The organism is Rhizobium sp. NFR07 (assembly GCF_900111905.1).
In the GTDB taxonomy this organism is placed as follows: domain Bacteria; phylum Pseudomonadota; class Alphaproteobacteria; order Rhizobiales; family Rhizobiaceae; genus Neorhizobium.
The window spans coordinates 343,837-401,345 of the sequence record NZ_FOKM01000006.1 but is presented as its reverse complement, the minus strand read 5'-3'; the positions used below and the strand labels follow the sequence as shown (position 1 = coordinate 401,345).

Below are 57,509 nucleotides of genomic sequence, written 5' to 3'. Positions count from 1 at the left end.
GTTCAACATCGATGTTTCCATCGTGCTGATCGGCTGATGTTCCTCTCGGGAAAAAGCTCTGTCCAGCGAAAGCCTGAGCGGTGAGTTTCGCCCTGGAATGAGGATTCGTTCGTTGATGAGGTCGGCTGGCGTTATCACACTGCGCCCTGCTAAGTGATGGCCCGGTGCCATGGCTGCGACTGCACTTGCGCTATGGAGGCGTATCGCATTCTTTTCAGCCATGCGCGGTGAACTAAAGACAAGGCCGAGATCGTAGCGGTTCTGCTCGACCATGTCCCAGATGTAGCGGCTGTTCTCGACATCGATTACGAGCGGAATATCCAGCCGGTCGCCAATCGTTTCGACGATTGCCTTGTGCAGATAGGGGCGAACCAGCGACGTTACGCTGCCGATGCGCAATACCGTGTTCTTGTGCTGGCGGATGTCGTCTGCTGCCTGGGCAATCTGGTCGAGCCCGAGATACAGTCGCTCGACCTCCCGATAGAGTTGCGTTGCTTCGGCGGTCGGTGCCAGCCTCGCCCCCACCCGCTCGAACAGCGTCATCTGTACGATGTCTTCAAGGTCGCGAATGAGGCGACTGACGGCCGGTTGCGTCACGTTCAGTGCCTCGGCAGCCGCGGTGATGCCTCCAGTCATCATAACGCTCCTGAACGCTTCGACCTGTCTCGGCTTCAATCGCACCACGCTCTCCCATAACATTTCGGCATGACTTAAGTACGAAATGCAATTTTTCTTCCGCAAAGGAAAGCGTTAACTCATTTGCCACCCCGCAGGGAGAGTGCGGGCCTGGACAACCCGGAGGAGTCCCAAAGATGAAGTTTTCCGCTTTCGCAGCCGCGTTGGCAGCGTCCGTTTTTGCCATGCCGCTCGCAAGCCAGGCTCGCGACCTGACCGTTGGTCTGTCCGCCTCGACGACGTCCATGGATCCGCAATTCTATGTCGTCGGCCCGAACAGCGCGATGGCGCGCAATATTTTCGACGGCCTCGTCAATCAGGATGAAAAGCAGCAGATCCAGCCGGCACTCGCCGTGTCCTGGCAGATCGTCGATGACACGACCTGGGAATTCAAGCTGCGCGAAGGCGTGAAGTTCCACGACGGCAGCGATTTCACCGCTCACGACGTGGTGGCCAGCATAAAGCGCATTCCACTTGCTTCGACCAATAGTCCGAGCTCGTTTGCTGCCTACGTGAAGGCGATTACCGAAATCACTGTCGTCGATCCGCTGACCGTGCGAATCAAGACTTCCGGCCCGACGCCGCTGCTCTTGAACAACCTCAGCCGCATCGCCATCCTGCCGGCCGAGATGGAAAAGACGACGACAGGCGAGATGAACACCGGCAAGGGCGTCATCGGCACCGGCCCGTTCAAGTTCGTCTCCTGGTCGCCGGATGACAATGTCGTCGTCGAGAAGAACGACGCCTATTGGGGCGAAAAGGCCCAATGGGACAAAGTGACGTTCCGCGTCTTCAAGAACCCGAGCGCCCGCGTTGCCGCCATGCTGTCCGGCGATGTCGACATGATCGAGAACATCCCGACCGCCGATACCCGCCGCCTCGAAGCGTCCGACCAGATGAAGGTCGTCAACATTGCCGGCAACCGCATCATGTATCTGCACATGGACCAGGGCCGCGAGGAATCGCCCTTCGCCAAGGGACCGGACGGCAAGAACCCGCTCCTGAAGCCGGACGTGCGCCGCGCATTGTCCATGTCGATCAATCGCGAAGCGCTGGTCGACCGCATCATGGACGGCCAGGGCGTGCCGGCCGGCCAGGTCGTGCCGGAAGGCTATTTCGGTTACGATCCGTCGATCAAGGTCGATGCCTATGATCCGAACAAGGCGAAGGAACTGCTGGCCAAGGCCGGTTGTCCGGATGGCTTCTCGCTGACCTTCCATGCCTCCAACGACCGCTATCCGAACGACAGCAAGGTCGCGCAGGCGATCGGCCAGTTCTTCAGCCGCGTCGGTATCAAGACGGAAGTGGCAACGCTTCCGGGCAGCGTCTACTTTACCCGTGCCTCGAACCTCGAATTCTCGTTCATCATGGGCGGTGCAGCCGTTGAAACCGGCGAAGCGTCCGGCGTTCTCGGCCCGATCCTCGAGACTTATGGCGAGAAGGCCGGGCAGGGCAATCGCGGCCGCTATTCCAACCCGGAATTCGACAAGGCGCTGAACGAAGCCCGCTCGACGCTTGACGACGCCAAGCGCGAGAAATTGCTCCGGAAGGCGACCGAAATCGCCATGAGCGACCTCGGTGTCATCCCGGTCTTCTACCTCGCCAATACCTGGGCGGTGAAAAGCGACATCAACTATGCCGGCCGTTCGGATGGTTACACGCTTCCCTATTACGTGAAGCCGAACTGATCTCGAACGAGGAGCCGTCCGTTATGTCCTTCAGCGGTGTATTTCCCTATCTCGTGTCGCCGATCGACGCATCCGGCAAGGTGATGCAGAATCTTCTGACGGATCTGGTGGATCACCTTATAGACGAAGGTGTCCACGGACTGGCGCCGCTCGGCAGCACCGGTGAATTTGCCTATCTCTCCCAAGAGCAGAGGCGCCGCGTCGTCGACACGGTAATTTCGGCCAATAGCGGCCGGGTTCCCGTTGTTGCCGGCGTGGCATCGACGTCGACCGCCGATGCCGTCGCCCAGACGGAATACATGGTGTCGTCAGGCGCCGATGGGATTCTGGCGATTCTCGAAGCCTACTTCCCGATCGGCGACGAGGGGGTGGAAGCCTATTTCACCGCAATCGCCAAGGCGGCCAAGGGGCGACCGGTGGTGCTCTACACCAATCCGCAGTTCCAGCGCTCCGATCTCTCTCTCCCGGTGATCGAGCGGCTGAGCCGCATTGACAACATCCGCTACATCAAGGACGCCTCGAACAATACGGGCCGTCTTCTTTCCATCATCGAGCGGACCCGCGGCCGAATGGAGGTCTTCGCCGCCTCCGCACATATTCCGACCTGCGTGATGATGATTGGCGGCGTCGGCTGGATGGCCGGTCCCGCCTGCGTCGCCCCGAAACAGAGCATCGAGCTCTATGAAGCTGCCAAGGCGGGTGACTGGACACGCGCGATGGAGCTGCAGAGGCCACTCTGGAAGCTCAACGAGATCTTCGCGAAATATTCGATCGCCGCCTGCATCAAGACGGCGCTCGAACTGCAGGGCTTTGCCGTCGGTGCGCCGATGCATCCGCAAATGCCGCTCGGCGAGACGGCGCGAGCGGAAATCGCCGAGGTGCTGCGCAGCATCGGCGCACTGAGTTTTTCCTGACCCAGACCCAGACCCAGACCCAGAATTAGACATTGAAGGCATTTGAGAATGAAGCCGATTTCGATCATCGTCGACTGCGACCCCGGTATTGACGACACGATTGCGCTGTTGACCGCATTCGTGTCGCCGGAACTCGATATCCTCGGCATCACGCCGGTCTGCGGCAACCAGCCACTGGACCGGACGGTTCGCAACGCGCTGCAGGTCTGTGAACTCGGCGGTCGTGCCGAAATCCCGGTCTATGCCGGCTGCTTCCGGCCAATGCTGCGCGAACCGATCCACGGCCAGTTCCACGGCAAGACAGGGCTCGGCAATACCGTGCTGCCGGAACCGGTCAAGACGGTCGAAAGCATGTCGGCCGTCGATTTCCTGATCGAGGCGCTGAGCGCCGCTGCCGCCAAGGGCGAGCGCATCACCATCGCCTGTCTCGGCCCGCTGACCAACGTCGCCGTGGCGCTGCGCATGAAGCCGCAGATCGCCGACGGTATTGAGCGCATCGTCATGATGGGCGGCGCCTATCGTGAATCGGGCAACCGCACGATGACCTCCGAATTCAACGTTCTGGCCGATCCGCATGCCGCGCATGTGGTCTTCTCCAGCGGCATCCCGATCGTGGCACTTGCACTCGACGCGACCCACCAGGTCATGCTGAAGCCGGAACATGTCGCCGAATTTTCCCGCGTCAGTGGCCGAATTTCCGAAACGCTTGCCGAATTGATGGCCTTCTGGGACCGCAACGACGTGCGACGCTACGGCTCGCGCGGCGGTCCGCTGCACGATCCGCTGGTCATGGCCTATATCCTCGCGCCGCACCTGTTTGAAACCGAGAAGGCGCGCGTCTTCGTCGAATACGAAAGCGAGCTCTGCATGGGTCAGACGATTGCCGACTGGTACGGCAAGAGCGGGCTGGAGCCGAATGCCGACATCGTCACCAAGGTCGATGTCGAGGGCGTCATCGCCTTCTTCCTCGAGCGGCTGTCGCGCTATGCCGAAAAGGCCGCCGCATGACACGCCACAAGGTCATCATCGATGCTGATCCGGGCGTGGATGATGCCGCCGCCATCCTGATGGCGCTTGCCTCGCCGGAACTCGACGTACTCGGCCTGTCGATCGTCGCCGGCAATGTCTCGCTCGCCGACACGGTCACCAATGCCTGCAAGCTCGTTGCTCTCAGTGGTCGCGGTGACGTGCCGGTCCATGCCGGCGCCAGCGGCCCGCTGGTGCGCGAGCAGGTGTTCGGGAAATACGCCAGGATCGGCTCGTTCAACGATGAACTGGTGCCCGCAGGCGATATCGTGCCGGCGAAGGAGAATGCGGTTCAGTTCATCATCCGCTCGGCACGCGCGGCGGCCTCAATCGGCGAACAGATCACCATCTGCGCCATCGGCCCATTGACCAATGTCGCTCTGGCGCTGATCCAGCATCCCGATGTTGCACCCGGCATCCGCCAGATCGTCTCGATGGGCGGCGCCTTCACGGCACTCGGGCACCGCACGCCCTGGGCCGAGTTCAATATCTATGCCGACCCCCATGCGGCGGAGATCGTCTTCCAGTCCGGCGTCCCGATCGTGCTGATGCCGCTTGACATGACGTTCCAGGCGTTGTTCACCGCCGAGCACTTCGAGCGTTTCCAGGCCGGCGGCGAAGCGGGGGCCGCGCTCTACAATCTCTTCTCCACTTTCGACCGCAGCGACGAGAAACGCTTCGGCCGGCCGGGCGGACCGATCCATGACGCGACGACGATCGCCTGGCTCATCCGCCCCGAACTGTTCACCAGCCGCGAGGCTTTTGTCGGCGTGCAGGTCTCCGGCCTGACGATGGGCTATACCTATGCCGATTTCTACAAGAAGCTGGACCGGGCGGCCAACGCCACCGTCGTCACGGATGTCGACGAGACCGGTTTCATCGACCTGCTGATCGAGCGCATCGCCCGCCACGGCGATCACGCGGCCGGCAGGAAAACTATGGGAGGCTCACACGCATGAGCGGATATCTCTTAAGCCGGTCCATCCAGACCGTGCTCACCCTTCTCGTCATGTCGGTACTGGTCTTTGTCGGCCTCTACCTCGTCGGCAATCCGGTCGACGTGCTGCTGAGCCCGACCGCGACACCGGCGGAGCGCATCCAGGTCATCCAGTCCTTCGGCCTCGACAAGCCGGTATGGGAGCAATACTGGCTGTTCCTCACCCGCGCCTTGTCCGGTGATTTGGGCAATTCCTTCGTCTTCAACCAACCGGCGCTGACGCTGATCCTGAACCGCATGCCGGCGACGCTGGAACTTGCCTTCGTGGCATTGTTTATGGCGTTGGTCATTGGCATCCCGCTCGGCGTCTATGCCGGCTTGAAGCCGAAAGGCCTCATCTCCAAGTCGATCATGACCTTCTCGATCCTCGGCTTCAGCCTGCCGACCTTCTGGATCGGTCTCGTCATGATCATGCTGTTCAGCGTCTATTTCGGCTGGCTGCCCTCCTCGGGCCGCGGCGACACGGTCAATGTGCTCGGCGTGCCGCTCTCGATGTTCACGCTCGACGGCCTCTCGCATCTCTTCCTGCCGGCCTTCAACCTGGCGCTGTTCAAGATCTCGCTCGTCATCCGCCTGACCCGTGCCGGCGTGATGGAGACGATGCAGCTCGATTTCGTTCGCTTCGCCCGCGCCAAGGGCCTGACGGAACGCCGCATCGTTACTGTCCATGTGCTGAAGAACACGATGATCCCCCTGATCACCGTCATCGGCCTCGAACTCGGTTCGCTGATCGCCTTTGCCGTCGTCACCGAAACCATCTTCGCCTGGCCGGGCATGGGCAAGCTGATCATCGACGCCATCGCCGTTCTCGATCGCCCCGTCATCCTCGCGTACCTGATGATCACGGTCATCATGTTCAGCGTCATCAATCTTCTGGTCGACATCCTCTATTCGATCGTCGATCCCCGCGTCCGTCTGGAGGGGAATTCGTAATGAGCGAGAACAAGTCGACCTCGACCGTCTCGGTCCACGCCGCCGCAAACAGTGGTGCAAAATCCACCTCGCGTTCGCCTGCTCGGGAAGTCCTCTTCGCCCTGCTGCACGACAAGCTTGCGCTGATCGGTATCGTGCTGGTGACGATCTTCGTGCTGGCCGCCATCTTCGCGCCACTGATCGCGCCGCAGAACCCGTATGATCTTGCCCAGCTCGACATTCTCGACGGCCGCCTACCGCCGGGTTCCGAAAGCTTCAACGGCACGGTCTACATGCTCGGCACCGACACCCAGGGCCGCGACCTGTTCAGCGCGATCCTCTACGGCCTGCGCACCAGCATTCTCGTCGGACTGTCCAGTGCCGCGATCGCGCTCGTCATCGGTGCTTCCATCGGTCTCACAAGCGCCTATGTCGGCGGTCGCCTCGACTCGGTGCTGATGCGTATCGTCGATATCCAGCTCAGCTTCCCGGCTATCCTCATCGCGCTGATCTTCCTTGCCATCCTCGGCCAGGGCGTCGACAAGATCATTCTGGCGCTGGTCGTCACCCAATGGGCCTATTATGCCCGCACGATCCGCGGTTCCGCGCTGGTCGAGCGCAAGCGCGCATATGTCGATGCCGCCCGCTCGATGGCTCTGCCCGACCGCAGCATCCTGTTTCGACATATCCTGCCGAACTGCTTACCGCCGCTGATCGTCGTCGCCACCATGCGCGTCGCCTATGCGATCATGCTGGAAGCGACGCTCTCCTTCCTCGGCATCGGCCTGCCGGTCACGGAACCGTCGCTCGGCCTCTTGATCTCGAACGGCTTCGAATACCTGCTGTCCGGCGATTACTGGATCAGCTTCTTCCCGGGCATCGCCCTTCTGTTGCTCATCGTCGCGATCAACCTGATCGGCGACAGCTTGCGCGACATCCTCAATCCGCGCCGGGAGGGCTAAGCCATGACAAATCCAATTCTTTCGATTTCCAACCTCAGCACGGCCTTCCGGGTCGGCGGCGAGTGGCGCAATTTCGTCAACGATGTCAGCTTCGACATCGCGCCGAAGGAAACCGTCGCCGTCGTCGGCGAGAGCGGCTCCGGCAAGAGCGTCACCGCCATGTCGATCATGCGGCTCCTGTCGCCCGGCAATTCGCAGGTGACCGGCAAGATCGAGTTCGAGGGCAGGGACCTTCTGTCCATTCCGCTCGACGACATGCAGAAGATCCGCGGCAACCGCATCGGCATGATTTTTCAGGAGCCGATGACCTCGCTCAACCCGGTTTTGAAAATCGGCGAGCAGATCACCGAGGTCCTGCGCCAGCATCGCGGCATGTCCGAAAGCCAGGCCCAAGCCGAAGCCGTTCGGCTTCTGGAAAAGGTGCGTATTCCGTCGGCCAAGTCGCGCCTCAACGAATACCCGATGAACTTCTCGGGCGGCATGCGCCAGCGTGTGGTGATCGCGATTGCACTCGCCTGCGATCCCAAACTGCTGATCGCGGATGAACCGACGACGGCTCTCGACGTCACCATTCAGGCGCAGATCCTCGAACTCATCAAGACGCTGCAGGAAGAGGAGGGCATGTCGGTCCTCTTCATTACCCACGACATGGGCGTCGTCGCAGAAATCTCCGACCGCACGGTCGTCATGTATCGCGGCGAACAGGTCGAAACCGGCACGACCCATGACCTTTTCGCCGGCGCCAAGCATCCCTATACGCGAGCACTTCTGTCGGCCGTACCACAGCTCGGCTCGATGACGGGAAAAGACCGTCCGCTACGTTTCCCGCATGTCGATATGGCAACGGGCGAAATCCAGCCGGTCAGGCCTACCGAAGATACCGTCAAGCGTGACGCGCCGCCGATCCTCAAGGTCGACAACCTCATCACCCGCTTCCCGGTCAAGCAGGGTTTTCTGCGCAAGACGATCGGCCGTATCCATGCCGTCGAAGGCGTTTCGCTGGAGCTTCGTCAGGGTGAAACCCTGTCGCTGGTCGGCGAATCCGGTTGCGGCAAATCCACCACCGGCCGCTCGATCATTCGTCTCACCGATCCGGTCTCCGGCGAAGTGCAGATCGATGGAAAGAATGTACTGAAGGCCGGCAAATCGGAACTGACGGATATCCGCCGCGAAGCGCAGATGATTTTCCAGGATCCGTTCGAAAGCCTCAACCCGCGTATCCGCGTCGGTCAGGCAATAGCCGAGCCGATGATCACCCATGGTCTGGTCAAGGCATCGGATGCACGTCAGCGTGTCGGTGAATTGCTGGAGCGCGTCGGCCTTGCCGCTTCGATGGCGGATCGTTTCCCGCACGAATTCTCCGGTGGCCAGCGCCAGCGCGTCTGCATCGCCCGTGCGCTCGCTCTGGAACCGAAACTGCTGATCGCCGACGAATCCGTCTCGGCCCTCGACGTGTCGGTAAAGGCGCAGGTCATCAACCTCATGCTCGATCTGCAGGAAAAATATGGTCTTGGGTACCTCTTCATCAGCCATGACATGGCTGTCGTCGAGCGTATCAGCCATCGCGTCGCGGTCATGTATCTGGGCGAAATCGTCGAGATCGGCCCGCGTCAGGCCGTATTCGAAAATCCGCAGCACGACTATACCAAGCGCCTGATGGCGGCGGTACCGATCGCCGACCCATCGCGTCGGCAGACGCGCCGCATCTCCAGTGACGAGATCAAGAGCCCGTTCCGCGCCGCCGATTATGTGCCGCCGAAACGCACCTACGAACAGGCCGGCGAAGGCCACTTCGTTCAGGTCGCGTAAGGGAACGTGCCATAATCGTCACCTTTGGCTCCATCTCCTCGACTTCGTGTACGACGTCGAGGAGATGCCGCAGTCGAGCCAGTCTCTACCTGCCGAGGGTTTTCGTATGAAAGTCAGCGGCAAGGGCAAAAATCAGGCGCTGGCGGCGCCGAGGTGGTGATGGTCGGTGACGAGGGGCTGGTGGCCGAGGTCGGTTTGCGGGATCTGGCGGCCTCCATGGATGTCGCTCGTGCAATGCGTCCGCCTGGACTCGCTGGGTGCACGGGTCTTTCTCTGCGGATGCCGGGCAACGGGCCTCGCCGGTTCCCGCATCGGCAGCGAAGGCAGCAGTCCTTTCCGCAGGGAATAGATCTTAGTTGACGCGATAGGCGTCAAATATCAGACGGCAGTACTTAGCTCGAAGGGTTGATCGCTACCTGTGCAGTATCGGCGACCTTCAGCTCTGACTTGCTTGTACACGGTTCGTATTGGTTTCATGAACGGGAAGCCGGTCAGACATTCCGGCTTCCCGTTCATTACTGCTGGTCATTCAGGTGACATGCGGAACTGTGACCCGGTGCGACCTGCGTCTTGATCGGCACCTCCACGCGGCAGCGGTCCATCGCAAACGGGCACCGGGGGTGGAAGTGACAGCCTTTCGGCGGATTGAGCGGACTTGGCAGCTCTCCTTCGACAGGCTTGAAGCGCCGTTTTCCGGGCTCGATGCGGGGCACTTCCGACAAAAGAGCCTGTGTGTAGGGATGATTGGGCCGTTTGAAAATTTCCTCGACCGGCGCTTCTTCGACGATACGGCCGAGATACATGATCGCGACGCGGTCGGAGATATGTTCGACGACACCGAGGTCGTGGCTGACGAACAGGTAGGTCAGGTCGAGCTTGTCGCGGAGCTCCATGAACAGGTTGATGACCTGCGCCTGGATAGAGACGTCAAGCGCCGCGACGCTTTCGTCGCAGACGAGGAATTTGGGCTGTACTGCAAGCGCCCGGGCGATGTTGACGCGCTGACGCTGGCCGCCGGAAAATTGATGCGGATAGCGTTTCTTCATCACCGGGTCGAACCCGGCGAGCATCAGGTATTTGTCCACATAGGCATTGCGTTCGGACGAGCGGGCCAATCCGTGGGTCTTGGGCGCTTCCCAGAGCAGTTCCTCGACGGTCATGCGCGGATTGAGCGCGGCCATCGGGTTCTGGAAAATCATCTGGGTGGCGAGGCCGAGCTCATTCCGCTGCCGACCCGACATCGCGTTTCGATCGACACCCTTCCAGAGGACGTGGCCATCGCTTGGAGCGTTGATCCCGGCGATGACGCGGCCGAGCGTCGACTTGCCACAGCCGCTCTCGCCGACAAGGCCGACGACTTCGCCGCTGCGGATCGTCAGGCTGACGTCATCGAGAGCGTGGACGATCGGCGCAGGTTTCGCGAGCTTCAGCTTGAGCGCGATCTTGGCGGCGAGATCGGGTTTCGTTCCAAAGCGCTGCGATACGTTGCGTGCTTCGATAAGAGGGGTATCGACCAAAGGAGCCTGGGCCGGAGAGCCTTCGATCTTGGGCGCGTTGGTCGCCGTCATCATGCAGTCTCTTTCAATACGGGATGGATGCAGCGGAAGGAGCGGTCTTCCTCAAGGAGAAGCGGAGGCATGACGAGGCAGCCGTCTGTCACGCGGTCGCAGCGAGTGCGGAAGCTGCAGCCCTGGGGCAGGCGGTTGATGGCCGGTGTCATGCCCCTGATCTGCCGCAAGGGTTCACCGCGCCGGTTCTGTGACGGGACGGAGGCAATAAGGCCGGCGGTGTAGGGATGATGCGGGTCGGTCAGCACCTTGGTCACCGGACCGGTTTCCACCAGGCGGCCGGCATACATGACCGCAATATCGTCGGCGAGCCGCGAAACGATTGCCAGATCGTGGGTGATCCAGATTACCGCCGTGTTGGATTCTTCGGTGAGCTTCTGGAATTCCGAGATGATCTGGCTCTGGATCGTCACATCGAGCGCGGTGGTCGGCTCGTCGGCGATGATGAGGTCGGGCTTGTGCAGAAGCGCAATGGCGATTGCGACGCGCTGACGCATGCCGCCAGAAAACTGGTGCGGATAGGCGGATAGCCGTTCTTCCGGGCTCGGAATGCCGACGCGTGCCAGTGCATCCCGCGAGCGCTGGCGGGCCACGTCCTTGGTGACGTTCTCATGCGCCCGGACGGCTTCCACCATCTGGGTGCCGATGGTGAGCACCGGGTTGAGCGTCATCGTCGGATCCTGGAAGACCATGGCGATGCGCTTGCCGCGTAATCGTCGCATCTCCTCCTCGGAACAGTTTGCAATGTCGGCACCGTCGAAGATCACCCGCCCGCCCGCGATGCGGCCCGGTTTTTCGAGAAGCCGCATGATCGAGAAGCCGGTCACCGACTTGCCGGATCCGGATTCTCCGACGAGACCGAGGACCTTGCCGCGTTCGACCGAGAACGACACGTCATTGACGGCTCGCAGTCCCGGTTTCGCCGAGCTGCCACCGAATTCGGTGACAAGATTTTCTACCTTGAGCAGGGCGGTCATGACATGTTCCTCGGATTGAGGACATCGCGAAGCCGGTCGCCGACGAGGTTGATCGCCACGATGGTGACAAGAAGCGCGATGCCGGGGAAGAAGCTGATCCAGTAGAGGCCGGTCAGGAGATACTGGTAGCCGGTCGAGATCAGCATGCCGAGGGAAGGCTCCGTGACGGAGGCGCCCAGGCCGAGGAAGGAGAGGGTGGCCTCGAGCCCGATCGCCCTTGCCACCTGCATGGTGGCGATGACGATGACGGGCGCAAGACAGTTAGGCAACAGATGTTTGAACAGGATGCGCCAGCCGGGCAGGCGCAGCATGCGCGCAGCCTCGATATATTCCTTCTCTCGCTCGACAAGCGCGGTGCCGCGCACGGTGCGGGCATAGGTCGCCCATTCGGCGATGATCAGGGCAATGACGACGTTGGTGACGCCCTTGCCGAGGATGGCCAGCATCATCAGCGCCATCAGGATGGTGGGGAAGGAGAGCTGCAGGTCGACGAGCCGCATGATCACCGTTTCGGTGCGTTTGCCCATATAGGCGGCGAACAGGCCGGCCGTGGTGCCGATGATCGCGGCGGCGAATGCCGAAAGCACGCCGACGATAAGGGATGTCCGCAGGCCGTAGAGGATACCCGAAAGGATGTCGCGGCCCTGGCTGTCGGTGCCGAGGTGGTAGACGAGGCCGGTCATCGATTCCGAACCCGGCGGCAGGCGCCCATCCATGATGTCGAGCTGCATCAGGTCGTAGGGGTTCTGCGGAGAGATCCAGGGCGCGAAGAGCGCCAGGCAACAGATGACGATCAAGGTAACGAAGCCGATGGCGGCAGCGGGCGACCGGAAAAAATCCGAGATGCCCTTGGCGAGGCGACCGGGGCCGGCATCGGGAACGCCACCGTCTTGCGCGTTTGGTTCAGCCATGGGTCAAGCCTTTGCGTCAAGCCGGATCCGTGGATCCAGAATGGTGTAACAGATGTCGATGATGAAATTCAGCACGACGAAGAGCAGGACCATCATCATCAGGTAGGCGACGATGACGGGGCGATCGAGAAGGTTGATCGAGTCTATGATGAGCTTGCCCATGCCCGGCCATGCGAAGATGCTTTCGGTCACGACCGAAAAAGCGATCAGCGAGCCGAATTCCAGCCCGATGATGGTAACCACCGGGATCATCAGGTTCTTCAGCACGTGCACAGCGATGACCCGGCGCTCCCGAAGGCCCTTGGCGCGGGCAAATTTCACATAGTCCTGGGGCAGGACTTCCTGCACGCCGGCACGGGTAAGCCGCATGATCAGGGAGGTTTTGAACAGCGCGAGATTGAAGGCAGGCAGCAGGAGATGCCTGAGGCCTTCGCCTGTCAGGAACGACCATTGCGCGCCAAGCAGTTCGGCGGTCGGGCCTCGGCCGTTGGTCGGTAGCCACCCGAGTTCGACGGAAAAAACCATGATCAGCATCAGGCCGACCCAGAATGTCGGCAGGGAGAAGCCGAGGATCGAGCCGGACATAATCAGTTTCGACGATACTCGGTTGGGATAGAGGCCGGCATAAAGGCCGAGCGGCAATCCGAAAACGATGGCGATGCCGAGCGCGGTAATGGCCAGTTCCAGCGTCGCCGGCAGGCGTTCCATAATCAGCCCGAGAGCGGGGCGTCCGTAGACGAAGCTGTTGCCAAAATCCCCCTGAAGCAACCCCTGCAGGAACAGCAGATATTGTTTCCACAGCGGCTGATCGAGCCCGTAATGGGCGATGACCCGTGCACGTTCCGCCTGGTTGGCATCCGGGTTGATGAGGATATCGACCGGATTGCCGATCACGCTTACGCCGATAAAGACAATGATCGTCATCGCCACGATGACGAATAGAGCCTGTATCAGTCGTCTGATGATGGAAGTGACCATTGAACCTTTCCCTGGGGCCTACAGCGTCTTGCACCACATTCGGCGCATATTAGACGCTGTAGCATTTTAGAACCTGCGCGCCGCACTTTCCGGAAGCCAGATCCGGTTTATGCTCGATGCGCTAGGCGACGGAGATTGCCATTCCGTCCCGTTGCGGATCAGCGGCACCCTTGGAGATGCCGTCCTCGATCTTGATCGCATGAACCGCGGCAAAGGCGTAAGTCTGCGGCGACCGCGCCACTTTGTAGCCCTGCGCTTTCAACTCGTCTTCGACAGAGTGGCGGATGCGGTTCGAGATGTCGACCGTGTTCGATACGCCGACGATCCTCGGCGCTGCGACGGCTTCGAGCACCGACATGTCGAAGTCGATCATGTTCATCAGGCACTGGGCGACAGCGGGCGCGATGTAGCTGCCGCCCGGCGCGCCGATGACGATGTTCGGCTTGCCATCCTTGAAGACAATCGTCGGAGCTGCAGAACTCGGACGGCGCTTGCCCGGCGCGATCGAGCCCGGCTTGCCGGGCACCGGATTGAACCGGCTCATCGTGCCATTGTACATGAAGCCGAGGCCGTCGGTGATTGCCCCCGAGGGGCTGCCAAGCGTATGGGTCATCGCCACGGCATTGCCGTCCTTGTCGATCACCGAGATATGCGTGGTGTCGCGCTGGGACCTGTCGAGCCGGTCGACATTGGCGATCTCTCCAGCCTTGATCGCATCAGCCTGCGCCTTCGCATATTCCTTCGACAGAAGCTTTTCGTAGGGGACGTCGACATAGGCTGGGTCGCCCATATATTCGTCCTTGTCGATCGTCATCCGCTTCATCGCCTCAAAGAGAATGCGGACATGCTCGGCGCTGGAATGCTGCATGGCTCCGACGTCGAACCGCTCCATGATCTGGAGGAATTCCAGCATCGGGAAGCCTGAGCCCGGAGGCGGAGAGGTGGCGATGCGGTTGCCGCGATATTCGCCCCAAACAGGCGCCACTCGCGACAGTTCGTATTTCGCCAGATCTTCCCGATCGATCAGGCCGCCATTTGCCTTGAAGTCGGCGGCGATCTGCTCAGCCAGTTCGCCGTGGTAGAATATGTCGGACCCGCCGCTTTGCGCGATCCGATCGAGCGTATCTGCCATGTCCTTGTTGACGAGCAGTTCGCCGACATTCCGCAGCGAGCCGTCCTCATGGAAGTAGACCCTTTGGCCGGTCTTCGAAAAGCGCAGCTTGTCGAGCGTATTGGCAAAACCGTCGCCCGACTGGTCCTTGGCCCAGTACCAGTGCATGTGGTTGCGGATCATGAAGCCGTTGCGGGCCAGCCGGACGGCGGGCTTGATCAGGTCGGCCCAGTCGAAGGTCCCGTAGTCGCGCAGCGCTGTCTCGTAACCCTTCAGCGATCCCGGCGTGCAGACGGCGTGATAGCCGATATCCGAAATGTTGCCCTCAAGGACGTAACCGAAACCATCGCGGCTCTGGTGCTTGATCTTGTCGAGCCACATGTCCGGCGTCGCCTTGAGCGAGGCCCGTGCATAAAATTCGAGGATTTCGTGCACGCCTTTCTTCGGCATGTAGACATGCATCGAGCCGAAGCCGCCGATGCCGGCCATCTGCGGATCGACTACACCCTGGACAAAGGCGCAGGCGAGTGCCGCATCGATGGCGTTGCCGCCGCGCTCGAGGACTTCCGCGCCGGCTTCGACGGCTTCCGGCTGAGGGGCTACGATCGTTGCATTGCTCATTTCGCGCGACGGTCCTTCAATACCTTGGCAAGGAAAGCCTTGACGTGACCGAGTACCTTGACGCGATCGTGAGAGACGCCCTTGACCGCATCGAACGTCACATCGACGCCAGCATCGCGAAACGATTGCGCAAGCGTGGCGAGGCGCTCGGGGCGGGTATTGCCGGCGTCGTTTGCGCCTTCCATGTAGTATTTGCCGCCCGGTTTATGGGTGATTTCCCAAGTCTCCAGATCGGCATCGCCGACAACCATCTGAACCGGGATCTTGGCCAGTTCCTCGGGCCGGAACCGTTTGCCGAAGCGGGCTTCCAGGTCGCGGACGCCGACCCACCAGTCGCGGTTCGGATCGAGAAGAGTGACAGAACCTGGCGCGCCGATCGAGGCAGCCCAGAGCTTTTCCGGATGCAGGATTGCGAAACGGTGGCTGAAGTGCCCCCCGCCGGAGAAACCGAAGATCGCGAACTTGGACCAGTCCTGCTGATATTTCTCGGCCATTTCCTCGACCATGGCGATGACGACCTGATCGTAGCGGATGTCGCCTTCCTCGAGGAACTTGTAGCCGGAGCGTGCGCCATCACCCAGCACACCGACCGGGAAGATCGGGCACAGGATGGCACAGTCGTTGTAGAGACCGAATTCGGCAAAGCCGTCGCGGAAGTCGAGAGCGGAGGTGCGCCCGGTGCCATGGACCGCCACGAGCAAGTCAAGCTTGCGACCATCGGCAGCCGTCGGCGGAACGTAAAGAACCATGTGAAGGCGGGGGTCGACCTTGGAGGCGAAAATCGCCGTCTGGCCATAGTCATAGATAGCCTTCGCCCGAGCGACGGCTTCGCCCGTTCCGAGTTCCTGCATGAATGTCTCCTGGGGAAAATAAAGAGTGGGGCTGCAATCGCGCAGCCCCGATATTCTGGTGGTCTTACTTGGCCGGCTTCACGTCGTAGGCGAGCGTGTACTTGTCGCCGCGCGGCGTGTAGGACACGGTCTTCTTGGCGCCCAGCACGACGTTTTCGTAGTGCATCGGAAGAAGCCAGAGATTGTCGAATGTCTGGGTCGAAAGCTCTTCGAGAAGCGGCTTGCGCGCGGCCTCGTCAAGCGTTGAGCTCGCCTTGGCCAGAACCTCGTCGATCTTCGGATCGGAGACGCCGCCGCCATTGTAACGGCCGGTGCCCTTCTTCTCGTCGCGGCTGGCAACGAGGGCGACCGTCGGATTGGTCGTCTCGCCGGTGTTGACGCCCCAGGAGCCGAGATAGACGCTGTAGGTGCCCTTTGAATAGGCTTCCGAATACATCGACCAAGGCATCACCTCGACCTTCGTCTTGATGCCGATGCGGGTAAACATCTGGCCGACGGCCTGAAGCACTTCCGCATCCTTGACGTAACGGCCGGACGGACCGTGCAGGGTGAGGCTGAAGCCATCCGGATAACCGGCTTCAGCGAGAAGCGCCTTGGCTGCGGCCGGATCGTATTTGACAGCTTCCACCTTGTCCGAATGGCCAGCATATCCTTCGGCAACGAACTGGTCGGCGACGGTACCGTTCTTCTGCATGACACGCTCGACGATCGCCGGGCGGTTGATCGACATCAGCATCGCCTTGCGGACGCGCACGTCCTTCAGCGGGTTCTTGTCGAGATCGGAGCCGTCGGCGGCCTTGACGAAGGGCGACACATCTTTGCTGACATCCATGCCCATGTAGACGAAGCGTGAAGACTGGCCGTTGACGATCTGCAGGTTGTCGCTGGATTCGACGCGGGCCATGCCGTCGGCCGGCAGGGTCTCGATGATGTCGATCTCGTTGGAGAGAAGCGACGCCAGACGCGCGCCGTCATCGGGCAGGAAGCGCAAGGTAACGTTGGACCAGTGCGACGGACCGGCGAAATAGCTGTCGTTGCGCTTAACCGTCAGATTGCTGCCCGGCTGGTAGGACACGAAGGAGTAGGCGCCGGTGCCGATCGCACACTTGCCGTTATCAAAGTCCGTGACCGGCGCGTCCTTGCAGTCGGCGCTGATGATGCGGATACGGCTGACCGAATTCAGCAGGAGCGGGTCCGGGACCTTGGTTTCGATGACGATGGTCAGCGGATCCTTGGCCGTAACATTGGCGATGTTGCGCGTATAGGAGGCGAAACCCTGGCTCGGCTTGTCGCGGGCACGCAGAAGCGAGGCGACGACGTCGTCGGCATTGAACTCGCTGCCGTCATGGAATTTGACGCCTTCGCGCAGCTTGAATTCCCAGTGGGTCTGGTCGACCGCCTTCCATTCGGTGGCAAGCTCCGGCGCATTGGTGGAAGTGCCGGTGAGATTGACAAGGCTGTCCCAGATATGGCGCGAGGTGGCGTTGTTCGGGGCAGAGCTATCCTCATGCGGGTCAAGCGTCGTGGGGGTTACCGACATGCCGATCGTCAGCGGTGCTTCCTGTGCTGCCACCATTGCAGGAATAGCGATCGTTCCGAGCAGCGCGATCGCTGCCCGCTTCAAAGTCTTTGCGGCCATTTCTTCAATCCCAGTTTTAGCGTTCTGACACCGGCCTTGTTTTGGCCGGAACGAGCGGGTTCCCATCCACTCCTGACCGAAATTCGTAAAGGCCGCCAAAGGGGGCTGTCAAACGCAAATAGTCGATGTTACGCTAGTCGTAATTATCTCTCCCCTTGCTCTTGGCGCATCTGGCCGACAGGAAATTTCTTGAAATGAATGATCAACCACCCGAAAAAAACAATATTGTACAGGCTGTTGATGTCTGTATCGATGTCCTGCTCAATGTCGCCAAAAATCCTGACGTGAGACTGACGGAGATTGCGCAGAACATCGGCGAGAGCAAGCCAAGAATTTTACGCATGTTACGCACAATGGAACGGCGTGGCCTTGTCCGAAAGAGCGACACGGGCACCTACCGTCTGGGCACGACGGCTATCGTGCTCGGGACTGCGGCCTCAACTCAGGTTGACCTCGTGCGCATCGCCAATCCGATCCTGGAGGAACTTGGCCAGAAGGCGAATGAAACGACCCAGTTGCGTATCATCGACAATGGGGAATCACTGTGCATCGCAAAGTTCGAGCCGATGCGTGATCTGCGAGTCCAGGCGATGATCGGCCGGCGGCGGCCGCTGACTGCGGGATCCTACAAGGTTCTTCTCGCCTATCTCCATCCCCAGGTTCAGCAGCAGATGATCCCCGACATCCTGCCAAAGCTGACCAACCGGACGATCACGGATCGCGCCAAGCTGATTTTGGAACTTGAAAAGATCAAGCGCCAGGGGTTTTGCGTCAGTTTCGGCGAGGTGAGCGAGCAGCTTGTATCCGTCTCTGTGCCGGTGCTTGCCTTCGACGGCTCGGTGATTGCGGCGGTGAATGTCGGGGCGCCAGCTTTCCGCACGCAGAGAAGCGATGTCGACCGCTTTATCGTGCTGCTGAAGGATGCAGCGAGCAAGATATCAGCCCGGCTGGGCTGGTAGCCCAGCCGAGCCTTGCGCGTCCTTAGTTGCGGAATAAGTCGGGGAATCGATGGCCCGTGGTGTCTTGGTAGCCAATCGGGCGTTTAATGCCGCAAAATAATATCCGGCAAATAGACGCAGGCGAATGGTTGCCGCATCCGCTCGAGTAAGAAGGCATGGGCAATGGCCTATTTGTCATCGCATCATCCATTAAATGTTGGCTAATAAGAATTTTTTGATGATATAAAGATTACAACATGGAGGAGGGGAGGGCAATGCTGGCCATTCTCGCAGACGATTTTACCGGGGCGCTCGACTCGGCGGCACCCTTTGCCGGACGCGGTCTTCGCACGGACGTCGCGCTCGATCGCGATGCCATAGCCGCTATCATCGCCGACTGCCCAGATGTGCTTGCGATCAATCTCAATACTCGCGAGATCGGGGCTGACGGAGCGCGTGAAGCGACCGCTGCCGTCATCGCATTGCTGCCCGCCGGAACGCCGCTTTTCAAAAAGATCGACTCCCGCCTCAAGGGCAATATTGCCGCAGAGCTCGATGCTACCCCGTTTGTCAAAGCCCTTGTCTCGCCCGCGATCCCTGAATTCAGCCGTATCGTCCAGGGCGGTAGCGTGACCGGTTTCGGCGTGGAGGGGACGATCGTCGTCGCCGAGAAACTCGGCGCGCATGCCGCCCGCGCGCATACGCCCGATGCCAGTTCGTCCGAAGACATGGATGCCATGCTGGATGCCGCCCAAGCTGACGGGACCGATCTTCTGATTGGCGCTCGTGGCCTTGCCGAAGCATTGGCTCGCCGCATGACGGCAAAGAATGAGACGCAAGCGGCAGAAATCCCGCAAGGGCGCATCGTCTTCGTCATCGGTTCAAGAGATCCGATCACGCTTGCCCAGATCGACGCGCTTCGCGCCGACTATGACCTGAACTACGTAAGTGCCCCGAATGGGCAGATCGGCGAGATGCCCGATGCCGAAGCGGAACTGACACTGGTTCAGGCAATCCCGGGAGAGAGCGAAGTCAATCCTCAACTCGTCTCCGAAGCATTGGCGGATGGCCTGAAGGAGAATCTCGAGAGTTATGACGGCACGCTTCTTCTTTCGGGCGGCGCTACCGCCGAAGCGGTGATGCGGACGCTCGGTGTTTCCCGTCTTCGCCTTCATGGGGAATGCCTGCCCGGCCTCGGTCTTGCCTCTTCCGAAGGGCGCTGCATCATTGCCAAATCAGGTGGTTTCGGTCATCCGGATACATTGAAGACGATTGCGGGCATGGCCCTGGGGAGGGCGATTTGAAGATGGGACTGGAGACGGGAACCGCCCGCAAGGGCCTTGCCGACATTGTTTTCGAGCGCATGCTGCGTGCCATCAAATCCGGCGCTTACAAGCCGGATGAGCGCCTGCCGACGGAACATGATCTCGCCGCCGAATTCGAGGTGTCGCGCCCAGTCATCCGCGAGGCGTTGAAACGGCTGCGCGACCAGAGCCTGATTTATTCCCGCCGCGGGGCGGGCAGCTTTGTCCGCTCGGTCGGGCTTAGAAATCCGCTGGGTTTCGGCCAACTCGAAAACGTCGCCGATCTCCTGAACTGTTACGAGTTCCGGCTGACATTGGAGCCGGCCGCCGCTGCTGCTGCTGCCACCAGACACGACGCCGAAAGCCTCAAGGCCATCCGCCAGGCGCTGGAATTGCTGCGCGACGCGACGAACCGCCAGTCCCACCGCGAGGATGCCGACTTCCAGTTTCACCTCGCCATCGCCCGTGCCGCCCAGAACAATTATTTCTCCACCGCGATGGAAGCGTTGAAGGACCATATTGCGGTGGGCATGAAATTCCACGGCGCCTCAATCAAACGAGAGGCTTCGGGCCTCACTCGCGTGTTTGCCGAGCACGAGGCGATTGCCTCGGCCATCACCAACCGCGACGAGGACCAGGCGCGACGGTTGATGCTTGAACATTTGACAGGGTCGCGAGAGCGGCTGTTCCAGCCGTCGCATAAGTAGGGGACAGCTTGCCCTCCTTCTCCCTGTGAGGTGAGAGTAGGGTGATGCTGCACCATCCCAACTTCCTCGAAAACAAAAGAAGACGGCGCGATTACTCGCGCCGCCTTCCTCCTCCGGTAGCCGGTGATCAAAAACTGGCCCTGTAGATCGCAAGAACATCCTCGACACTCATGTCGACCGGGTTGTTGTCCATCAATCGACGGATTGAATGGGCGTCCGATGCAAACCGCGGCAGGTCGGTTTCCGTGGCGCCATGTTTGGCGAGCGACATCTCGATGCCGAGATCGGCACAGAATGCATGTGCCGCGCCGCTGAGATCCGCCTGCGACAGGCCCGTGCCGAGGCCGAGCGCTTCCGCCACTTCCGCCGTCTTTTCCGCCGCGACCGGCTGATTGAAACCCAGTACGTGCGGAAAAACAATGGCATTAGCGAGCCCATGCGGCAGGTGCAGTAGCGTGCCGAGTGGGTAGGCGATGGCGTGGCCTGCTGCGGTATTGACCGGCCCGAGGCAGATGCCGCCGTAATAGGAGGCCAGCATCAGGCCTTCGCGCGCTTCTCGATCCGATCCATCCTTGACTGCGCGAGCCAGATATTTGCCGACGAGATGAAAGCCCATGCGGGCAAACCCGTCGATCATCGGATGCGCGCGCTTGTTGGTGAATGCTTCGACGCAATGCGCCATGGCATCCACGCCGGTTGCAGCCGTCACCGCCGGCGGTACGGAATAGGTAAGTTCCGGATCGAGTACGGCGAGATCGGCAATCAGATACGGGCTTTCCACCGCGATCTTGTTGCCCTTGACGGGGTCTGTGATCAGCGAGCGGATGCCGGCTTCCGAGCCGGTGCCGGCCGTGGTTGCCACCTGCGCCAGCCCGGTCTGACGCCCGGCAACCTTGTTGGGGCCTGCAACATCAAGAAGCGTCTGGTCGCCGTCCCAAAGGGCTGCAACCAGCTTCGCGACATCCATGACGGAACCACCGCCGAGACCTACGACGAGATCAGGCTTGGCAGACCGAGCCGCAGCCAGGGCTGCGTGGAGCGTGGCAATGTCAGGCTCGCCGGAAATGGCGTCGAACACGGCGACCTTGCCACGCAGTTTCAGGCGATCGGCGAACCCGGCCGTGATCGGCGTCGTAATCACCAATGTCGAAAATACTTCGCCGGCCCAGTTGCCGACTTCGGCGATCGTGCCGGCACCGACGATCAGCCTTTTAGGCTGGTGCAGGATAATGACGGGAGCCCTGCTCATGCCTGTCCTCCCTTTGAAGATCCGGCCTCGCTGCCCGTTACCAGCTTGCGGGCATAGGCGATGGCCGACAGCATGTTGCCGTGGTTGGCAATGCCTTTGCCGGCGATATCGAAGGCGGTGCCGTGGTCGACCGAGGTGCGGTCGAGCGGCAGGTCGACGGAGACGTTTACCGCCGTATCGAAGGCAACGAGCTTTATCGGGATATGGCCTTGATCGTGATATTGCGCGACAACGAGATCGAATGCGCCGGAATAGGCGCGGTGGAACACGGTGTCGGCCGAGATCGGGCCATAGGCGTCGATGCCCTCGGCGCGGGCCGCGGCAACGGCCGGTGCGATCTGATCGTCATCCTCGGTTCCGAAAAGGCCGTTTTCGCCACAGTGCGGATTGATGCCGGCAACCGCGATGCGCGGAGCCGCATAGCCGGTGCGTTTAAGGTGATCATGGCCGGCCTTGATCGTTGCCAGAACCCGTTCGGTGGTTGCGCGCCGGATGGCTTCCTGCAGCGAAACGTGGGTGGAAACGTGGATGACCTTCAGCTTTTCGGACGCCAGCAGCATATAGGCGGCGGCCGATTTCGTCAGGCTGCGCAGCATGCCGGTATGGCCGTCGTAATGGTGGCCGGCAAGGTTGAGCGCCTCCTTGTTGATCGGTGCCGTCACGACGCAGCCGATCGCGCCCGCTTCGGCGTCGCGCACCGCCTTTTCGATGAAGCGGAAGGCTGCGTCACCGGCAACCGGTGACAATCTGCCCCAAGGCAGCGGTGCGCCCTCGATTGGCAGGTCGACGACATAAGGCGCAAGATCGATATCGACGTTCAGCGCCTTGCGGGCGGCTTCCAGCGTCGGGAGGTTGCCGTAGATGCGGGTGGCGGCGCGATCCGCATCGTCCATTTCGACCAGCGCGCGTACGGTGATTTCCGGCCCGACGCCGCAGGGGTCACCCATGGTGATGCCGATGATATTGCTCATGATTGCTCTCCCACTGCGGTATTGGCCCAGCCCGGCGCCAGGCGAACATATTTGATGGCGCGCCTGTAATAGGTGTAGGCGATGTGAAGACTGCCGTCTGGTCCTTCGAGCAGCCACGGATAGGACATTTCCTTGTTGTGACCGTCGATGGAATTGTTCGACATGCAGGTGCCCGGGCCGTCTTCGATGACGATCCGCTGCGAAAAGCTTTTGGCTCCGTCGTCGGAAATGCAGACCGACACCGGCGCGCGCGGCACACCCCAGATCGGGACGCAACCGCCATCAGGATCGGCATCCGGCCGGTCGTCATCCTCGCCCAGTTCGTCGTAAAGCGAGGCGCGGCGGTCGCTCGACATGTCCGCATTGGTCGGGTTGCAGATCATCGCGATCCGGCCATTCTTCAGGCGGATCGCTGCGATCGAGGAATTGTTGTTGGGTATATCGGTCGCTTGCGGCTTTGACCATGTGCGCCCACCATCGGCGCTTTCGGTGCGGTAGACGAAATCGGCCTGACGGCGCCGGAACACGGCGGCGAGCTTCCCGCCGCCGATCGAGATTGGGCTCATATGCACGCAGCCGGTCGATTGCTCAAGGTCTTCCAGGCGCCAGGTCCTGCCGCCGTCCTGCGAAATGCCGACCGCGGCGCGGTCATGACTGCCGTTCCATTTCTGGCCGGGCCGCTGGATGCAGCGGAAGATCGGCAGCAGCCATGCGCCGTCTTTCCGCACCACCAAAGGTGCACGAACGAAACAGCCGCGCGGCAGGTCGAGATAGCGCCCTTCGTTCGCTGTCAGTCTGGTCGGATCGGAGACATCGCGGGTGACTTCGGCCATGCGGATCCGGCATTCGTCCTGATTGCCGGATGGCTGAGAGGTATGGAGCAGCAACAGTTCGCCACCCGGAGCCGCAAACAGGACGGGATTTTGTTCGGAATGGTTCGGGTCAAAACTCAGCCGCTGTGGCTCGCCCCACTGGTCGGACCCGTTAGCCAGAACCGAGGCGAAGATCGAGATATCCGACTTTCCTTCTAGTGTGCCGCCAAACCAGGCGCAGATCAGCGCGCCGTCATCGGCCAGATGCAGGAAGGATGCATGGTTCTGGATCATCGGCGAAGCCAGTATGGCCTCATGTCGCCCTTTTCCGGCGGCTGTTACTGTGCCGGTCATGGCGGTTGCAATCTGTTCAGGCGTCATAAGCTATCCTCCTGAACCCATGAAAATCACGCCAATAACAAAGTTGTCAAGTTTGAAAAAATATTAAATTTGCAATTAACGACACATTTTTCTAGATCATATTATTGAAAGTAAACATCTTTTTGATTTTTGATTTTGTACAAATCGGGGTTTTTTGATATTTAATTTGACAAACTTGCGAAGAAATCCGATGGTTTCGGCCAGCCCAAACAGGCGGCGAAAAGGACGGAGGCATCCTGACCGGCGCTTAGGGCTTCAGGAGGAATGCCTTCAGGTCGCGCGCAGCAATGCCGACGCGAGATGAGTAGTGAGGAGGTGCGAAAGCCGCACCCAGAGGGAGGAGACAGACGTGAAGACTTCGCATTTGCTTGGAGCCCTTCTGGGTTCGGTCCTGGCGCTTGGTGCCGGCATTGTGCCGGTTCATGCTGCATCGACGGATATCAAGATCGTCCTCCCAGAGGAGGCGGATTTGCTCGAGCCCTGCATGGCCACGCGCTCCAATATCGGCCGTGTCATCATCGAAAATGTCAGCGAAACGCTGACCGAGCTCGATATGCGCGGCAAGCAGGGCGTCATGCCCCGCCTCGCTGAAAAATGGGAACAGACTGGCGACGGCGCGTGGCGTTTTCACCTGCGTCAGGGAGTAAAATTCTCCGACGGCAAGACGTTTGGGGCCAGGGATGTAAAATACAGCTTTGACCGCATCTTCAGCGACAAGAACGTCTGCGAATCCCGGCGCTATTTCGGTGGCATGAAATTCGACGTGAAGGTCGTTGACGACAACACGATCGATTTCAAGGTTGATCCGGTTCAGCCGATCCTGCCGCTGCTGATGTCGCTGGTCACCATCGTTCCGGAAGGCACCCCGCTGGAATTCGTGCGTGAGCCGGTTGGCACGGGTCCCTACAAGCTGTCCAACTGGACGCCCGGCCAGCAGATCGTTCTCGATGCCCGTGACGACTATTGGGGCAAAAAGCCGGCCGTCACCAAGGCAACCTATCTGTTCCGGTCCGATCCGGCTGTTCGAGCCGCCATGGTTCAGGCCGGTGAAGCGGACCTTTCGCCGTCGATCTCGCAGGTCGAGGCCACCAACGAAAAGACCGACTTCTCCTACCTCGACAGCGAAACCGTTTACCTGCGTCTCGACCACAATATCGCGCCGCTCAATGACGTGCGGGTCCGCAAGGCACTGAACCTCGCCATCGACCGTCAGGCCTTCATTGGCACGCTGGTGCCGCAGGATGCGGTTCTTGCAACGGCTCTCGTGCCGCCGACCACGCTTGGCTGGAACCCGGATGTCAAGGTCTTCCCATATGATCCGGATCAGGCCAAGAAGCTGCTTGAAGAAGCAAAGGCTGCCGGCGTACCGGTCGATACCCCGATCACCATCATCGCCCGTACGGCCAATTTCCCGAACGTGACGGAGATAATGGAAGCCATCCAGGCGCAGTTGATGGATGTCGGCTTCAAGGTCGAACTGCGCTTCGTCGAAGTTGCCGAGCATGAAGTCTATTACTCGAAGCCCTTCAAGGAAGGTCGCGGTCCTCAGATCGTTGCTGCCATGCACGACAATTCCAAGGGTGATCCGTCCTTCACGATGTTCTTCAAGTACGACACTGATGGCACCCAGTCCGGCTTCTCCGATCCGAAGGTTGATGATCTGATCAAGCGCGCCTCTGCGGCTGTAGGCGACGAGCGGGCAAAACTTTGGTCGGAACTGATTGCCTACCTGCATGACGACGTCGTTGCAGACGTCCTGCTCTTCCACATGGTCGGTTACTCGCGTGTGTCCGAACGCCTGGACTTCAAGCCCAGCATCGCCACAAACTCCATGCTTCAGCTCTCCGAGATCGGCTTCAAGCAGTAACCATCGTCAGGCGATTTCCATCGCCCCTATCGAAGCGAGATGGACGGTGGTTCCGCCGCCGTCCATTCCAGCAAGATCGAGGTCTCAATGCTCAGATTCATCCGCAAACGCGCCCTCGCCAGCCTTATCTCGCTGATCGGGCTGCTGATCATGGTCTTCTTCCTGTCCCGCCTGACCGGCGATCCGGCGTCGCTTTTCCTGCCCGTCGAAGCGTCCGCCGAAATGAAGGCCGAGTTCCGCGCCCTGCACGGACTGGACCAACCGCTGCTCGTGCAGTTCGGCACCTATGTCGGCAATGTCATGACCGGCGATCTCGGCGAAAGCCTGCGCAAGGCCCGCCCCGCGCTCGATGTCGTTCTCGAAGCCTTCACATGGACACTCTGGCTTGCCGTCATCACCATGACGCTGGTCACGGTCTGCGCCATCGTCGTCGGCTCGCTCGCCGCCTTTCGCACCGGCGGTTTCTTCGACCGCTTTTCCTCGATGGTCTCGCTGATCGGCGCGTCTGTGCCTGATTTCTGGCTCGCCATCGTTGCGATCGTGGTCTTCGCCATTCAGCTCTCGTGGCTGCCGACGTCCGGCACCGGCACGCTCGCCCACTGGATATTGCCGATCTGCGTGCTTTTCGTGCGGCCCTTCGGCATCATCGTTCAGGTGGTGCGCGGCTCGATGATTTCGGCACTGTCATCAGCCTACGTGAAGACGGCCCGCGCCAAGGGCGTCAAATCCGGCCCGATCATTTTTGTCCACGCACTGCGCAACGCCATGCTGCCGGTCATCACCGTCATCGGCGACCAAGCCGCAAGCCTCTTGAACGGCGCCGTCGTCATCGAAACCATTTTTGGTTTCCCCGGCGTCGGCAAGCTTATGATCGACAGCATTTTGCAGCGTGACTTCAACGTCGTGCTGGCGGCGATCCTCGTCACCGCTTTTGCCATCTTCCTCATGAACCTCGTGATCGACCTCGCCTACGCGCTTCTCGATCCGCGCATCCGCTACTGAGGATCGACATGACTATGGCCATCCAATCCACCACGACCAAAGACACCACCGTAGCAGACGAACCGAGCGCCATCGTACGTATGGCGCGCATGCTCTGGGCCGACAAGTTCGCGCTCTGCGCCGCCATCTTCCTCGTCTTCGTCATCGTCATGGCGATCATCGGCCCGACTTTGCTCGATGATCTCGCCACCAAGCAGAACCTGCGGGGCCGCAACCTCGCGCCCTTCATGTTCGACCGCGAATGGTTCATGTGGCTCGGCGCAGATGCGCTCGGCCGCCCGCTCTGGCCGCGCATCATCGTCGCGACGCAGAACACCATCATGGTCGCCGCCGGCGCCGTGCTGATCTCGGCCATCGTCGGCACCCTGCTCGGCTTGATCGCCGGTTTCGCCTCGGAACGCGTGAGCCAGATCATCATGCGGCTGGCCGACGTCATCATGTCCTTCCCGTCGCTGCTGGTGGCCGTGATCGTGCTGTACATCCTCGGCTCATCCATATTGAACCTGATGCTCGTGCTCTCGATCACCCGTATCCCCGTCTACCTCCGAACCACCCGTGCCGAGGTGTTGGAGATCAAGAGCCGCATGTTCGTGCAGGCCGCAAAGGTCATGGGTGCATCGTCGAAGCGAATCTTGTTCCGCCACATCCTGCCGGTGGTTCTGCCGACGTTGACAACGCTTGCCACGCTCGATTTCGCCTATGTGATGCTCGCTGAAAGTGCGCTGTCCTTCCTCGGCATCGGCATCCAGCCGCCGGAAATCACCTGGGGCCTGATGATCTCTCAGGGCCGTCAATACCTCACCAATGCCTGGTGGCTGTCTTTCTGGCCGGGTCTGGCGATCATTCTCACCACGCTCTCGCTCAACCTTCTGTCCAACTGGCTGCGTATCGCGCTCGACCCCCTCCAGCGCTGGCGCCTGGAAATGAAAGGACCGAAAAATGGCTGATCATCTTCTCGAAGTCCGCAACCTCTCGGTCGATTTTCACACTGTATCGGGTGTCGTGCATGCCGTGCGCAACATCTCCTATTATCTCGATCGTGGCGAAACTCTGGCCATCCTCGGCGAAAGCGGTTCCGGCAAGTCTGTGTCGTCTTCGGCGATCATGAACCTGATCGACATGCCGCCCGGCAAGATCTCTTCCGGGGAAATCCTGCTCGACGGCAAGGATCTCTTCAAGATGAATCCCGAACAGCGCCGCGAAGTGAACGGCCGCCGCATCGCCATGATCTTTCAGGACCCGCTCAGCCACCTGAACCCGGTCTACACGGTCGGCTGGCAAATGCGCGAGGCGCTCAAAACCCACGGTATAGGCAACACGCAGGCCCAGGCCGAAGCGCTCCGCCTCTTCAAACGCGTCGCCCTGCCCGAGCCGGAACGCGCGCTCGACAAATACCCGCACGAATTTTCCGGTGGCCAGCGTCAACGTGTCATGATCGCCATGGCGCTTGCTCTGAAACCCGACCTGCTGATCGCCGACGAACCGACCACCGCGCTCGACGTGACGGTGCAGGCGGAAGTGCTGGCTCTCCTCAAGGAACTCCAGCGCGAAACCGGCATGGGCGTGCTGATCATCACCCACGATCTCGGCGTCGTGTCGGAAGTCGCCGACCGCGTCGTCGTGATGGAAAAGGGCCAGCTGGTCGAAAGCGGCACGGTGCGCGAGGTCTATCACAACCCGCAGCACGCCTATACGAAAAAGCTTATCGCCGCCGCCCCCGGCAAGGGCGACATGCATGAGCCTGAAGCTTCGGGCGACGCCATTCTGAGCGTAAAGGATGCGAAAAAGTTCTACGGCGGCTTCGAAGCGCTGAAGGGCGTGTCCTTCGACCTGAAGGCCGGCGAGACCGTCGCTGTCGTCGGCGAAAGCGGCTCGGGCAAATCCACTCTCGCCCGCATCCTGCTGCGCCTGGAAGAGGCCGATGGCGGCACCGCCAAGTGGAAGGGCAAAGACCTTTTCACCATGTCGCCGGGCGAACTCTTCAAGCTGCGCCGCGATCTGCAGATGGTCTTTCAGGACCCGACCCAGTCGCTCAATCCGCGCATGACGGTCTACCAGCTGATTTCCGAGGCCTGGGTCATCCACCCGGAAATTCTGCCCAAGGCCAAGTGGCGCGAACGCGTCGCCGAATTGTTGGGTCAGGTCGGTCTTTCCGCCGAACATATGGGCCGTTATCCGCACCAGTTTTCGGGCGGCCAGCGCCAGCGTATCGCCATTGCCCGCGCGCTGGCACTCGAACCGCAGCTGATCGTATGCGACGAGGCCGTCTCGGCACTCGACGTCTCGGTTCAGGCACAGGTGATCACGCTGCTCGACAAGCTGCGCAAGGAGATGGGCATCGCTTTCATCTTCATTGCCCACGACCTGCCGCTGGTGCGCGACTTTGCCGATTACGTGATGGTCATGCAGAAGGGCGAGGTTGTCGAATTCGGCACCGTCGCGCAGGTGTTCGACAATCTGCAAAAGCCCTACACGCAGGCCCTTCTTGCCGCCAGCCTCGATCCCGACCCGGATGTGCAGGCCGCCAATCGCAATGCGCGCCTCGCAACAGCATCCTGATTTGATTGATACCGGAGTAGAATGATGACCAAGAAAGCTTTTGTCGCGATCGTGACATGCTTCAACGGCGACGAAACCATCAATTACGAAGCCACCCGCGCGCAGGTGCGCCGTCAGGTGGCGGCCGGCAACAACATCATGTGCGCCGGCACCAATGGCGATTTCACCGCGCTGACCTATGGCGAAAAGGTGAGACTGCTGGAGGAGGTGGTCGATGAAGTCGGCGGCAAGGTCGATGTCATCGTCAATGCCGGCATGCCCGCCACCTTCGAGACTTTGCAGCTTGCGAAAGAATTCGACCGCAGCGGCGTCACCGGCATTGCCGTCATCACGCCCTTCTTTATCGCCTGTACGCAGGACGGCCTGATCCGCCATTTTTCGACCGTGGCCGATGCCGTCAACACGCCGGTCTATCTCTACGACATCCCGGCCCGCACCCAGAACCATATCGAGCCAGAAACCGCCCGCAAGTTGGCGACCCACGGCAACATTGCCGGCATCAAGGGCTCCGGTGGCGCGCAGGAAACCCTTGCCGCCTATCTTCAGGTTTCCAAGGACGTCGAAGGTTTCGAAGTCTATTCCGGTCCCGACCATCTGGTCCTGTGGTCGCTGCAGAACGGCGCCGCCGGCTGCATTTCCGGCCTCGGCAACGCCATGCCGGATGTTCTGGCTGGCATCGTCGGCGGCTTCAATTCGGGCAATCTCGAGGAAGCCCAGCGCCAGCAGGAAATCTACACTGCCTTCCGCACCGACCTCTACGCCCACGGTTTTCCGCCGGCCATGGTCAAGCGTGCGCTCTATCTGCAGGATCCCTCCGTTGGCGCCAGCCGCCAGCCGGCCCTTCTGCCCAACGCCGAACAGGACGCCCACATCGGCGAAACGTTGAAGAAGTTCGGCTTGCTGTAAGGGGAAAGCTGATGTCGATTGTCGTTGTAACGACGTCGCCCGGTTTCGGGCGGCACGGCCGCTTGCCGCAATTGCTTGAGGAAACCGGTTGGGAAATCATCCGTTGCACTGATACGGCTCTGCCCGATGGTGGCCTGTCTGAACATATCGGCCGGGCAGACTTCCTCGTCGCCGGGCTGGTACCTGTCAATGCGGCGACAGTTAACGGCGCTTCGCGGCTCAAGGCGGTGCTCAAGCATGGCGTCGGGGTCGACAATGTCGATATTCCTGCCTGCACGGCGAGGGGATATCCGGTTACCAACACACCAGGCGCCAACTCCAATGCCGTTGCGGAACTGGCGGTGGGCATGATGTTCTCGGTGGCGAGAAACATTCCATACGGGCATATGAACGTGGTCTCCGGTTGCTGGGACCGCAAGCCCGGAACCGAGATCGGCGGCAAGGTGCTCGGCATCGTCGGTCTGGGCAATATTGGCAAGCTTCTCGCCCGCAAGGCGATCGCGCTCGGGATGACAGTGGTCGCTTCGGATCTCTATCCTGATCAAGCGTTCGTTGCCGAGCATGGCATCGAGATTATCGAACTCGATGCGTTGCTGTCCCGTGCCGACTATGTATCGCTGCACGTATTCGGCGGCACCGGGAATACGGCGTTGATCGGACCGCGGCAGATTGCCCTGATGAAGCCGGGGGCATGCCTTCTCAATCTCGCGCGCGGTGAGGTCGTCGACAACGATGCGTTGGCGGAGGCTCTCGCCCAGGGCAGGCTTCGCGGCGCCGCGATCGACGCATTCGTCACCGAGCCGCCCGATGTGTCGCAACCGCTCTTCAAGCTGTCGAATGTCGTGTTCACCCCCCATAGCGGCGCCGACAGCCTGGAAGCTCTGGAGAATGTGGGCCTGATGGTGATCAGCGACATCAAGGACTTCATCGCCGGGCGCAGGTCGCCTCGCGTTCTCAATCCGGAGGTATACGACAGATGACCGATCCCCGTTACTCCAGCGATGCCCTGCTTGCGTTCGCACATTCGCTTTTCTCGGCTGCCGGCCTTGATGACGACAAGGCCACCGCAGTCGCCACCTATCTCGTCGAGGCCGATATGATGGGGCATTCGACACATGGGTTGGCGCTTGCCGGATGGTATCTGCAAAGCATTGCCGACGGCATTATGGCCAGGACCGGGAGCTTTGAAACGGTAAGCGATCGCGGCGCATCCGTCTGCTGGAACGGCAACCGCCTGCCTGGTGCTTGGTTGACCTCCGAAGCCGTAAAGCTTGCTGTCGAAAGGGCAGGGGAATTCGGCACGGCGACGGTCGTTATCGGCAACAGCCATCATATCGGGGCGCTCGCGGCCTATCTGTCGCTCGCCACGGAGAAGGGGCTGCTTATATCGATTGCGTCTTCGTCGCCATCGGGTGCTCAGGTTGCACCCTTCGGCGGACTTAAGGGCGTCTATACGCCTGATCCGGTCGCGCATGGAATTCCGACGCCGGGGGACCCGATCCTGGTCGATATCTCGGCGTCGATCACCACCGTCAACATGGCGCAGCGGTTGATCCGTGAGGGAAGGCAATACGAGGCCGATTGGCTGATGGATGCTGAAGGCAATCCGTCACGCGATCCGAAGGTGCTTGAGGCTGGCGGCACGCTTCTGCCGACGGGCGGCATCGACCACGGCCAGAAGGGTTACGGCATGGCGCTGATCGCCGAAGCGATCACGCAGGGGCTCGCAGGCTATGGCCGGGCAGATGCCCCGAAGGGTACGAATGCGGCCGTCACCGTGCAGGTGTGGGACCCGGCGGCCTTTGGCGGCAAGGATGCCTTCCTGCGCCAGACCGGCTGGCTGGCAGATGCCTGCCGGGCAAATCCCCCTCGACCGGGTGTCAGCAAAGTAAGGCTGCCGGGGGAAGCGGCGGCGGCACGAAAGAGAGGCGCGCTGGAGACAGGCGTGGTGCTTTACACAGGCATCATGGATTCGCTCGTGCCACACGCGCAGCGTCTCGGTATCGAGTTGCCGGCGAAGCTCTAGCTGCCGGAATTCGATGGTTCACCTCTCTTCGAGGACGCGAATTCCTTCAGCCACTATTGGCGCCACTTTACGGCGGTCTCCTGGTCCGAACCCGTAAATGCCGCCGATTTATACTTTCTCGGCGATAAATCGGCGTGCGATTGCGCGAATATGCTGCTCGTTGGTGCCACAGCAGCCGCCGAGAACCTTCATTCCGCCTGCGTGCAAATGCGCCATCAGATCTGCGAAGACTTCAGGGTTATTTCCCTCGACGCGGTCCAGGCCGTCAAGTACGCCCGGAGGCAGGTCCGAAGCATTGCCTTGTAGGCCCTGCACGCGTGCCGATTTCGGCCAGGTCGTCATAGCGACGCCAGCCTGAAAGTGCCTGGGATGCACGCAGCCGCCTATGAAATGAACCGGCGACCGGCTGACATTGGCGTCGATGAGGTCGACAGCTTCCGCCATTGAAGTGCCGTCCGGTAGGCGTCCTCCGGCATCGACAATCGGTGCGAGCACGTAGGGCAGATCCGTCGATGCAAATGCTCGCGCGATCCCTAGAAGCTCCGCGCTCGCGGGGAAGGTCGGTGCATAGAGAAGATCGGCGCCGGCTGCCGCGAGTTCTCGCGTCTGAGTACGATGATAGCTTTCGGATTCAAACGCATCGGGAGCGTTGGCCGCATCGTAGCCATCTATACGCGGCCCGACCACGCCCGCTACGTATATCTGGCTCTCCAAGCCCATTTCCTGCCTGACTCGCTGGACGAATGAAACGGCCTCCGAACTCACGCGCCTGAGGTCGTCAGGATCGGAAAACCCGAGGCGCCGCAGCGCATCCGGATGGGAGCGCCATGTAGGTGTGCTTACCTGCATGGGAAGGCCGAAGTCGCCCGATATTGCCATATAGCTACGATAGATTTCGGCCAGTGCCTCGCGTCCGCGCTGACTGAATAGATGGGCGAATGCGGCGGAGTCAGGTGTCGGAAGGCCGAATTCATGAACAAGCCGTGTTACGATAGCGCCTTCTGTCAGAACGACAGGCGCGGACTCCAAGCATTCGACGAAGTTCATCCGATTCCCTCCTTCTTGCGAAAGTCACCAATGTTCCTTCACGTTCCTGACGCCTTGCCTGACCGATGGCCCGAACTCGGGGGGTGTTGATGCTTGCAAGTCGACCATAAGCGAGATGGTCGCATGCATGGAGATTTCACGAGAAAGAGATATGATTTCAGCTGATACATGCATGTCGCCATGATCCGTGCGAAGAATCGGCGGATATGCTTCGGACCAATTGCTGGATGTAGCGGTGGTGACGTCTCAGATACCGGGAGCCGACGGTATGTGGCCGTCGGCGCGATTTCGGCATCAGGCTGTTATCAGCAAAAGCCGTTCAGCTTGAGAAGCTTGTGGGCTTCGATGGAGGCTTTCAGTTGAGCTTCGGACGCTCGGCTTCCGTTGTTGGCATCGGGATGCAGCTGCTTGAGCCGCTCCTTGTAGCGCCGCCTGATTTCTTCTGGCGTCGCGTCTTCCGAGAGGCCGAGCGTTTCAAATGCCCTCGCTTCAAGGACCCTGAGCTTGCGCTTTTGCAGTTCGACCTTATGCGCCTGAACCCGCTCTGCAGACTTTCGCGCGTTTATTGTTTTTGCCGAACCGGAACGCGCTGTCGACGGAAGCGGGGCTTCTTCCGGCTGCGTGAATACGCTTCCGAGAGACCTGCGACCTCCGACCGCGGCCTCCTTCTGATAGCGCGCAACTTCAGGGCTGGAGAGTGCACTCGAGTAGTTATAGCCCTTGTTGTATTCCTTCACGTGCTCAAGACAGAAGATAAAGAACAGGCCTTCACCTTCCTGCCCAACCGGTGCACGATGGTGGCCAATACGTTCACAACCGTCCCAATGGCATTTGGGGCCGCTGGGCTCGGTTCTGGTTGTCGTTTTTTTTCGGGTCGATTTGAGGCCGACGAATATCTTAGAATCAGCAGTCATCGGGTTCATATGGAGGGATCGCGGCCTTGAGGCAATAGCCTGAAGGGCCTCGTTGCAGGTCGTCCGGTGTCCGGGTCCTGTTCTTTCGTCCACGAGTTCACTGCGAAGCTTTGCGCCCTTCGGAATTTGTGCCGATGATGATGGAAGGCCGCGCGGAGACATGAGAGACGCGGCCTTCCATCAAGCAGCATCTCGGGTGGGGTTGGCCCGAACGCTGTTCTGTTGCTTTCATCGAGAGCGGACTTGGACATCGGGACCGCTGTCAGGAAACAATTTGCGCCAGGCCCGCGAAACTTGTGGCCAGCATGGACAATCCCAGAATTGCGAGGAGGATCCCCGCTCCACGGTTCGCAAGCGCGAGCGTTCCCAGGTTGAGGCGCTGTCTTAGGCGTGATATGCCGATGCTGAGTGTCAGCCACCATGCTAAGGAACCTGCGAACACGCCGATTGGCAAAAGCCCGCCCGGTGCTGCGATCTGGCTTGCAAAAGCAGTGAGGGATGCAGCGCAGAGCGCTGGCGTTACCGGGTTGATAAAGCCGAAGCAGACCGCTCCGCAATAAGCTCGGGCAAAGCTTGCAGGAACACCGTTGGGCGTGGCCGCCACAAGCTCTCGCCGCCATAGGCGGGCAGCGAAATAGAGGAGCAGCAGCCCGGCGGCAAACGTCATAAGACTTGCGTGTTCCGGCTTGCTCATCAGCGTCATGCCGCCGAGAAGCGCCAGTGTGCTGTAGCTCAGGTGTACTGTCGCCACGCCGAGCCCGGTCGCCATACCAGCGCGCATTCCGTCCGCAAGCGTGCGCTCGACACACATCATGCTCGTTGGACCAAAAGGCATCGCAATCGAAAGTCCGGCACCGATACCCGCCAGAAGGCATGCCATTGCGCTCATGGAAATCCCCAGCCCCGTTCGCTGGTGTAAACCGGCGCGCCTGTCGCTTTATTCGCGGCTGGTGGAAATTATTTTATCCGGCGCCTGCAAGCCTCCTCCGGTAGAGATCGGCAAAGGATGAAAGCTCGGCCGGATTGAGGTCGGATACCGCCCAATAGGTGAGGCCTCCGTCCGTCCAGCTCCTTACATTGGTGCCGGTGATGGCGCTCGACTCGTTGGCACTTCCGTTGGCGGCCGTTGTCACCGTGACGCTGATCGTATGCTGGCGACGCTTGTAAACCATCACCGGGACGGGTGTGCCACCAATCACGTCCACGCGGCCGCCGACGAGGAGAAAGCCCTGAGCAGCGAAATCCGGAGCTGTGGGTGCGATGGTCGTCTTGCCGTTGAACCATGGTTTGACGACATGATTTTCCGAGGAGGCAATGTCGAACGGTTGCGGAGCAATCAATCCGCGCAAATGTGCGGCGAGTATTTCGTTCTCGATCTGCGCGGCCCGCGTGTCCCCCGACATCAGGCGGGCTCCGTAAGTTCCACCGAGAGCGCCAGTTATGATGCCGATCAGCAGGGCGGCTGCTATCGAACGCCACTGCGGGGCTTTTGACGCCTCGGCGGGCTTCGCGACCATTTCGCGAGTCTTTTTGTCCGTTTCTTCGTCACTGCCACCGACCAGGTCATCGGCAAGCGAAGCGAATATCGCTCCACGCAGATGTTCCGGTGCAGGCTCGCCGGGCAAGACATCAATCAGTTCGGAAGAAAGTCGCTGGAACTGGGCCGCAAATGCCGCAAGCTCAGGCTCCCTCTCGATCCTGTGTTGCATCGAAAGCGCTTCCCCTGCCGACAGTTCCCCGTCGTGATAGGCATTCAGCAGCAGCATTGTTTCGCTGTCGATGGTCAATGCTCGATCTCCTTCAAACGGGAAATCAGGGACTGACGTGCTTTGGCAAGTCTCGACATGACGGTTCCGATAGGCACTTTGCTGATCGATGCAATCTCCCTGTAGCTTAGTCCGTGGAACTCCCTGAGTACCACGGTTTCCCTCAAATGCAGGGGAAGCTCCTCCACTGCGCCCTGGAGTTCGGCCGCCCTCTGCTTGTCAAGAAGAGCGTCCTCCGGCGTGGGCACCGCGTTGAACATCAGGCCGCCTGTTTCGATTTCAAGCTGCAGGTCAAGGGAGACGTCCTCGAGCGAAACGAATTTTGCGGGCCGGTGCCGCTGGAGCCAGGAATAGGCCACATTGCGAACGATGGTCAGGAACCATGCCCGCGCATTGCCTTCGGCAAAGTTCTCTATCGCTCGATAGGCCTTGAGGCAGGCCTCCTGCATGACATCTTCCGCGTCCGTGGCGCTGCCGGTCAGCCAACGCGCCAAGCGGTAGCCCTCATCGATGCGTGGCAGCACAATCTGCGCAAATCGTGCCTTCGCCAATGTCGTCATCGTGCCTCTAAATCGCCGAACGAAGACATGGCATCAGCCTTCAATCGTCAAATACGCCCACGTCCCAGGATCGAAGGAGACAATGAAGTTACGGGCAAGTCAATTGATAATACTGGCAAGTATCCTGTCTCGAATTCCTTGGCGCCTATGATGCTTCGACTTTATTTAAGCGCTGATCGTTGCGTTCTGGAGAAAGAACAGGGAGGATCGGCTCGCTGTCTGTTTGCCTTTTGCCGCTGAGATCTCAGACCCTAAGGGCAGGCGGCCGGCCGGAGTGCGCACTGTGAGCGGCGATAGAAGGCTGCTATCCGGCTTTGAACCTGTACATGACGTCGCCACCCCAAGGCCGCTCTTTAGGGCGGCTCACATACCGGAACGGTCTCAGGCAAGCTGCAGGTCCAGCCCGGAATAGAGCTTCTTCAAGTTCGGCAGCGATTTCGACTGCCAAGGATATTGCGTGGTGGCCTTGATCACCAGCTGAATTTCCGGCTTCTTTCGCGCTTCAATCGTCAGCTTTGCCAGGAGGTTGATGCCGGAAGAATTCAGGAACTCCAGCCCTGTCAGATCGAATATCACTCGCGCATGATCCTCATGCAAAAGTGACGCCGCCAATGAATAGATCGGCGAATACGCATCTGGCCCCGCTAGTCGCAGCACACCGTCAAAATAGACGCATTCATTTTCCGCCCATACACGGAAGTTCTCGTCTCTTATTTCCATCTCGTTTCACCTGTTTCAGGCCAGCGGTATCTGCACTGACGCCGTTGTCGTAAGCTGGATGCGTTGGTTGTTGGCTCCCTCGAACTCCCACGCCAATTCGGCGCCATAATCGGCAAGAAGGGTGAGGATGCCCAGGCCCGAGCCGCTGGCGTTGGATGCGGCATTTGCCTCGATCTGCTGAATGAGGAGTTCTCCTGGATCAGCCGACAGTATGTCGGTCAGGAGATTCTGAAACCGCGTGGATGTCTCGGAATCGATTTCATTGCGTACCCGCATCAGAAAGAGATCGGCATCCACACAGGCTTCGATGACGATGTCGCTCGGCTGTCGGAACTTCAGCGCATTCTCTATCAGCTCATTGCTCAGATATTCGATGCTGTGATGTACGTTTGCATGCCGCGTCTTCGAGCCTGTAAATGGAAGTGCCATTGCCTCGGCGAGGAAATCCGACGTCAGGCCGGATAGCCGCCAGCCAAGCTCAAGCGGGCCGTCCATGAGCGTCAGGCAGGCGCCGGAAGAAAGGCTCGTTTCCGCCAAATCAGTGGTTCCCAATATGGTTCTGGACATGCCGCGTCTACCTGTGTCGCAATACGAGAAGGGTGATGTCGTCATGGATCTTATGTGAACCGATATAGCTCATGAGCGTGTCGATGATGCCGGTGGCAATCCGATCCGCGCTCTGTTGGTGCAACCGTACAGCTTCCTTGCAAAGTCGCTCGATGCCAAAGAGCTCGCCATGCGCATTCTCCGCCTCGGTAACACCATCCGTATGGAGAACGATGATGTCGTCCTTCTCCAGCGGAATTCTGCGAGTGCTCACAAAGGCAGATATGTCGGAGTCTAGGCCGATTGGAATGCCCAGGTCCATCGTCTCGATACGTTCCAGATCGCCATTCGCCCGCACGATTATCACCTCCTCGTGCTGGCCGGATATGAGCATGTCTTTCCCGTCGTAGTCGAGGAAGGCCAGTGTCAGATGCTTGTCTATCCTTGTGCGAACGATATTCTTGAAAAGGGCGCTGTTGAGGTCGACGAGGAATTTCACCGGGTCGGTCGTACCTGCTTCCTGCAGCGCTCGGGCAACGGATTGAACCATGAGCATCAGCACGCCGCTTTCGAGGCCGTGGCCGGTGACGTCGCCTATTCCGATCTTGAACCGTCCCTCCGACTCCAGAACGTCATAATAGTCACCTCCCACCTCATCCGCAGCGCTCATATAGGCTGCAATTTCGAGGTCCTTCGAAGAGGCCAGTTCTGCCGCGAGCGGCAGAACCATCATCTGAATTCTTTCGGCGACCGCAAGCTCTGTTCCCAGGCGCTGGTTCTCGCTCTTCAATTGGGCGTTGAGTATCGAGATCTCTTCCTTGGCGTCCTCTATTTCGGCGGTTCGCTCTTTTACAAGCCGCTCAAGGTTTTCCGTATGATAGCTGATGTCTTCGGCCATTCGATTGAACGCCTCGCTTGCCTCCCCGACCTCATCGCGGCTGGTGACGGCGACGCGAACCGAATAATCTTTCGACTGAATGCGCTGCGCTGCACCTGCAAGGGCGCTGATCCCGCTGGTGATGCGCTTCGACGCAGCGAACACTGCGAGAGTGACGATTACCAGGGAGAGCAGGATCGCCAGCAACTGGTAGACAACGATCCGGTTCGTCGCCTCGGAAATTTCGGCCTGTGCGGCGTTGAGTGAGGCATAGATCTCGCGTTCCGGTACGACGATGCCGAGCGACATGGCATCCTTCCTGACCTTGCCGGCCTCCCAGAGATTGATCGAGGGAAGCGTCTTCATGATCACCATGAACGGAACCGGCTCTCCGTTCTGATCCAGCGAAATATGCCGGATACCGTCCCTTGGATCACTCGCGAGCTGTGCGATGGCTGGTTGCGAGCTGCCCTTGAGAGAGCGTTCAAGACCGGTGACGCCGGTCCCCTTCGCATCGCTTGTTGAACGCAGGCCGATCGTCTTCTCTCCGCGTCCGCTGATGGCAACCACGTTCCCGTCGGACATCGCAAGAAAGCCGAAGCCCGTCTCTGCCACCCTCACATTCTCCACCGTCTCGGCAAGCTGATCGAGCGTGATGTCGGTGCCCGCCGTCCCCGCAACGCTCCGTCTGTCGGCACTCCAAAGCGGCTGAAAGAAACTGACGATCAGCTTTCCCGTTATGGCGTCCGTATAGGGCGCGGTCTGGGTGATCTCGACGGGAATAGCCTGACCTGTGTGGCCGGTTGCCTGGCTCTGCCATGTTTCATAGAGGCCGGGGAAAAAGAAGTCCCAGAAATTTGCGGCGTTATGACCGGGATAGAGCCGATCGAACGTCTGTGCCTGATCCGTATAGGGCGCGGTCCTGAAGATCGGCCGCTCCTTCGGGCCGATATAGTACATCTGAAGCTTGGACGCTCCGTTCTTAAGAAGGCTCGGTGCGACCAGATCAAGGACCGAGCTTGCGCGAATGTCGGCCAGAACGTCGGGTCGAGGATTGTGATCCGCGTTCAGGAGATAGCCCCATGCGCTTACGACAGAAGGAGAGCCGGGGGCATTTTGCGCCCACTGCCCGGCGGGGTCGAAAGAGAGCTCTACGCTGCCGGGGGAGACGCCGGATATCGCTGATCCTATGTCAATCTGTTGCCTGGGATTGTCGATCTGCTCCTGCAGGACGCCGGCAAGAACGCCGACGTCGCTATGCACTTGATCGAGAAGCAGCGAGACCTGGGCTACGGTGGAATCTGCGTAGGTGCGAATGTAATCCTGGCTCGCCTGCTCAAGCCCATGGCCGACTTCTTCGGTGGCGTCACGCGACAGGCGCTGCACATTCCAAAGAGCGAGCCCCCCGCTGATCAGCAGGTCGACCAGCACGGCACTGCCGACCACAAGAATGAATTTGGCCCGGAAGGAACGCCACGGTCGGTTCTTGCTCGATACGCTGTTCATCAATACGGCTTCCGACCTGATGCTGCCCAAATCGGCCATCCTGCATATCCTTTCGGATGCAGTGCTGCGAGAACGTGGTCCTTGAAACCTTGCCGAAACCGGCGGATGAACTCGGGAGGGTCGCCCCGGCGTACCGCCATCTGCCCGGCATAGACATTTTCCCATGCTTCGATGATGTCGGCAAAATCTCTCGGATCGCCGTCAAGGTTCGTGACCATGAAAGACTCGACCTTGATGTCGTCGAAGCCGGCGTCGTTGAGGAGGCGCCGGCTCTTCGGTCCCATTTCGACATCCATGTCGAAATGGCTGAACAGTTTGGCAACCTGCTCATACGTCCAGCGGATGGATTCCGCATGCGGCTCTCCCAGGCAATGGGAGTTCTTCTCATTTGTGATGTAGACCCGTCCGCCGGGTTTGCAGATCCGATAGAGTTCACGAAGCAGGACATCGGGCCGGTCGAAAATCTGCAGTGAATGACGGCACGTGACGAAATCGAACTGGCCATCCGCCAGCAGCATCTGCGAGGCGTCCCCATAGGTATATTCGATCGAGTTCAGGCCGAACTCCGCGGCGACCCGGCGCGCATAGTCGAGGCTCTTCTTCGAATGATCGAGGGCAACGAGGCGCGTCGGGTTGAATTCCCGTCTTATCAAGGTCGCGAAATCTCCTATCCCACAGCAGATGTCTGCGACGGCCAGCCCATCACGCAGGCCGTGCCGGGGCAGGATGTCGCGTTCATGCCGCCAGGTCATTTTGGTCTGCGTTCGAAGGATCGGAATGAAGCTTTCGTCCTCCACGAATGTCTGGCCTGGGTAGAAGGCGGAATCGTAGATATCGACGGAGAGATTGGGCTCTTTGGACGCCAATGTTTCGAAAAGAGGCGCAGACCATGGGATGACGCTTGACGTAACGACCTTGATGGTTCGCAGCGGATCCGCCCTGCAGGCGATCTTCAAAAGGTCTGCAAGCGCGTTGAACGCAGTCATGTTCAGGTGGGTGAGGCGCTTGACGTTCAGGTAGATGATCCTGCCGCTTCCGTCGAGGCTGCGCTGGATGACATCAATCACGCCAGTCATCTCCCGAGGAGATTGCGGACGCATTTTTCCGCTTAGGACGATTTCCTGGTTTGTCTCGTCAAATTCGGCGGAAAACGATGAAGAGATCCGATTCAACGTGGACCCTCCGACAGCACGAATTCCAAAGTCAGCGTTATGTGGTCATCTCTGTCGATTTCGGTATGAACATCAACGCCGACGGCGTGCGCCAAAGCCATCAGATCTCGAGCCGGTTCAGGAAATGGCGTTGAGCCACGAGATCGATCCACCGTCCTCAATAGAGCCAGCTGCTCTTCGCTACACCGGAAGCCGACACGCAGATACACACTGTCATCGCCCTTGAGCAGATTGAATTCGACCCTGTCTCCACTGTGAACTGACCGAAAAGCCAGCTCTATGACTTCATTGATCAGCGAGGCGCTGAAGTTGGCGTAGCGGGCGGGGTCGTCGTGAGATTGGGCTACGAGATCTCCAAGATACTCGGCGATCTTGTCGCAGAGGCGAAACTGCGAGGTGAAGAAGCCCACATCCAATACAAGCGCCGCCATGCCCTGAAATGCGGTCTGTCGGAAAAGGGCGGGTTGTCCGGTCATGATCATATTCGTCCGCTCTTTAAGGAAGGCGCGAGACCGACGGCCCCAAAAGTTCTTAGGGGTGACGGGCGGCTGCTGAGGTTATCGCGTTCATCGAGACCTCGGAATTCGCGACGAATTGGCCAATCTCGCCGACCGACAGGGGCTTGCTGATCGCATGCCCCTGGAAACGGTCGCATCCCAGGCTGCGTAGCCAATCGGCTTGTTCGACCGTCTCCACGCCCTCCGCCGTGACATCCATGCCCAGATCGTGCGCGAGCGTTATGACCGATCGAACGATAGCCTGGCTCTTCGCATTGGCCTCGAGGTCGGAAACGAAATATTTGTCGATCTTCAGCGTGTCGAAAGGAAAATTCTTGAGGTAGCTCAGCGAGGAATACTGCGTGCCGAAATCATCCAGCGCGATCTTGATGCCGAGTATGCTGAGGGTGTTGAGCGTGTCGAGATTATTGACCGTTCGTTCCAGGAGAACGCTCTCGGTGATTTCAAGTTCAAGGCGGTCTGCGGCAAGCCCGACCATGTCGAGGACCTGCGAAATCCTATCGGTCAGACCGGCAGCAAGGAACTCGGCAGCGGAAACGTTGACGGCGACGATGTAGTCGTCCGGCCAGTTCAAGGCTTCGCGGCAAGCCTTTTCCAGAACCCAAAGCCCGACGTCACTCATCAATCCGTCTGTCTCAGCCATGGGGATGAACACCGATGGAGGGATGTCCCCGAGCAGCGGGTGCTGCCATCTCAGCAGAGCTTCAAAGCCGATGAGCCGGTCGCTCTGCGCGATCGGTTGATATTCGATCGAAAACTGTTTCTTTTCGAGTGCGATCCGAAGGCTTCTTCGCAGCAGTTCCCGCTGTTCGATGATCTGCAGCATTGCGGCATCGAAGACGCTGGCCCTGCCGCGTCCCTCCTTCTTTGCTGCATAGAGCGCCACGTCGGACGCCTTCATCAGCGTTTCGGGATCGGCCCCGTCCAGCGGCGCAATTGCGATACCGATGCTCATCCCGACGAAAACCGAAATGCCGTCGATCGTGAAAGGCTGCTTGAAGGCCTGGACGAGAGCGTTGCCCAATTCCGTGCTTCGTTGCTGACGTTGTGAGCCAGCGGAGATGATGGCGAATTCGTCTCCCGCCAGCCGGTACACCCTCTCTGTCCCGGACAGACAGTCCCTGATCCGGCCCGCTGCCAGTTGCAGCAGCTTGTCGCCGGCTGGATGCCCCAGCGTATCGTTGACCGGTTTGAAATCGTCGAGATCGAGTTGCATCAGGCACATGGCCTCATCCCCGCCGTCAATGTCGAGGAGCGCATCCGACAGATCGCTTGCGAACCGCCGTCGGTTCGGCAACCCGGTGAGTGGATCGTGCGTCGCCTGATGCAGCAAGGTCGCGCGTTCGTCCTTGTCGCCCGTGCGAAAGGTCTGCACGACGCCGTAAAATTCGCCTATCGAATGAAAGGTCAGTTCGCGAAACGCGCCATTGCCCAGATCGCTGGTAAGAGACAGCGGCCGCGCAGGTGTGGATTGAAGATAGTCGGAAACTGCCGTCCTATCCAATTCCGGATAGACATCCCAAAGGGACGGGCTGCTTTCGCCGGATGCGGATTTCAGCACGCTGTTCGCGATATCGGCAAGTCTGAACTGCCGATCAAAAAAAGCGAGGCCGTCCGTCCAATCATTTGTGGCCTCTTGAGAATGCTGGCGGCCAGGTTGCGCATTGCTCATCTCAGAGAGATCCCACTCACCACCGGCCTCCATATCGCCATCACTGATCCTGCGATTAAGTTCGACAACGCAATATCAATATAGAGAGTATGTTAGCGTGTGCTACTAAAAATTTGCGTGTGGTTGATCATCATCGCCATCATGGAGCGCGGGGACGTTGGCAATAACGGTCGCGCAATATCCCGGGATCTCATGTCGATCTCGTCCCTGAAAAAGCATTCATAAGCCACGCTTATTACCGCATCCCGATCGCCGCCACTAATGGCGGCGTATCAGTGGAGCTATATGCACGTCGACCGTGATCTCTTTGAAATTAACGACATCGACATTGAAGGAAACGCTATGGAAAAGCGTGTGCTTGGCAGGAATGGGCTGGAAGTCTCCGCGTTGGGGCTTGGCTGTATGGGAATGACCGGCGTTTACGGCCAGCCCGTGGACAAGGCCGATATGATAAAGCTCATTCACGACGCCTATGAGCGCGGCATCACCCATTTCGACACGGCGGAAGCCTATGGGCCTTTTGCGAACGAAGCTCTGGTAGGCGAGGCGCTGCAGCCGATCCGCGGCGAGGTGACGATCGGGACGAAATTCGGGTTCGACATCGACCAGCAGACAGGCCAGCGCCGGGGCGGGACCAACAGCAGGCCGGAACACATCGAGGCCGTTGCCGACGCCGCTCTGAAGCGCCTCAGAACCGATCGCATCGACCTGTTCTACCAGCACCGTGTCGATCAGAACGTGCCGATCGAGGATGTCGCAGGCGCCGTCAAAGACCTGATCGCAGCCGGAAAGGTAAGGCATTTCGGACTGTCGGAAGCCGGCATCCAGACAATTCGCCGTGCCCATGCAGTCCAGCCTGTGGCCGCGGTGCAGAGTGAGTATTCCTTGTTCTGGCGCGGACCGGAAACGGAACTGCTGCCGACACTGGAAGAACTCGGAATCGGCTTCGTTCCGTTCAGCCCGCTCGGCGCAGGGTTTCTGACCGGCAAGATCACCAAGGACACGACGTTTGAGGAGGGCGACTTCCGCAATGCAGTGCCGCGTTTCTCTCCGGAGGCACGCGCGGCGAACCTTGCTCTTGTGGAAATCATCAAAGGCATGGCTGATCGTAAAGCTGCTACGGCCGCGCAGGTAGCTCTTGCCTGGCTGCTGGCTCGTAAGCCCTGGATCGTTCCGATCCCGGGAACAACGAAGCTGAACCGTCTTGACGAGAATATTGGTGGCGCCAGACTGCTCCTCTCGCCCGCAGACATTGCCGAGATCGACGCGGAAGCGTCGAAGATCGAAATCAAGGGCGAGCGTCTTCCTGAAGCGGTGTTGAAAATGACCGGCCATTGAAATGAGAAGGGGCTGCCCGACCTCGCGGTCAGCCCCTTTGGAAAACTGTCTCATTTCGCTTTCTTGGCCAGCATCAAGCCGTAATGCACCGTAGCGGCAAACAGCCCGACGATTGAACCGTAGTTCAGGAAGAACCCCAAGGTTGACTCGTTAAAGTCCCACATGTCGAGCGAATAGCTCAGCATGAGCTTCGATCCGAACGTCATCTCGAAAGAACTTCTCACGCCCCATGCGATTATGACGAGCGTCACCATGCGCAGGGCCCCCGTGCGAAACGCATTACGTTCGGATAAGCCGACGATCTCACGGCAGGCGTTCATCACCACCTGCCAACGTGTTCCGAGATGAATAGCGATGATCAGCAATACCCAGTAAGCCGCGAACATATGGATCTCCCGCACGGCGAAGGCACCGTCGAGCGCGGCAAACGGGAAGAGCTCACGGGAAATGAGGACGCTCGTCACAAGCATGATCGTCATCACGACAGCAAGCCCGGTTATTGCTGACAGATTGACGATCCGCGTTGCGTCCAGCTTTCGCCTCTTGAGGCCGCCGTACCAGCGGCGATTGAAGATGTTGTGGGCGATTACCAGAGCGAAGAGGGCGGTGCCGAAAAGCTCGTGCGTCAGGTTGTCCAGCCACCAATACGCCAGACACGCGATGATCAGTCCGACGGCTATGAGGTCGAGGAGCAGGCGGACCCGAAAGATAACGTTCATTTAAGTTCAAAACGCCGCATGTCGTTGAAGGTGTAGAGGAACTCCCTGTCGGACCGAGAGGTATGGCATCGCTGACAGCGGGCGGTGTTTTCATCGGCATTGATCGTGCCATCCGGCTTGAACCACTGGAATTGCCAGTCGGCGGTGCGGCGGTTCTCGTCGTAATCCTGTCCCCAGTCCTCGCCCTTCTCCATGATGAAGTAGCGGAACACCTTGCCGTCACGGTAGTCGACCAGGGCGACGTGGGTGCCGTTGGGAATGGGATCGCCACGTTTGACGGCCTCGATCGCCTCTTGGGTGGTCATGATATGTTCGGTAATTTCGCCTCGCTCGACCGTCGTGTAATGGACGAGCTTGTTGATGTCCGGCATGGTCGCGCGCGTGGGCTCCGCGTGAACCTGCATGCCGACGAGAAGCACCGTGCTTGCCGCGAGTGCGGCTGCACCCACGGTTCTGAAAATCCTGTTCACCTCTGTCTCCTGCTATCTGTTCGTACTGCTCGTCGGTGATGTTCCGAGGAGCTCGTCCCGCCGTGTGTGTCGGTGATTTCGCGCGCCATCCTCGTGACCTTGTCCGATCAGAATTGGGCGCGGCGGCCTGCGAGGCGATGTGCTGGTGGCTCAGTCGAGCTTCTTGTCGGCAAGGAATTTCGAGACCTGGTCAGCAATTTCGACATTGTTCAAATCCGACATCAGGAAGTGCGTGCCGCCCTTGATGCCGACCTCCGGCAGGTGCATGAGCGTTGCGTCCCCGCCATGTCTGTTGACTGTATCAACCCAGAGCTTCGCCATCGCCAGCCGGACGCGCCAGTTGTCCTGTCCGCGTTCGGAAGTGGGCTCGGTCGGGAAATTGTCGCCGTAATAGATGACGATCGGCAGGCGTGTCAGTTTGTTGAAGTCGGCGACGGGGACAGCTTCGCCCTTGAGTGTGCCGGCGGCACTGGGCATCTCCGCGGGTACTTCGCCCTCGGGGAAAATGAAGCCGCTGCCGGGTTCCAGTGCGACGATGCCCCTGACGTTCGGATTCTTGATTGCGGTCAGCCAGCCGGGGCCACCAGACTGCGAATGGGTAAACAGGATGCCGGGGCCGGTCTTGTCGAACAGCGCGGACATGGCATCCGAGATCACCTCGGCATCATAGGGGCCTGTGTTCGGTGTAACGGAGCGGAAGAACTGGTCCAGCGCCGCCGGATCACGTGAGAACTGGAGGTTGCCGAAATAGTTCGGCCATTTGCCGATGCGAAATTGGTCGAAGAAGAGCTGGTCGTAGGGTGTCGGTTCGATCGTTGTCGCGACCGTGCTGTTGCCTGCCCTGCCACGTCGGGGCTGATCGACCAAATAGACCGGATAGCCTCGGCGGAGGAAGATGCTCTGAAAGCCTTCCCGCCCATCCGGCGTTGTTTCCCAGCTTCGTGCAGACTGATATGCGCCATGGAGCATGACAATCGGCAGAGGCTTCGGATCCTGCGGAACCTGATAGAAGACATAGGCGTGATCGCCGTGGAGGGTCTGTCCCTCGGCCGTCGGTGCGTTGTTGTTGTATGTTCCTGGTGTGCTCGAAACGGAACCGCCGACTGCGAAGCTGCCCTGCTCCTGGATTACGAGGGGATCGGACTTAGGCGCGCTTTGTGCGAAAGAGGCTCCCGATGCGACGACGACCATCGAAAAGACGAAAGCCGATAGTGTCCCGGTCAGTATGCGTGGCATGGCGATCTCACAACATGAAGTTGGAAGAAGGCTACGCGACCAGCATTCCGGTGATTAGATGCCTATTCCTGATTGAGGATATTAGGCTGCCTTATTAATCACGTTCTGTTTATTGCGCCGTTATCCGCGATATCTCAGGGCCTCGACGACGAGGGCGAAGGCCGGCGAGGCATAGCGGCGATCGGGATAGTAAAGGTGATAGCCGGGAAATGGCGCGCACCAATCTTCCAGAACCCGCACCAACTCGCCGCGAGCGATCTGATCCGCGACTTGATCCTCAGGCATATATGCGAGGCTCAACCCCCTTCTGACGGCATCAAGCCTCATCGCTATATTGTTGAAGACCAGTTGGCCCTCGGCCCTGACCTTCAGTTCATGGCCGTCTTTCTCGAACTCCCATGCGAGGATGTTGCCATAGGTCGGCATCCTAATCTGGATGCAGTTGTGCGAAGTGAGATCCTGAGGGATTTCCGGCCAGGGATGCATGCGGAAGTATGCTGGAGATCCGACCACGGCCATGCGCATTTCCGGGCCAATCTTGATTGCGATCATGTCCTTGGCGACTTGCTCACCCAGGCGGACACCCGCGTCATATCGATCCGCCACGATGTCGGTAAGGCCGTAGTCGACCGTGATTTCCACCTTGACGTCGGGGTTTTCCGGAATGAATTTCTCGAGCGCCGGAGCAAGGACCGAGATTGCCGCATGTTCCCCGGTTGTGATCCTTATGGTCCCGGCCGGCTTGTCGCGCATTTCGCTGAGAGCTGAAAGCTCGGACTGGATCTCATCGAACCTCGGTCCGGCCGTCTGCAGAAGGCGCTCGCCCGCCGCCGTCGGCGAGACGCGCCTCGTCGTCCTTGTCAGCAATCTCAGGCCCAGTCGTTCTTCAAGCCCGCGCACCGTCTGGCTGAGTGCCGATTGCGAAACGCCAAGTTTCACGGCGGCGCGAGTAAAGCTCTCCTCGCGTGCAACCGTGATGAAGGCCACAAGGTCGTTGAAGTTCTCCTGCGCCATTCATTAGGTATCCTTATAGTTTCACCCCGGTTACTGCCTCCAATCGAAATTATCGGCAAGGAATATATTTCTGGATCGTCGCAATGTCGGCGTCGGGCCTGAGGAAAAGGGACGGGAAGGGCCGTGTTCTGATGATGAGCGCCACCGCCGGCCTGATCCGTATGGTCTGGCTCAGCATCGCGATGCGGATAGTGTTCTTCTGCCTCTCGCCGTTCCCATGATGCCGATTGGCGCCGGGGAAGGGCGGAGTTCTCTGACTGCTGTGGCATCGGATATCGCCGCGCGCTCTATGGAGGGCAGGCCCGCGTCGGACGTCGTCAAAGTCTTGAGTATTCGAAAGTGGTGCGAGGTAGCTCGCTGCGGGTCTCAGCTTCTCGGTGGGGCTTTCGGATAGTGCCTTGCCGATGCGCGGGCGGCTCCCAGATGGTCGATCATAAGCTCGGAGGCACGTACGCGATTTCCCTCGAATATGGCATCGATGATGTCGAGATGTTCTCGACACCAGTCCCGAACGCGGCGTCGGTTTGAATATCCGCCGAATTCGAGAAGCCGGCGCAGTCTGTTCTGCTGCTGGATAGCTTGAAGGAAAAAGATGTTGCCGCTGAATGCGGCGATCATTTCATGAAACTGAGCGTCCGTCTCAAACAGCTGACGAGGATCGACGCTCGATATATCCGGATGTCCTTCAAGGTACAGGTGCTCCAGACGCGAACGTTCGAGCAGGCTTCTGTCGAACTGAAAGCTCCCCAGAAGCAGCCCTGCGGGTTCCAATGTGCTTCGGTAATCATAGCTGTCGCGCAGAGCCACTTGGGAATCGAGGGTCGGGCGGAATGTCCAGCCACGGCCACTATTGCGGGAAAGCAGGCCATCATTGACCAGATGCGTCAATGTCCGCTGCAGAAGCGTCCTGTCGACCTTATAGCGTCGGGTGATCTCCACCTGGGTGATGCTGTCGCCGAGAATTCCAGAGAGCCTGTCTTCGACGATCCGTGCGTACAAATCCTGGTCGGCGGTAGTCGGTACCTCCACCTCGGTGCGATGGAGCATGCCCTGCTGTGCTTTTAAGAAAAAGCCCTGGTTCTTTCGCGTCTCGACAATGCCGCGCTCCGCCAACAGGTTGAGTGCCGCCCTGACCGGTGTCCGTGACACCCCGAGCATGTCGCCGAGCTGTTGTTCACGCAGATGATGCCCGATCTCGAATTTCGCGTGGCGAATGAGGTCGAGGATCTGGTTGGCAAGGCGGTGCCTTCCCTGCTGGGCATTCGTCGTTACCACAGGTGCGGGTTTTGTATCGTTGTCAGCCATGTTGTACAATTATGCCGCTAAATTTACTGCGCCTATCTAAAAGCTATCCGCTTCGGAAAATCTACATCTGAATGACCTGCGTGGTACGAATTGTAATTCATGTACGTAAGCGGATTGGGATTGTGCCCAAAAAATATAGGGAAATTTCCTATTTCGATTAAAAAATAGACACATTAAAGATATGCATAATATTTGAGTTTATTGCTTGACTCCCAAATTTTTAAGATTGTATTCTCTGGTTCAGAAAATGCAATGTTGGCTTAAAATAAGGGAACTCGCATGCTCAAGAACATTGTTGCCGCCTTCATGGTACCGCTCAGCATGGCTGCGTCGGCATCCGCCGCCGAGCTTCCCGGCAGTGGGTTGGTGGAGAAGGGAGCGCTGACCTACGGTGTCGCAGCGACGTTTGCTCCGTTCGAATTTCAGAAGGACGGTCAGCTCACCGGTTTCGATATCGACCTCATTGCGGCTCTTTCGAAAAAGCTGAGTGCGCAGACGAAGCCCATGAACATGGAGTTCAAGGGCCTTATTCCCGCGCTGATCGGAGGCCGCATCGATCTCATCAATTCGGCCATGTACATCAATCCGGCTCGTTCCGAGCAGGTCGACTTCATTCCTTATTTGAAGATCGGCAACATGGTGATCGTACAGGCGGGCAATCCGAAGAAGATCATGGGCCGCGATGACAGCCTGTGTGGCAAGACGATCGCCGTGACGCTTGGCGGAATTCAGGAGAGCCAGGCGCGCGCCGACGATGAGCGCTGCAAGGCCAAGGGGCTCGATGGCGTGAAGGTTCTGACCTTCCCGACCGCGCAGGACTCGGCGCTGACTCTGCGCCAGGGCCGCGCCGATGCAACTTTTGATTCCACTCCGGGTGCGGTTGTTCTGCAGGATGCGGTTCCGGGCGTCTATGAAACCGTGGGCGAAGAATTCGAATCGAACACAAGCATCGGCATGGCGACCCGCAAGGGTGATGCTGCTCTGCAGAAATCGATCAAGGATGCTCTTTCTGAGCTGGCCAGCGACGGCACCTACAAGGCGCTGATCGAAAAGTGGAAGCTGCCGGCCTCTGTGGCGATCTTCAACTGACCTGTCCGACAATAAAGAGAAAAGGAGAGCGGGATGTCACTTGATCTGGTCTTCGACTATGTCTTCTCACCCGCTTTCTTCGACGGCGCGCTGCTGACGCTGCTCATCACGGTGACTTCGCTTTTCTTCGGAATGATCGCTGGTCTGGTGGTGGCGCTGCTCCAGGAGTCTCGCATCAAGCCGCTCCAGATGCTGACGCTTGTCTATCTGTGGCTGTTCCGGGGTACGCCCGTACTGTTCCAGATTATCTTCATCTACAACGTGCTGCCGACCTTCGGCGTCATGTTGTCGGCCTTTGCCAGCGCGGTCATCGCGCTCTCCCTCAATGAAGGGGCTTACATGGCGGAAATCATCCGCTCGGGCCTTCAGGCTGTGAAGAAGGGCCAGCGAACGGCGGGCCTCGCGCTTGGCATGACCCGCTTTTCGGTGATGCGTTACATTGTCATCCCGCAGGCTGCCCGCATCGTTTTGCCGCCGACAGGCAATCAGATGATCGGCATGCTCAAGACCAGTGCCCTTGTATCCGTGGTGGCCGTGGAGGAGCTGCTTCTCGTCGCCAACCAGACCGCCAGCGCCAATTTCAAGTATTTCGAGGCGCTCACGGCCGCGGGTATCTACTACCTGGCGCTCACCACGATTTTCATGAGCCTCCAATATCTCCTCGAAAGGGCACTCGACCGCAAGCGGCCGCGTGAGAAGCGTCGCCCTGTTTCGCTGATGACGCGGTTGACCGCGCTGACCGCGAAGACAGAACCGCGATGAAGGACATATCCATGAAGAACCGCGAACATATGCCCTTGCTCGAGATCATGGGGATCAATAAGAGCTTCGGCGACCTGAAGATCCTCAAATCCTGCAGCCTGAATGTCCGCAGCCGCGAGACGATGGTCATCATCGGTCCCTCCGGGTCCGGCAAGTCGACTCTGCTGCGATGCATCAATCTCCTGGAGCCCGCAGATGACGGCAATATTTTCTTCGAAGGAAACGACATCGCCCGGGAACTGCGCCGCGCACCGGAGGTCCGCCGTGAGATTGGCATGGTCTTCCAGAATTTTGAGCTTTTCCAGCATCTGACCGCCATTGAGAACATCATGCTCGCACCGATGAAGGTGCTGGGCATGAGCCGCAGCGATGCCCATGACGTCGCGATGGACCTGCTGAAAAAGGTCCGCATTCCGGAGCGTGCCGATTTCTTCCCCGACGAACTGTCGGGCGGCCAGCAGCAACGTATCGCGATCGCCCGGGCGCTCGCGATGAAACCGAAGCTGATGCTTTACGACGAGCCGACCTCGGCCCTTGACCCCGAAATGATCCGCGAAGTGCTGGACGTCATGGCCGAGCTCAGCAGCGAAGGCATGACCAGCATCGTCGTGACACACGAAATGGGCTTTGCCAAGCGCGCGGCGGACCAGATCGTCTTCATGGAGGACGGCGAGGTGATCGAGAACGCTCCGCGCGACTCCTTCTTCGGCGGTACTGTCAACGAACGGGCAACGCGCTTCCTCGACCAGATCCTGCACTAGGTGAAATGCAATCATGACCAATAAGCCTGACATTGCGCGCATGAAGCGCGAGCTTGCAGAAATCATCGCGATCCGCAGCGAAAACCCGCCGGGCGGTGAAGCCGAAGTCGCGGTCTATGTTGAGCGCCTGCTCAAGGATGAAGGCTTTTCTGTCTCGCTCACCGAGTACAAGCCGGGCCGTTTTAATGTCGAGGCTCGGCTGGAAAATGGGCCGGGCCCGGTCTTCGCCTTCAACACCCACATGGACACGGTTCCGGCCGGCGAAGGCTGGACTTCCGACGCCTTCACGGTACGCGAGGCGGACGGCAAGCTCTTCGGTCGCGGCGCCTGTGACTGCAAGGGGCCATTGATTGCAATGATCGAGGCGATGCGGATGCTGGCCGCCGACCGCAGCTCCTGGTCGGGCACGCTTCTCGGCGTCTTCGTCGGCGATGAGGAAATTGCAAGCGAAGGTGCCAAGTTCTACGCGGCCAGCCGGCCGAAGATCGATTTCGCAGTGGTTGGCGAACCGACCTCCAACACCACCTATTCCGCTCACAAGGGCAGCCTGCGTCCCGTCGTGCGCGTGTATGGCGTCGTGGCGCATTCGGGTACGCCGCATCTGGGTGATAATGCCATCTACCGCGCCGGCCAGTTGTTGACGATGATCGAGGCCTATCACAACGAGGTGGTGCGCAAGCGCACCCATCCGCTGGTTGGCGAGGCAAGCCTGACCGTGACCCGCATTGCCGGCGGACATGCAGACAATGTGCTTCCCGGCTCCTGCGACCTGCTGCTGGACCGCCGCATGGTGCCCGGCGAGAGCGAGGATGCGGTCAAGCTGGAGTTTGCCGCGCTCCTGAAAGACGCCCATGACCGTCATGGCGTCAAGGCTGAGATCATCGACTACAAGGCGACCACCGGCAGCGCCACGGAAACGGCCAGCGACCACCCCATCGTGCTCGCAAGCTTGGAAGCCTGCAGGGACAACGGCACACCGGATCCCGGGCCCTTCGGATTCCAGGGCGGCTGTGACCTCGTGCATTTCCGCTCGCTCGGCGCGCAGGGAACCGTAATCGGTCCCGGAAGCCTTTCGGTGGCCCACAAACCGGACGAGTTCGTGCCGATCGACGAATTCGTCACATGCAGCGTCATCTACCGCGACGTTACCAGAAAGATGCTGCGGCCGGGCCAATGAAAGTCTCCCTTCACAGAGCCATGCTGCAGTATGGCGGCGGGCTCCTTCTCCATACTGCTTCGTCGGGGCCGATAGGTGGTCTCGACACGCTTTATCTGAAGCTCGAGCGCGGTCCTCATGCCGGTATCGGCGAGGTGCGCATCAACATCGCTTATCTCAACGGTATCAGCCCGGAGACATGCCTTGGGCAGGCCCTTTCCGTGATCGATGGACTGAACTGGTCGATGGAGCCTGCGGCGATACAGGCCGAATTGGCCGGGATGGCGGGTGTGATCGCGCCCGTGCGGATGCTGGTCGATATCGCACTCCACGACCTGATCGCTCGGGAAAAGGGCATCACGGTTCTGGAGTTGCTGGGTGGCAAGGCTGGCTCGCCGCTGCGTTATGCGACCAACCAGACCCTGTTCATTTCCTCGACCGAACGTCTCCTGGCCCAGGCCGAGACCTATGTGAACCGCGGTTTCCGCGATCTGAAAGTACGGGTCGGTGGCGGAGACTTTGCAGAGGACGTTGCGCGCCTTGCGGCCCTGCGCCAGCGGTTCGGCGATGCCGTCAAGCTCGCAATCGATGCCAACGGCTCCTGGGACGGGGCCCAAGCCACCCAAAACCTGCAGACGCTGGCGCGTTTTGGCCTCGCCTATGTCGAACAGCCGGTCGCCCCAGGCGATTGGGATATGCTGAACCGGCTGTCCGAGAAGAGCTCCTTGCCGCTTATGCTCGATGAAAGCGTTGCCGGATCGTCCGACATAGACGCGATTGTGGCTGCCGGAGGGCGTCTATGGGCGCATCTAAAGCTGGTAAAACTCGGTGGTCTCGCGGCAAGCCTTTCAGCGGCCACGCGGCTGGCTGCTGCCGATATCCCGTTCATGATCGGCCAGATGAACGAGGGCGCGGTGGCGACGGCTGCGGCGCTTCACCTGAGCTGCGCAACCCAACCACGGTTCGCCGAGCTTTACGGTGCCGATGGCCTTGAGAACGATGCCGCGGCAGGGCTTGCCTATCGCGACGGTCATGTTGAGGGGCCTGCCACAACAGGGCTGGGTCTGGAATTTGATGCGTCGAAGACGCATCTCGTCAAGGAGCTTGAAGCATGAACATACCCAGCGATATCGTGCAGGGACAGGAATCCGCATTCCCCAAGGAGGAATACGCACGTCGTCAGACACTCGCCCGCGAAGGGCTTGCTGCTGCAGGTCTTGATGCTCTGATCGTCACCGGACCGGAGAACATCTTCTACCTGACTGGTCAGCAGACCCCGGGTTACTACACGTTCCAGGCGCTGATCCTGCCGGCCGACGGTGAGCCGGTGTTTCTCATCCGCCAGCTCGAATATTTCAATTTCATTGCAAACACCTTCATCTCCGACGCGGTCGTTTATCAGGACGGCGAAGATCCGCTCGGCCTGCTGGTCAAGCTCATCGAGAACCGTGGGCTTGCATCCAAGCGCATTGCCATCGACAAGCGTGGCTGGTTCCTGCCGATCGCCGTCTACGAAGCGCTGCAGGCGCGGCTTGGCACGATCGGTGACGGCGCCGGCGTCATCGAGAAGTTCCGCGCCGTCAAGTCGCCGCTCGAGGTGGAAAAGCTCGAACGTGCCGCATCCTACGTTGATGAAGGCATGCGTGCCGGTCTCGCCGCCGTTCGCGTCGGCGCGACCGAGAACGATCTCGTCGCGGCCATGATGGGGTCGGCGATTGCGGCCGGTTCGGAGTATCTCGGCATGGAGCCGCTCGTGTCGGTCGGCCCGCGCACCGGCGTGCCGCATGGCACCTGGCGCCGCCGCGCGATTGGAGCGGGCGATCCGGCATTTCTCGAAATGGCAGCGTGCCACGATCGATATCATGCCGCCCTTATGCGTTCCGCCTGGATCGGCGAACCACCGAAGGAAGCCGCGGATATGATGAAGGTCTGCCAGGAGGCGCTGCAGGTTTCGCTTGATGCGATCCGCCCAGGCGTTGCCTGCGAGGTGCCCCATATCGCCTGCCAGAAGGTGATCGATCGCGCGGGCTATACGGAAAACTTCAAGAAGCGCCTGGGTTACAGCGTCGGTATCTCCTTCGCGCCGGATTGGGGCGAGGGCGCCATTCTCAGCCTCAATGCAGGCGTGAAGACCGAGCTGCAGCCCGGCATGACCTTCCACCTGCCGCCGGCATTGCGCATCTACGGCCGCTTCACGGTTGGTGTGAGCGAAACGATCGTCATCACGGAGACGGGATATCGCGCCCTCGGCACGATTGACCGCGATCTGCTGATCGTCTGAAGCGAGCCGATTGAACGGAGCTGACGATGGGCCTGATCCTCGTTCACCACGATACCGATAGTCCGGCGCTTTACGGCGCGGTGGCCGCAGCGGTTGCGGCGGCCCGGAATTGCGGTTTCATGCACATCGCAGCTCGTTTCGATACGTCACGTCACGCGGATGCGACTCAGCATGTGGTTTCAACGGGCGGGCTTGCCGCAAGCGGGCTCTGCTGGTTCGAGCGGCTTTCGGGCAAGCCGGTGTTGCCGGTCGCAACGGTCGAGGCCGTGGTCGGTGCCGCCGGCCTCGCCGATATCGTCGTGCCAATCCACACTGCCTTCGTGTCCGACGCGGGCGCGGCGGCGGCACTTTCATCAGCCGCCAAGTCAGCTGGCGTTCCGATTGAAAAGATCGACGTCATCGAGCTCGCCGACCATTTCGCGGATCAGGCGACACGGAAGGTACTCTGCTGGCGTGATTGTTTCGGTCGCATCGTGCTGGACCAGCCGAAGGCTGCAATCAAGGCGGCGCTTAACATCGCGCTCGTTGGCGCAAAAAGCGATCATCTGGATGTCTATCCGGCTGCCTTGGCAAGCCTCGCCGACGCGGCGGACAGCCTCTCGCTGCAGCTCAACATAGATTTCGTCGATCCGGTTCAGTTCCGTGAAGCTGATGCCGGCGAGACGCTTGAGCCTTATGCGGGCGTACTGCTGCCGGGCGGGGCGGACATGAAGAATGTTGCCGGGCAGACTGCAGTGGCCGCCTTTGCGCTAGAAAACGGACTGCCTGTCGTCGGCCTATGCCTCGGAATGCAGACCATGGCGACGGCGGTCGCGTGGAGAGCCTTCGGCCGCAGCAACGCCAATCTGGCGGAAGCTGATCCGGACGCGGGTATCAAGACCTTTCTCGCCATGGCAGGCGAGCAAAAGGCAGATGGCGATCTCTTGCCGGAGCATCGGACGGGCGACCAGCAGATCGAAGTTACTTCTGGCACGCGGCTGGCCGGCCTGCTTGCGGCCGGGACAGCCATCCGATGCAATCATCGCTTCAGGCTCAATCCGAGCCTCGTTGGCGATCTCGAAGCACAAGGCCTTCGGATTTCCGCGCGCGGGGTCGGCGGCGCCGTCGTGGATGCGATTGAGGTGGTTGATCATCCATTCTACATGGGCATGCAGGGACATCCCGAACTATCCTCTCGTCCCGGTAAGCCTCATCCGCTGATCGTCGCTTTTTTACAGGCGACGATCCGTAAGCAATCATCGGCAGCGTCCTAGCTGCAGTACCTTCCCACAAAAAAGACAGGAAACATTCAATGCGTTCGCTTTTCCATCTCGCCTATCACGTCACCGATCTCGAAGAGACCCGCCGTTTCTACGGCGGCGTCCTCGGCTGCGAGGAAGGCCGCAGCACCGACACCTGGGTCGATTTCGATTTCTTCGGTCATCAGATTTCCATGCACCTGGGCGAGCCGTTTGAAACGACGCGCACCGGCAAGGTCGGCAATCACATGGTGATGATGCCGCATCTCGGCGTGGTCCTGGAACTCGACGCATGGCTGGCGCTTGCCAAGCGCCTCGAGGACGCCGGCGTCGCCTTCGACATTCCGCCGGTCGTCCGCTTCGAGGGCGAACCGGGCGAACAGCGCACGATGTTCTTCTTCGATCCGAGCGGCAACCCGATCGAGGTCAAGGGCTTCAAGGATTTCGACAGCGTCTTTGCGCATTGAGGTCGATAAGGCCG

At 59.8% G+C, this 57,509-nt stretch carries 53 protein-coding genes (1 of these 53 running past the window's edge); 26 read left to right on the top strand and 27 right to left on the bottom strand.

Features of this window, described 5'->3' with window-relative positions:
* Positions 1-681 carry the 5' portion of a LysR substrate-binding domain-containing protein gene (locus BM216_RS15600; protein ID WP_093000134.1) on the bottom strand. Its footprint begins 213 nt before the window's first position, so the window shows 681 of its 894 coding nt (coding positions 1-681); it begins with the start codon at positions 679-681; its stop codon lies beyond the left edge, outside the window.
* Positions 682-812: 131 nt separating this feature from the next.
* On the opposite strand from BM216_RS15600, the gene BM216_RS15595 reads away from it, so the two are divergent.
* The 7 genes from BM216_RS15595 to BM216_RS15565 are packed head-to-tail and all read left to right on the top strand — an operon-like array spanning position 813 to position 8,983.
* Positions 813-2,363: an ABC transporter substrate-binding protein gene (locus BM216_RS15595; protein WP_093000087.1), complete on the top strand. Its 1,551-nt coding sequence runs from the start codon at positions 813-815 to the stop codon at positions 2,361-2,363.
* Positions 2,364-2,386: 23 nt separating this feature from the next.
* Positions 2,387-3,277: a dihydrodipicolinate synthase family protein gene (locus BM216_RS15590; RefSeq protein ID WP_093000086.1), complete on the top strand. Its 891-nt coding sequence runs from the start codon at positions 2,387-2,389 to the stop codon at positions 3,275-3,277.
* Between the two features lie 48 nt (positions 3,278-3,325).
* A complete protein-coding gene (locus tag BM216_RS15585; RefSeq protein ID WP_093000085.1) occupies positions 3,326-4,285 on the top strand; it encodes a nucleoside hydrolase in 960 nt (319 codons plus the stop codon).
* Positions 4,282-5,262: a nucleoside hydrolase gene (locus BM216_RS15580; protein WP_093000084.1), complete on the top strand. Its 981-nt coding sequence runs from the start codon at positions 4,282-4,284 to the stop codon at positions 5,260-5,262. Before BM216_RS15585 ends, BM216_RS15580 begins: the two co-directional genes overlap by 4 nt.
* On the top strand, positions 5,259-6,233 hold the full coding sequence (locus tag BM216_RS15575; protein ID WP_093000083.1) for an ABC transporter permease: 975 nt from the start codon (positions 5,259-5,261) through the stop codon (positions 6,231-6,233). The genes BM216_RS15580 and BM216_RS15575 overlap by 4 nt, the downstream gene beginning before the upstream one ends.
* Positions 6,233-7,174 carry an ABC transporter permease gene (locus BM216_RS15570; protein WP_093000082.1) on the top strand — a complete coding sequence of 314 codons (942 nt, stop codon included), beginning with the start codon at positions 6,233-6,235 and terminating at the stop codon, positions 7,172-7,174. Before BM216_RS15575 ends, BM216_RS15570 begins: the two co-directional genes overlap by 1 nt.
* A 3-nt stretch (positions 7,175-7,177) precedes the next feature.
* The gene (locus BM216_RS15565) at positions 7,178-8,983 is read left to right on the top strand and encodes an ABC transporter ATP-binding protein (protein ID WP_093000081.1); all 1,806 of its coding nucleotides are present in this window, start codon (positions 7,178-7,180) and stop codon (positions 8,981-8,983) included.
* A 515-nt stretch (positions 8,984-9,498) separates the two neighbouring features.
* Here BM216_RS15565 and BM216_RS15560 read toward each other — a convergent pair.
* From BM216_RS15560 to BM216_RS15530, 7 genes are all read right to left on the bottom strand, one after another.
* Entirely contained in the window at positions 9,499-10,551 is a 1,053-nt protein-coding gene (locus BM216_RS15560; protein WP_093000133.1) for an ABC transporter ATP-binding protein, read from the bottom strand.
* Positions 10,551-11,528: an ABC transporter ATP-binding protein gene (locus BM216_RS15555; protein ID WP_093000080.1), complete on the bottom strand. Its 978-nt coding sequence runs from the start codon at positions 11,526-11,528 to the stop codon at positions 10,551-10,553. Before BM216_RS15555 ends, BM216_RS15560 begins: the two co-directional genes overlap by 1 nt.
* Positions 11,525-12,439, bottom strand: a complete 915-nt coding sequence (locus tag BM216_RS15550) for an ABC transporter permease (RefSeq protein WP_093000079.1) — start codon at positions 12,437-12,439, stop codon at positions 11,525-11,527. The genes BM216_RS15555 and BM216_RS15550 overlap by 4 nt, the downstream gene beginning before the upstream one ends.
* Before the next feature lie 3 nt (positions 12,440-12,442).
* The gene (locus BM216_RS15545) at positions 12,443-13,417 is read right to left on the bottom strand and encodes an ABC transporter permease (RefSeq protein ID WP_093000078.1); all 975 of its coding nucleotides are present in this window, start codon (positions 13,415-13,417) and stop codon (positions 12,443-12,445) included.
* 121 nt (positions 13,418-13,538) lie between these two features.
* On the bottom strand, positions 13,539-15,149 hold the full coding sequence (gene ggt, locus BM216_RS15540; RefSeq protein ID WP_093000077.1) for a gamma-glutamyltransferase: 1,611 nt from the start codon (positions 15,147-15,149) through the stop codon (positions 13,539-13,541).
* Positions 15,146-16,000 carry an alpha/beta hydrolase gene (locus BM216_RS15535; protein ID WP_093000076.1) on the bottom strand — a complete coding sequence of 285 codons (855 nt, stop codon included), beginning with the start codon at positions 15,998-16,000 and terminating at the stop codon, positions 15,146-15,148. The genes ggt and BM216_RS15535 overlap by 4 nt, the downstream gene beginning before the upstream one ends.
* Before the next feature lie 64 nt (positions 16,001-16,064).
* On the bottom strand, positions 16,065-17,639 hold the full coding sequence (locus BM216_RS15530; protein WP_093000075.1) for an ABC transporter substrate-binding protein: 1,575 nt from the start codon (positions 17,637-17,639) through the stop codon (positions 16,065-16,067).
* Positions 17,640-17,833: 194 nt separating this feature from the next.
* On the opposite strand from BM216_RS15530, the gene BM216_RS15525 reads away from it, so the two are divergent.
* The 3 genes from BM216_RS15525 to BM216_RS15515 all read left to right on the top strand — a co-directional run bounded on the left by BM216_RS15525 (position 17,834) and on the right by BM216_RS15515 (position 20,588).
* Positions 17,834-18,598 (top strand): IclR family transcriptional regulator, encoded by a 765-nt coding sequence (locus BM216_RS15525; protein WP_093000074.1) that lies wholly within the window; start codon positions 17,834-17,836, stop codon positions 18,596-18,598.
* Between the two features lie 254 nt (positions 18,599-18,852).
* A complete protein-coding gene (locus BM216_RS15520; protein ID WP_093000073.1) occupies positions 18,853-19,881 on the top strand; it encodes a four-carbon acid sugar kinase family protein in 1,029 nt (342 codons plus the stop codon).
* A 2-nt stretch (positions 19,882-19,883) separates the two neighbouring features.
* Positions 19,884-20,588 (top strand): FadR/GntR family transcriptional regulator, encoded by a 705-nt coding sequence (locus BM216_RS15515; protein WP_093000072.1) that lies wholly within the window; start codon positions 19,884-19,886, stop codon positions 20,586-20,588.
* 127 nt (positions 20,589-20,715) lie between these two features.
* On the opposite strand, the gene BM216_RS15510 is transcribed toward BM216_RS15515, so the two are convergent.
* Genes BM216_RS15510 through BM216_RS15500 form a run of 3 tightly spaced genes read right to left on the bottom strand, consistent with a single transcriptional unit; the run spans position 20,716 to position 24,001 of the window.
* Entirely contained in the window at positions 20,716-21,837 is a 1,122-nt protein-coding gene (locus tag BM216_RS15510) for an iron-containing alcohol dehydrogenase (protein WP_093000071.1), read from the bottom strand.
* Positions 21,834-22,808, bottom strand: a complete 975-nt coding sequence (gene pdxA, locus BM216_RS15505; protein ID WP_093000070.1) for a 4-hydroxythreonine-4-phosphate dehydrogenase PdxA — start codon at positions 22,806-22,808, stop codon at positions 21,834-21,836. The genes BM216_RS15510 and pdxA overlap by 4 nt, the downstream gene beginning before the upstream one ends.
* Positions 22,805-24,001 carry a sialidase family protein gene (locus BM216_RS15500; protein WP_093000069.1) on the bottom strand — a complete coding sequence of 399 codons (1,197 nt, stop codon included), beginning with the start codon at positions 23,999-24,001 and terminating at the stop codon, positions 22,805-22,807. Before BM216_RS15500 ends, pdxA begins: the two co-directional genes overlap by 4 nt.
* A 349-nt stretch (positions 24,002-24,350) precedes the next feature.
* Here BM216_RS15500 and BM216_RS15495 point away from each other — a divergent pair, with 349 nt between their 5' ends.
* The 7 genes from BM216_RS15495 to BM216_RS15465 all read left to right on the top strand — a co-directional run bounded on the left by BM216_RS15495 (position 24,351) and on the right by BM216_RS15465 (position 32,361).
* Positions 24,351-25,868, top strand: coding sequence for an ABC transporter substrate-binding protein (locus tag BM216_RS15495; protein ID WP_093000068.1), 1,518 nt, complete (start codon positions 24,351-24,353; stop codon positions 25,866-25,868).
* Positions 25,869-25,955: 87 nt separating this feature from the next.
* Positions 25,956-26,870, top strand: coding sequence for an ABC transporter permease (locus tag BM216_RS15490; protein WP_093000132.1), 915 nt, complete (start codon positions 25,956-25,958; stop codon positions 26,868-26,870).
* A gap of 14 nt (positions 26,871-26,884) precedes the next feature.
* The gene (locus BM216_RS15485; protein WP_093000067.1) at positions 26,885-27,817 is read left to right on the top strand and encodes an ABC transporter permease; all 933 of its coding nucleotides are present in this window, start codon (positions 26,885-26,887) and stop codon (positions 27,815-27,817) included.
* Positions 27,810-29,429: an ABC transporter ATP-binding protein gene (locus BM216_RS15480; RefSeq protein WP_093000066.1), complete on the top strand. Its 1,620-nt coding sequence runs from the start codon at positions 27,810-27,812 to the stop codon at positions 29,427-29,429. The genes BM216_RS15485 and BM216_RS15480 overlap by 8 nt, the downstream gene beginning before the upstream one ends.
* Before the next feature lie 24 nt (positions 29,430-29,453).
* On the top strand, positions 29,454-30,335 hold the full coding sequence (locus tag BM216_RS15475; protein ID WP_093000131.1) for a dihydrodipicolinate synthase family protein: 882 nt from the start codon (positions 29,454-29,456) through the stop codon (positions 30,333-30,335).
* An 11-nt stretch (positions 30,336-30,346) separates the two neighbouring features.
* Positions 30,347-31,315, top strand: coding sequence for a phosphoglycerate dehydrogenase (locus BM216_RS15470; RefSeq protein ID WP_093000065.1), 969 nt, complete (start codon positions 30,347-30,349; stop codon positions 31,313-31,315).
* Complete coding sequence (locus tag BM216_RS15465; RefSeq protein WP_210217051.1) at positions 31,303-32,361, top strand: Ldh family oxidoreductase; 1,059 nt, start codon at positions 31,303-31,305, stop codon at positions 32,359-32,361. Before BM216_RS15470 ends, BM216_RS15465 begins: the two co-directional genes overlap by 13 nt.
* Positions 32,362-32,469: 108 nt before the next feature.
* Here the strand turns inward: BM216_RS15465 and BM216_RS15460 are convergent, their stop codons facing one another.
* The 11 genes from BM216_RS15460 to BM216_RS15410 form a co-directional block, all read right to left on the bottom strand.
* Positions 32,470-33,408 (bottom strand): homocysteine S-methyltransferase family protein, encoded by a 939-nt coding sequence (locus BM216_RS15460; RefSeq protein WP_093000063.1) that lies wholly within the window; start codon positions 33,406-33,408, stop codon positions 32,470-32,472.
* A 305-nt stretch (positions 33,409-33,713) separates the two neighbouring features.
* On the bottom strand, positions 33,714-34,322 hold the full coding sequence (locus BM216_RS15455; protein WP_093000130.1) for a J domain-containing protein: 609 nt from the start codon (positions 34,320-34,322) through the stop codon (positions 33,714-33,716).
* 262 nt (positions 34,323-34,584) lie between these two features.
* Entirely contained in the window at positions 34,585-35,211 is a 627-nt protein-coding gene (locus BM216_RS15450; RefSeq protein WP_093000062.1) for a LysE family translocator, read from the bottom strand.
* Between the two features lie 73 nt (positions 35,212-35,284).
* Complete coding sequence (locus tag BM216_RS15445) at positions 35,285-36,109, bottom strand: anti-sigma factor family protein (RefSeq protein WP_093000061.1); 825 nt, start codon at positions 36,107-36,109, stop codon at positions 35,285-35,287.
* Positions 36,106-36,648 (bottom strand): sigma-70 family RNA polymerase sigma factor, encoded by a 543-nt coding sequence (locus BM216_RS15440; protein WP_093000060.1) that lies wholly within the window; start codon positions 36,646-36,648, stop codon positions 36,106-36,108. The genes BM216_RS15445 and BM216_RS15440 overlap by 4 nt, the downstream gene beginning before the upstream one ends.
* 381 nt (positions 36,649-37,029) lie before the next feature.
* On the bottom strand, positions 37,030-37,368 hold the full coding sequence (locus tag BM216_RS15435) for a slr1659 superfamily regulator (protein ID WP_093000059.1): 339 nt from the start codon (positions 37,366-37,368) through the stop codon (positions 37,030-37,032).
* A gap of 15 nt (positions 37,369-37,383) precedes the next feature.
* A complete protein-coding gene (locus BM216_RS15430; RefSeq protein ID WP_093000058.1) occupies positions 37,384-37,935 on the bottom strand; it encodes a slr1658 superfamily regulator in 552 nt (183 codons plus the stop codon).
* 7 nt (positions 37,936-37,942) lie between these two features.
* Positions 37,943-40,297, bottom strand: coding sequence for a SpoIIE family protein phosphatase (locus BM216_RS15425; protein ID WP_093000129.1), 2,355 nt, complete (start codon positions 40,295-40,297; stop codon positions 37,943-37,945).
* Complete coding sequence (locus BM216_RS15420; protein ID WP_093000057.1) at positions 40,297-41,469, bottom strand: class I SAM-dependent methyltransferase; 1,173 nt, start codon at positions 41,467-41,469, stop codon at positions 40,297-40,299. The genes BM216_RS15425 and BM216_RS15420 overlap by 1 nt, the downstream gene beginning before the upstream one ends.
* Positions 41,466-41,945 carry a hypothetical protein gene (locus BM216_RS15415; RefSeq protein WP_143102775.1) on the bottom strand — a complete coding sequence of 160 codons (480 nt, stop codon included), beginning with the start codon at positions 41,943-41,945 and terminating at the stop codon, positions 41,466-41,468. Before BM216_RS15415 ends, BM216_RS15420 begins: the two co-directional genes overlap by 4 nt.
* 55 nt (positions 41,946-42,000) lie before the next feature.
* Positions 42,001-43,659 carry a putative bifunctional diguanylate cyclase/phosphodiesterase gene (locus BM216_RS15410; RefSeq protein WP_093000128.1) on the bottom strand — a complete coding sequence of 553 codons (1,659 nt, stop codon included), beginning with the start codon at positions 43,657-43,659 and terminating at the stop codon, positions 42,001-42,003.
* Positions 43,660-44,001: 342 nt separating this feature from the next.
* Here BM216_RS15410 and BM216_RS15405 point away from each other — a divergent pair, with 342 nt between their 5' ends.
* Positions 44,002-44,997: an aldo/keto reductase gene (locus tag BM216_RS15405; RefSeq protein WP_093000127.1), complete on the top strand. Its 996-nt coding sequence runs from the start codon at positions 44,002-44,004 to the stop codon at positions 44,995-44,997.
* A 50-nt stretch (positions 44,998-45,047) separates the two neighbouring features.
* Here the strand turns inward: BM216_RS15405 and BM216_RS15400 are convergent, their stop codons facing one another.
* From BM216_RS15400 to BM216_RS15380, 5 genes are all read right to left on the bottom strand, one after another.
* Positions 45,048-45,716 carry a DUF4405 domain-containing protein gene (locus BM216_RS15400; protein WP_093000055.1) on the bottom strand — a complete coding sequence of 223 codons (669 nt, stop codon included), beginning with the start codon at positions 45,714-45,716 and terminating at the stop codon, positions 45,048-45,050.
* Positions 45,713-46,120 (bottom strand): cytochrome P460 family protein, encoded by a 408-nt coding sequence (locus BM216_RS15395; protein WP_244530196.1) that lies wholly within the window; start codon positions 46,118-46,120, stop codon positions 45,713-45,715. Before BM216_RS15395 ends, BM216_RS15400 begins: the two co-directional genes overlap by 4 nt.
* 216 nt (positions 46,121-46,336) lie before the next feature.
* Positions 46,337-47,422 carry an alpha/beta hydrolase gene (locus BM216_RS15390; protein ID WP_177230802.1) on the bottom strand — a complete coding sequence of 362 codons (1,086 nt, stop codon included), beginning with the start codon at positions 47,420-47,422 and terminating at the stop codon, positions 46,337-46,339.
* A 120-nt stretch (positions 47,423-47,542) separates the two neighbouring features.
* A complete protein-coding gene (locus BM216_RS15385) occupies positions 47,543-48,436 on the bottom strand; it encodes a LysR substrate-binding domain-containing protein (protein WP_093000053.1) in 894 nt (297 codons plus the stop codon).
* Positions 48,437-48,802: 366 nt separating this feature from the next.
* Positions 48,803-49,741, bottom strand: coding sequence for a GntR family transcriptional regulator (locus BM216_RS15380; RefSeq protein ID WP_093000125.1), 939 nt, complete (start codon positions 49,739-49,741; stop codon positions 48,803-48,805).
* A 279-nt stretch (positions 49,742-50,020) separates the two neighbouring features.
* Between BM216_RS15380 and BM216_RS15375 the strand changes: the two genes are divergently transcribed.
* The 8 genes from BM216_RS15375 to BM216_RS15340 are packed head-to-tail and all read left to right on the top strand — an operon-like array spanning position 50,021 to position 57,495.
* Positions 50,021-50,830 carry an ABC transporter substrate-binding protein gene (locus tag BM216_RS15375; RefSeq protein WP_093000052.1) on the top strand — a complete coding sequence of 270 codons (810 nt, stop codon included), beginning with the start codon at positions 50,021-50,023 and terminating at the stop codon, positions 50,828-50,830.
* Between the two features lie 33 nt (positions 50,831-50,863).
* On the top strand, positions 50,864-51,592 hold the full coding sequence (locus BM216_RS15370; protein ID WP_093000051.1) for an amino acid ABC transporter permease: 729 nt from the start codon (positions 50,864-50,866) through the stop codon (positions 51,590-51,592).
* 11 nt (positions 51,593-51,603) lie between these two features.
* Complete coding sequence (locus tag BM216_RS15365; RefSeq protein ID WP_280141681.1) at positions 51,604-52,353, top strand: amino acid ABC transporter ATP-binding protein; 750 nt, start codon at positions 51,604-51,606, stop codon at positions 52,351-52,353.
* Between the two features lie 13 nt (positions 52,354-52,366).
* Entirely contained in the window at positions 52,367-53,530 is a 1,164-nt protein-coding gene (locus BM216_RS15360) for a M20 family metallopeptidase (RefSeq protein WP_093000049.1), read from the top strand.
* Positions 53,527-54,624, top strand: coding sequence for a mandelate racemase/muconate lactonizing enzyme family protein (locus BM216_RS15355; protein WP_093000048.1), 1,098 nt, complete (start codon positions 53,527-53,529; stop codon positions 54,622-54,624). The genes BM216_RS15360 and BM216_RS15355 overlap by 4 nt, the downstream gene beginning before the upstream one ends.
* The gene (locus BM216_RS15350; RefSeq protein ID WP_093000047.1) at positions 54,621-55,790 is read left to right on the top strand and encodes a M24 family metallopeptidase; all 1,170 of its coding nucleotides are present in this window, start codon (positions 54,621-54,623) and stop codon (positions 55,788-55,790) included. Before BM216_RS15355 ends, BM216_RS15350 begins: the two co-directional genes overlap by 4 nt.
* Positions 55,791-55,816: 26 nt before the next feature.
* Positions 55,817-57,043: a glutamine amidotransferase-related protein gene (locus tag BM216_RS15345; protein ID WP_093000046.1), complete on the top strand. Its 1,227-nt coding sequence runs from the start codon at positions 55,817-55,819 to the stop codon at positions 57,041-57,043.
* A gap of 38 nt (positions 57,044-57,081) precedes the next feature.
* Positions 57,082-57,495 carry a VOC family protein gene (locus tag BM216_RS15340; RefSeq protein ID WP_093000045.1) on the top strand — a complete coding sequence of 138 codons (414 nt, stop codon included), beginning with the start codon at positions 57,082-57,084 and terminating at the stop codon, positions 57,493-57,495.
* Positions 57,496-57,509: the final 14 nt, after the last annotated feature.

Coding starts and splice junctions, on each gene's coding strand:
- BM216_RS15595 (WP_093000087.1), top strand. CDS start 813: ATGAAGTTTTCCGCTTTCGCAGCCGCGTTGGCAGCGTCCGTTTTTGCC.
- BM216_RS15590 (WP_093000086.1), top strand. CDS start 2,387: ATGTCCTTCAGCGGTGTATTTCCCTATCTCGTGTCGCCGATCGACGCA.
- BM216_RS15585 (WP_093000085.1), top strand. CDS start 3,326: ATGAAGCCGATTTCGATCATCGTCGACTGCGACCCCGGTATTGACGAC.
- BM216_RS15580 (WP_093000084.1), top strand. CDS start 4,282: ATGACACGCCACAAGGTCATCATCGATGCTGATCCGGGCGTGGATGAT.
- BM216_RS15575 (WP_093000083.1), top strand. CDS start 5,259: ATGAGCGGATATCTCTTAAGCCGGTCCATCCAGACCGTGCTCACCCTT.
- BM216_RS15570 (WP_093000082.1), top strand. CDS start 6,233: ATGAGCGAGAACAAGTCGACCTCGACCGTCTCGGTCCACGCCGCCGCA.
- BM216_RS15565 (WP_093000081.1), top strand. CDS start 7,178: ATGACAAATCCAATTCTTTCGATTTCCAACCTCAGCACGGCCTTCCGG.
- BM216_RS15560 (WP_093000133.1), bottom strand. CDS start 10,551: ATGACGGCGACCAACGCGCCCAAGATCGAAGGCTCTCCGGCCCAGGCT.
- BM216_RS15555 (WP_093000080.1), bottom strand. CDS start 11,528: ATGACCGCCCTGCTCAAGGTAGAAAATCTTGTCACCGAATTCGGTGGC.
- BM216_RS15550 (WP_093000079.1), bottom strand. CDS start 12,439: ATGGCTGAACCAAACGCGCAAGACGGTGGCGTTCCCGATGCCGGCCCC.
- BM216_RS15545 (WP_093000078.1), bottom strand. CDS start 13,417: ATGGTCACTTCCATCATCAGACGACTGATACAGGCTCTATTCGTCATC.
- ggt (WP_093000077.1), bottom strand. CDS start 15,149: ATGAGCAATGCAACGATCGTAGCCCCTCAGCCGGAAGCCGTCGAAGCC.
- BM216_RS15535 (WP_093000076.1), bottom strand. CDS start 16,000: ATGCAGGAACTCGGAACGGGCGAAGCCGTCGCTCGGGCGAAGGCTATC.
- BM216_RS15530 (WP_093000075.1), bottom strand. CDS start 17,639: ATGGCCGCAAAGACTTTGAAGCGGGCAGCGATCGCGCTGCTCGGAACG.
- BM216_RS15525 (WP_093000074.1), top strand. CDS start 17,834: ATGAATGATCAACCACCCGAAAAAAACAATATTGTACAGGCTGTTGAT.
- BM216_RS15520 (WP_093000073.1), top strand. CDS start 18,853: ATGCTGGCCATTCTCGCAGACGATTTTACCGGGGCGCTCGACTCGGCG.
- BM216_RS15515 (WP_093000072.1), top strand. CDS start 19,884: ATGGGACTGGAGACGGGAACCGCCCGCAAGGGCCTTGCCGACATTGTT.
- BM216_RS15510 (WP_093000071.1), bottom strand. CDS start 21,837: ATGAGCAGGGCTCCCGTCATTATCCTGCACCAGCCTAAAAGGCTGATC.
- pdxA (WP_093000070.1), bottom strand. CDS start 22,808: ATGAGCAATATCATCGGCATCACCATGGGTGACCCCTGCGGCGTCGGG.
- BM216_RS15500 (WP_093000069.1), bottom strand. CDS start 24,001: ATGACGCCTGAACAGATTGCAACCGCCATGACCGGCACAGTAACAGCC.
- BM216_RS15490 (WP_093000132.1), top strand. CDS start 25,956: ATGCTCAGATTCATCCGCAAACGCGCCCTCGCCAGCCTTATCTCGCTG.
- BM216_RS15485 (WP_093000067.1), top strand. CDS start 26,885: ATGGCCATCCAATCCACCACGACCAAAGACACCACCGTAGCAGACGAA.
- BM216_RS15480 (WP_093000066.1), top strand. CDS start 27,810: ATGGCTGATCATCTTCTCGAAGTCCGCAACCTCTCGGTCGATTTTCAC.
- BM216_RS15475 (WP_093000131.1), top strand. CDS start 29,454: ATGACCAAGAAAGCTTTTGTCGCGATCGTGACATGCTTCAACGGCGAC.
- BM216_RS15470 (WP_093000065.1), top strand. CDS start 30,347: ATGTCGATTGTCGTTGTAACGACGTCGCCCGGTTTCGGGCGGCACGGC.
- BM216_RS15460 (WP_093000063.1), bottom strand. CDS start 33,408: ATGAACTTCGTCGAATGCTTGGAGTCCGCGCCTGTCGTTCTGACAGAA.
- BM216_RS15455 (WP_093000130.1), bottom strand. CDS start 34,322: ATGACTGCTGATTCTAAGATATTCGTCGGCCTCAAATCGACCCGAAAA.
- BM216_RS15450 (WP_093000062.1), bottom strand. CDS start 35,211: ATGAGCGCAATGGCATGCCTTCTGGCGGGTATCGGTGCCGGACTTTCG.
- BM216_RS15440 (WP_093000060.1), bottom strand. CDS start 36,648: ATGACGACATTGGCGAAGGCACGATTTGCGCAGATTGTGCTGCCACGC.
- BM216_RS15435 (WP_093000059.1), bottom strand. CDS start 37,368: ATGGAAATAAGAGACGAGAACTTCCGTGTATGGGCGGAAAATGAATGC.
- BM216_RS15430 (WP_093000058.1), bottom strand. CDS start 37,935: ATGTCCAGAACCATATTGGGAACCACTGATTTGGCGGAAACGAGCCTT.
- BM216_RS15425 (WP_093000129.1), bottom strand. CDS start 40,297: ATGAACAGCGTATCGAGCAAGAACCGACCGTGGCGTTCCTTCCGGGCC.
- BM216_RS15415 (WP_143102775.1), bottom strand. CDS start 41,945: ATGACCGGACAACCCGCCCTTTTCCGACAGACCGCATTTCAGGGCATG.
- BM216_RS15410 (WP_093000128.1), bottom strand. CDS start 43,659: ATGAGCAATGCGCAACCTGGCCGCCAGCATTCTCAAGAGGCCACAAAT.
- BM216_RS15405 (WP_093000127.1), top strand. CDS start 44,002: ATGGAAAAGCGTGTGCTTGGCAGGAATGGGCTGGAAGTCTCCGCGTTG.
- BM216_RS15400 (WP_093000055.1), bottom strand. CDS start 45,716: ATGAACGTTATCTTTCGGGTCCGCCTGCTCCTCGACCTCATAGCCGTC.
- BM216_RS15395 (WP_244530196.1), bottom strand. CDS start 46,120: ATGCAGGTTCACGCGGAGCCCACGCGCGCGACCATGCCGGACATCAAC.
- BM216_RS15390 (WP_177230802.1), bottom strand. CDS start 47,422: ATGCCACGCATACTGACCGGGACACTATCGGCTTTCGTCTTTTCGATG.
- BM216_RS15385 (WP_093000053.1), bottom strand. CDS start 48,436: ATGGCGCAGGAGAACTTCAACGACCTTGTGGCCTTCATCACGGTTGCA.
- BM216_RS15380 (WP_093000125.1), bottom strand. CDS start 49,741: ATGGCTGACAACGATACAAAACCCGCACCTGTGGTAACGACGAATGCC.
- BM216_RS15375 (WP_093000052.1), top strand. CDS start 50,021: ATGCTCAAGAACATTGTTGCCGCCTTCATGGTACCGCTCAGCATGGCT.
- BM216_RS15370 (WP_093000051.1), top strand. CDS start 50,864: ATGTCACTTGATCTGGTCTTCGACTATGTCTTCTCACCCGCTTTCTTC.
- BM216_RS15365 (WP_280141681.1), top strand. CDS start 51,604: ATGAAGAACCGCGAACATATGCCCTTGCTCGAGATCATGGGGATCAAT.
- BM216_RS15360 (WP_093000049.1), top strand. CDS start 52,367: ATGACCAATAAGCCTGACATTGCGCGCATGAAGCGCGAGCTTGCAGAA.
- BM216_RS15355 (WP_093000048.1), top strand. CDS start 53,527: ATGAAAGTCTCCCTTCACAGAGCCATGCTGCAGTATGGCGGCGGGCTC.
- BM216_RS15350 (WP_093000047.1), top strand. CDS start 54,621: ATGAACATACCCAGCGATATCGTGCAGGGACAGGAATCCGCATTCCCC.
- BM216_RS15345 (WP_093000046.1), top strand. CDS start 55,817: ATGGGCCTGATCCTCGTTCACCACGATACCGATAGTCCGGCGCTTTAC.
- BM216_RS15340 (WP_093000045.1), top strand. CDS start 57,082: ATGCGTTCGCTTTTCCATCTCGCCTATCACGTCACCGATCTCGAAGAG.